The organism is Lysinibacillus sp. ACHW1.5, from assembly GCF_022014815.1.
Taxonomy (GTDB): domain Bacteria; phylum Bacillota; class Bacilli; order Bacillales_A; family Planococcaceae; genus Lysinibacillus; species Lysinibacillus capsici.
Window position 1 is genome coordinate 1,095,759 of the sequence record NZ_CP091777.1, and the last position, 57,671, is coordinate 1,153,429.

A 57,671-nucleotide genomic window follows, 5' to 3' on the forward strand; every position below is an offset into this window, starting at 1 on the left:
AGATTTTGCCAAACTTTCACCAGCGGCATTTATTGATACATTTATCCGTGGATTAAATATTCAGCATGTGACAGCTGGCTTCGATTATTCGTTTGGAGCATTTGGTAAGGGAACAATGGAAGATATGCGTTTATTAAGTAATGGTGATTATGGCGTTACAATTGTTGAGAAGAAAACAGATGATGTTGAGAAAATCAGCTCTACCCGTATACGCAAGCTATTACAAGAAGGCGATATGGAAGAAGCAACAGTTTTATTAGGGAGACCGTTTGAAATCAATGGGATTGTTGTACATGGTGATAAACGTGGTCGTACTATTGGTTTCCCTACTGCAAATGTCCAAGCATTAGAAGGAACGTTTATTCCAGCAAGTGGTGTTTATGCTGTTCGTCTGCTTGTACAAAATAACTGGTATGATGGTGTTTGCAACGTGGGCTATAAGCCAACTTTCAAAGATCCAAATGATAAGCAATTATCGATTGAAGTCCATATTTTAAACTTTGATAAAAATATCTACGGTGAAGAAGTACATGTGGCATGGTATAAACGTATACGAAGTGAACGCAAATTCGATGGTATTGAGGCCTTGAAAACACAAATTGAAAAGGATAAACAAGAAGCAATCCGTTACTTTAACCAGCTATAAGAAGTACTTCATTACTGTAGTCACATTAGCCAAGTCGACGTTTTACTTGCTTGACTATGTGATTTATGGTAATATTCATAAGTGCATAAATGCTTAACCTTAGCTCGGTAGATCGATGACTCCAACGTTTACTGTGCTAATGGGGATTAATTATAATTTAGGAGGTCCATACAAATGGCTATTACAAAAGAACGTAAAAACGAAATTATCGCTGAGTACCGTACTCACGAAAGTGACACTGGTTCACCAGAAGTACAAGTTGCAGTATTAACAGAGGAAATCAATGCTCTAAATACTCACTTACGTACTCACAAAAAAGATTTCCACTCTGAGCGTGGTCTTCTTAAAATGGTAGGTCGTCGTCGTCACTTATTAAAATATCTTCGTGAAACAGACGTACAACGTTACCGTGAATTAATCAACCGTTTAGGCTTACGTCGCTAATTAATAGCAAAAGTAATCCTATATTAGACTGTAGACAAACTGATGTTTGTCTACAGTCTTTTTTTTGAGATAATCTTGTTAATTTTGTTCAACAATAAGCCATAACTTTTTTACACTACGATGAACGATAGATAAAAATGATTTGATACTTGATAAAAGGGTGATATATTCTAATCACATTTCACAGCCCATTTATAGTCATTGCGTTCATCATTGCAGTGTAATTGAAGTAGATAAATTGAAGGCTAGATTGCTATTATATGTCATGAAATACAATCCAGCCAATTATAGGATAGAGGCTCAAAATTGGTACATAAGCGTCAATCATACAATCTAAATGCTATCATTGAATACTAGTAAACGATGGCTATGGGTTAGAAAACTTTCTATTTTAATAGTTGGTGAAATGTAAACTAAATCATTTAGAAGGGTGAGTAGGATGTTTAACCAATTATTAAGAGAGAATAATATTGTTGCAGGTATTTTAACAGTTATTCGTGTTTATTTAGGCTGGCATTGGCTTACAGCAGGTTGGGGAAAACTGTTTAATGGCTTTGATGCATCTGGTTTTTTAGCCAATGCTATTGCAAATCCAGTGACAAGTGGCGAAGAGCTCGCATACCCACTGTATGTAAAGTTTATTGAATCATTTGCTTTGCCAAATGCTGAGCTAATTAATATTCTTGTGCCTTGGGGAGAATTCTTAGTAGGGCTAGGATTAATTCTGGGATGCTTAACGACATATGCTGCATTTTTCGGTATGGTCATGAATTTTGCCTTCCTAATGGCAGGTACTATATCTAGCAATCCTTGGGATATTTTACTTGCAATCTTTATAGCCGTTGCTGGTTACAATGCTGGGAAATTCGGGCTTGACCGCTTCATTATGCCAATCATAGGTGAAAAGATGGCGAGAAATAAGAAAAAAGAAGTTGTTCAACCTGTTAAAATTACATAATAAACTTTTTACATATCTTATATTAGGAGACTACTCATTAGTCTGAATATACCCCGCCCATTATATGGGTGGGGTATTTAAGTTGTTGAAAAAAGAAATGTCACTAGCAGAAAAGCAAGGTGAGGGGGTGATTTCCGTTCCATTGGGCGTCCGATGATCCAGCTTTACTCACTTACGCTACTTTCACAAAAATTCTATTGATGGTTTTACTTTTCAATACTATGTAAATCCCGACTATTATTTGCCTGACTTACTAACTTTCCTAGATGAGCCAACTTTCTTTTACCTTATAGGATGTTGTATGATAAGCTCCATGTTATAATAAGTCTATTGTTTAAACTTGTATTTGAAAAACTAATGTTAGCGAAGCAGTTATTTCCATTTACATACATTACTTTTCGTCAAGAAGGAATCAATATAAAAAAATCCATATACCAAAAATGCTTTTTCAATAAAATAATGAAATAAATCTTAAATAAATTGGCAATAACTGAATTTAAATGTATGATTATTTCATGAAATATTATTTAGCATAGAACAAGCATTTTTGGTACACTTACTATTAGTACATACAGACGAAGTAAGTGTTTTTATAATAGAGAGGGGTTCATTGAATGAACGAAAAGAAAGTCTATTCCTATGAATGGGCTGGCCGTCCACTTGTAATTGAAGTAGGACAGTTAGCAAAACAAGCAAACGGAGCCGCATTAGTACGCTATGGCGATACTTCTGTACTTGCTACAGCAACAATGTCAAAATCACCTAAACCACTTGATTTCTTCCCATTAACAGTAAACTATGAAGAGCGTCTATATGCTGCAGGTAAAATTCCTGGCGGCTTTATTAAGCGTGAAGGACGTCCATCTGAAAAGGCGATTTTAGCAAGCCGTTTAATCGACCGTCCGATTCGTCCGATGTTCCCGGATGGTTTCCGTAATGAAGTACAAGTTATTTCTATGGTTATGTCAAATGATCCTGACTGTACATCTGAAATGGCAGCAATGGTTGGTTCATCATTAGCATTAGCGATCTCTGATATTCCATTTGATGGGCCAATAGCAGGTGTACAAGTTGGTTATATTGATGGACAATTCATTGTAAACCCGACAGTAGAGCAATCGAATCGCTCAACAATTCATTTGTCTGTAGCGGGGAACAAAGATGCTATCAATATGGTTGAAGCGGGTGCACTTGAGGTACCAGAGGAAATCATGTTAGAAGCAATTATGTTCGGTCATGAAGAAATCAAAAAAATCATTGCTTTCCAAGAGCAAATTGTGGCAGAGGTTGGTAAAGAAAAGTTACCAGTGACACTATTTGAAATTGATGAAGCAATTCAAGCCGATATAAAAGCAGCTTGTGAGACTGATATGCATGATGCAATTCAAACGGCAGAGAAACATGCTCGTGATGAGGCAATTCAAGCTGTGAAAGAGCGAGTTATCGCTTCCTATGAAGAGCAAGAAGCAGACGACGAAACAATGAAACAAGTGTACACAATTCTTGACAAGATGGTAAAAGAAGAAGTACGCCGTCAAATCACGGAAGATAAGATTCGTCCAGATGGTCGTAAGCTCGACGAAATCCGACCACTTTCTTCTGAAACAGGCTTATTACAACGTACACATGGTTCAGGTCTGTTTACACGTGGACAAACACAAGCACTTTCTATTTGTACATTAGGTGCGCTTGGTGATGTACAAATTATTGATGGTTTGGGTGTGGAAGAGTCAAAACGCTTTATGCACCATTATAACTTCCCACAATTTTCTGTAGGGGAAACGGGTCCAATCCGTGGGCCAGGTCGTCGTGAAATTGGTCATGGTGCGTTAGGTGAGCGTGCACTTGAAGCAGTTATTCCTGATGAGTCGGTCTTCCCTTATACAATTCGTTGTGTATCAGAAGTACTTGAATCAAACGGATCAACTTCACAAGCTTCTATTTGTGCGTCTACATTAGCCATGATGGATGCAGGTGTTCCATTAAAAGCACCAGTTGCAGGTATTGCAATGGGCCTTATTAAAAAAGGTGAGCATTATTCTATTTTAACGGATATTCAAGGAATGGAAGACCATTTAGGCGATATGGACTTTAAAGTGGCTGGTACAGCTAAAGGTGTAACAGCTCTACAAATGGACATTAAAATTGATGGTTTATCTCGCAATATTTTAGAAGAAGCACTGACACAAGCAAAAGTTGGACGTATGCATATTCTAGAATCAATGCTTGCTACACTGCCAGAGCCACGTAAACAATTATCTGCGTTTGCACCAAAAATTGTTATTGTAAAAATTAATCCTGATAAAATTCGCGATGTAATTGGACCAGGTGGTAAACAAATTAATAAAATTATTGAAGAAACGGGCGTTAAGATTGATACAGAGCAAGATGGTACAATCTATATTTCTTCTGCCGATGAAGCAATGAATGCACGTGCAAAACAAATTATTGAAGATATCGTACGTGAAGCAAAAGTAGGGGAATACTACTTATCAACAGTGAAACGTATTGAAAAATTCGGCGCCTTTTGCGAAATCTTCCCAGGGAAAGATGGCTTGCTTCACATTTCTGAAATTCAAGAGGAACGTACAAAGCAAGTGGAGGATGTCTTAAAACTTGGTGATCAATTACTTGTGAAAGTGATTGAAATCGACAAGCAAGGTCGTGTGAATTTATCTCGCAAAGTAGTAATTCAAGAGGAAAAAGAGCGCGCTGAACAAGAAAAATAATATCGATTAAAAGGCTGCGTAGATTGCGCAGCCTTTTTCGATAGTAGCAAGAAGAAAAGTAGAGGATTTTTATAATTGGGGGAGATAGTTTGGTTCAAGTACATACATGTCAGAATGGTGTTCGTATTGTATCAGAGCAAATTGATCATGTAAGATCAGTGGCATTAGGTATCTTTGTGAATGCTGGCTCTCGCTATGAGCTACCTGAAGAGAATGGTATCACACATTTTATTGAGCATATGTTGTTTAAAGGCACAACAACTCGTTCAGCTCGTCAAATTGCTGAAGAATTTGATCGAATCGGAGGAGAGCTAAATGCCTTCACATCGAAAGAAAATACATGTTACTATGCTAAAGTTTTAGATCATCATGCGGAGCTTGCGGTCACAATACTAGCAGATATGTTTTTCAATTCTACCTTTGCGGAAGAAGAATTAGAAAAAGAGCGACAAGTAGTATTAGAAGAAATTTTAATGAGCGAAGATGCTCCTGATGATGACGTTCATGAGAAGCTATGGGGTGTCATGTATCCGAATGATGCACTCGGTCGTCCAATACTAGGTACGGCTGCTACATTAAAGACATTTACAGCAGATGCTATACGAAAATATATGGATAAACATTATGGGCCAGAGTCCGTTGTTATTTCTATTGCAGGTAATATTTCATCTCAGCTTATGCAAACGATTGAAGATTTATTTGGTCACTATCAACCTTCACCGCATGCTATTGCGCCTGTCCTGACAAATCCTTCATTTTATCCAGGGGAAATTACAAAAATACGCGATACAGAGCAGGCACATGTCGCGATTTCCTATCCAGCAATTGGTGTAAAAGATCCAGATATGTATAGCTTTATTGCGCTTAACAATATAATTGGTGGCAATATGAGTTCTCGATTGTTTCAGGAAGTACGAGAAGAACGTGGGCTAGCCTATTCTATTTTCTCCTATCAATCGTGTTATGCCGATGTAGGTACTTTTACGATTTATGGTAGTACTAGTCGACAGCAATTAGCACAGCTTCAGCACACGATTGATGCCACTTTATTAGATATTGTAGCGGGTGGTGTTACAGAGGAGGAGCTTGATAATGCGAAAGAGCAGCTTAAAGGCAGCTTTGTCCTTGGGCTAGAAGGGACGGGGGCTCGTATGAATCGTAATGGAACAAGTGAACTTGTCCATCGCAAGCATCGAACAGTAGACGAGGTTCTTAAATCGATCGATGCCGTATCGATGGAATCGGTGGATCGACTGATTGCCAAAATTTTAAAAGCAGAGCCAGCTATCTCAATCATAGGTCCTAGCGAATAAAGATATTTTAATTAGAAGCATATAAAAAGGAGAACTTTGATTAATTTCGAAGTTCTCCTTTACTATCTGGGAAAGTCTGTTATTTTCAATGTGGATAAGTGTCAACAACCCTCCATAAGATGAGTAGTGAACACCTTTGCTAAAAAGGTAGCACTTTATGAGCTGGTGTGGAAAACTTTACCCTCGAGGGATAGTGAGACTAGTCTGCCTTTAAACCAAGAAGGTAGCGGCCCTGCACATGCCCATAGGAAAGCAAGTAGCCTGCAATGGGAATCCATTTCCTATTTTTAATGAATGTTTAGCAAACTTCCTTTGCCATATATAAATAAAGACATTTGTGAAACACAAGAAAAGTGATGAGGATACTAACCAGTGTTGGTATGAATAAGATAATTAAATTTGCAGCTACTAGTGATAAATAATAATGAATAACAAAATTTAGCAGAATGATAAGCACAATAGCTGTAAGCATTCTAACCGTTCGCATTCTCTCTGTTTCATCAAGATGCTGAATATAAAATTGACTACAGATGAGGAAAGAAGCGCTACTTATATAGGCACAGTACATAGCAAGATGCTCTATAAAATTTTCAGATGCATCAGGTTGTGAGAAATACATAGGCGCAAGGACAATAAAGAGCAATGCAATAAGGCCATAGCAAAATAAAAAATCGGATTGCAATTGTGTTTTCTTTGATAGAGGTAGCGTATTGACATACATTGTCCACTTTACTTGACGGTCGCCTCTATATAAATTATCTACGATGTTGGCTGAAATTACGACAACAAATAATCCGATAGAAGGACTATCTACAAAAGGTAAATGAACAAAATGAAGAAGTAAACATATCGTCATTGTAAAAAGAATAGTCCATTTTTGTACGACGATTCTTTGTAACAACAGTGCTCGCATGAGATCCCTCCTAAAACTCTTTTCTTTTATAAATAGCAGTAGAAACAAGAGAGGAGAGGCAGAGCAGTATAAGTCCGCCCAAAGGTGCTAAATAGACATATTGCTTTAAATATAAAAAGGTTTGAGTCATATCAGGGATATATTCTTTAAACATCCCCGTTAAGAAGCCAGGGATAAAACAAAACGCAATGAGGACTATTCTTCCTTTAATAGAGCCAAATTTAATATAGATAGGTAGTAATACGGCTAATAAACAGAGCGCCGATGTTACGATCAAATTAAACGTTAGGAAAAATTCTGAAGTAATGTCGTTATTGGTAAAAAAATTGATGAAAAATAGGATAGGTAATGCCATAACAAGGCCGATAATCATTAACATCACACTAAGTATATATTTACTTAAAACGATATCCGTTTTAGGAATTGGTAAAGTATTAGCGTATTTATCCCACTTACTGTGTTCATCGTAGCTAAGCGCAGTTATCGCTTGTATCGTAACAATAAAAACAATAACAGCTAGAAGCATTGCGCTTTGCTGCATAAAAATCGCCATCACAAGAAGAAATACAAGAACAAATGCTTGTGCTTTCATTTGTCGTTGAATGGTCATTAAATCTTTTAGGATAAGTCCTACCATATTTAAACACTACCTTTCACGAAAAATAGCATAATATCTTCAATAGAAGGTCTTTCAAGTCTGAAAGCCTCATTTACTTCATTTTTCAGAACTAGTGCTTCTATTCCAAATGCACCAGGACGGGTTCTCAGAATAGCATGCTCTGGCAAGTCGTTTACTTCCTCATTGTTACCTTTGAAAATACCATATTCATATAATAAAGCATCTTTACTCTCGCTCAATAAAATCTCACCATTATGAATTAATGTAATATAGTCAGCAATTTTTTCTAAATCGCTTGTAATGTGCGAAGAAAATAAAATGCTGTGGGTTTCATCCTGCATAAATGCTAAAAATAAATCCAGAATTTCATCCCGAATAATAGGGTCTAAACCACTTGTGGGCTCATCTAAAATCAATAATTTTGGATGATGTGCCAATGCTAAGGCAATTGATAGCTTCATCCTCATTCCTCGTGAAAGTTCCTTAATCTTCTTCCTCTTTGGTACCTTAAATTGAGCCAATCTTTCAAAATAATAGTCTGAATCCCATGTTTGAAATACTTTTCTCATGATTTTGTCGAGTTGCGTCGCATTTAGCGTTTCTGGTACATGTAAATCGTCAAATACAACGCCGATGTCGTTTTTTATCGATAGTTCGTGTTCGACATGATCTTTGCCAAATAGCAAAATTTCGCCATATTCCTTTTTTAGTAAATTCAGCATGCATTTTATCGTAGTTGATTTGCCAGCCCCGTTTTCTCCAACAAATCCCATTACAGTGCCTTGAGGGACAGAAAAACTTATATCTTTTAGAAAAAAGCCTTCAAAGCCCTTATGTAAATCATGAATTTCAATGGCATTCATATTACTTATCCTCCTCTAACATTAAAGATAGTAGTTCTTGTAATTCTTCACTAGAAAGTCCAGCGGTTTTCGCTATTTTTGCTGCCTTTTGCAAGTGCCCCTCTACCTGCCGTAATAGCTCCTCGCGTAGAAAGTCTTGATTTCGTTCTGTGACAAAGCTCCCTTTACCAGCGACTGTTTCAATGAAACCATCTCGCTCTAAATCAGCATAGGCACGTTTAGTGGTCATCACACTTATTTTTAAATCCTTTGCTAAAGCGCGGATAGAAGGTAGTGCATCACCTGCCTGTAATTTATTAGCTAAAATAGCCTCCTTGAGCTGTATGGTGATTTGCTCATAAATAGGTTTTTCACTCGCATTACTTAAATGGATATGCACAAATCATCACCTCTTATAACTGTATATATACACTATATACAGATAGCGATGAAAATGCAACATATTCGTACTTTTGGTAGGGGTCACGATTTGCAAAAAGTCGGCATATATTGAGGTAACGGCTCAAGGAGGGAGATGAGGCATGTTACTATCTGAGATGGTGGATAAGGAGTTAATTCAAATTGAGGGTGGCGTACATTTTGGCATCCTGGCACATACAGAATGCCTATTAGATGTGCAAACAGGGAAAATACATGGTTTTGAAATTGTAAAAGATAAACTACCATTCCAAAAAAAGAAAATGAAAGTTAGTGAAATGATACCTTGGCATGAAATTATTTTAATTGGTGAAGATCGTATTTTATTTAATAAGACATCTACAGTACAGTCAGAATATTTACAGTGAGGTGAGCTTTTGGAAAACGAAAAATGGCTTGTTATCGGTGAGGACTCCCGATTAAAGGAACTAGCTACAATGCTAAGAAGTCCATCGAGAACAGTGTTTTATAAAAGAACGACCGTATGGAACGAAGAGTTAAATAAACTTGTTTTAGAATTCCAGCCTAATAAAATTGTATTACCTATTCTTCCATTAAAAATAGAAGTTGAGCAGCTCTATGGTATATCACAAGTGAAATTTTATACAGGTCGATTAACAATGCATTGGAAGCAATTACTAGAGAAAAATGAATCTATTTGCTATTTACAACAAGAATCATTTATTTGGCAAAATGCTCGATTAACAGCGGAGGGATTTATCGCCACATTTTACGGACTCGAGCAAAAATGTATTTACGGACAAAATTTCACAATCGCAGGTTTTGGTCGTATCGCAAAAATGCTCGCCTCTTTACTAGTTAAGATGGGTGCAAATGTTCATATTGTTGCACGTTCAGTTGTACAAGTGAGTGAAGCAAAAGCATATGGTTATAAAGCCACGAATTTAGATGATCGTCAATGGTCTATTACAGATGGCATTTTTATTAATACAATTCCTGCTAAATGGATCACAGAATCATTTATAGAGCATGTTCCAACTGTTTTATATGACTTGGCTTCAGAGCCAGGATGTTTAGATATAGATTCTGATCAATTACAAACATATGTACTATTGCCATCATTACCTGGGAAATACTTTGCACATGATGCAGCTACAATATTGTGCAAGGCAATAGAGGAGGAAGAAAATTGTTAACGGGGAAACGAATTGGCTTAGGTATTACTGCTTCTCATTGTACGTATGAAGATGTAGTACCTAAAATCCAAAATTTTATTGATGTCGGAGCAACAGTAATTCCAATCATTACCCATTCCGTTTTACATGCAGCTACACGCTTTGGTACAGGTGAAGAGTGGATTGCCAAAATAGAAGCTTTGACAGGAGAAAAAGTTATTTCTTCTATAAAAGAGGCAGAGCCATTTGGTCCATCCAATCCATTAGATGCAATGGTCATTGCCCCCATGACAGGCAATAGCATCAGTAAATTTGCTAATGCAGCAACAGATAGTCCTGTGTTAATGGCAGCAAAGGCAACTTTGCGTAATGGTTCACCTGTAGTTTTAGGTATTTCCACAAACGATGCACTAGGCTTAAATGGCATAAATATTATGAAGCTGTTAAATGCCAAAAATATATATTTTATTCCCTTTGGTCAGGATGCCCCTCACTCCAAACCAAATTCTTTAATTGCTGATTTTGAGCAAATGGTGGATACTGTTCATGCAGCAATTACGCAGAAAAAGCAATTACAACCGCTGTTGATACAATATTTCAAATAAATAAGAGATTACACACAATTTTCAGTATTTTTGTGATACAATAGCACACATTATGGAACATGTATTCAAGGAGAGATGACAGATGACAAAGCAGTTAACAGTTGCGGTTGTTGGGGCAACAGGTGCAGTAGGATCGAAAATGATGGAGCAGTTGATTAAACGTAAATTTCCGATTGGACATATTAAATTTCTAGCTTCTGCTCGTTCAGCAGGAAAATCAATCGAATTTAATGGGGAAACATATACAATTGAAGAAGCGACACCTGAGGCTTTCGAAGGCGTCAATGTCGCTTTATTCTCAGCTGGTGGTTCAGTATCAGCTGTGCTTGCACCAGAAGCAGCTAAGCGGGGTGCAGTAGTTATTGATAATACGAGCCATTTTCGTATGGATCCAGAGGTACCGCTTGTCGTGCCTGAAGTGAATCGAGGCGACTTAGCGAAGCATAAGGGAATTATTGCGAATCCAAACTGCTCGACAATTCAAATGGTAGCTGCACTTGAACCAATTCGTCATGCATTTGGTTTAACAAAAGTAATTGTTTCAACTTATCAGGCAGTATCAGGTGCAGGGATTTCTGCGATCCAAGAATTAAAGGCACAAAGCGAAAACTGGGATGCAGGTAAAGATGTAGAAGCAAATATTTTACCATCTGGTAGTGATAAACGTCATTACCCAATTGCTCGTAATGTCATTCCACAAATCGATAAATTCACAGATAATGGATTTACATACGAAGAAATGAAAATGATTAATGAGACGAAAAAAATCATGCATGCACCAGAGCTAAAAGTAGCTGCTACTTGTGTTCGTGTGCCAGTCGTTTCAGGTCACTCTGAATCTGTTTATATTGAGGTAGAGAAGGACGCGTCAATCCAAGAGATTTTCGAAGTATTACGCAACGCACCAGGTGTGGTATTACAAGATGATATTGCAACACAAACTTACCCAATGCCTATTTATGCAGAAGGGGAAGACGCTACTTTTGTAGGACGTATCCGTCAAGATTTAGACAACAGCAAAGGGTTCCATCTATGGATCGTTTCTGACAATTTATTAAAAGGCGCCGCATTAAACTCTATCCAAATTGCAGAAGCAATGCTTGAGGATAACTTACTATAAGAGGGGTGTAAGGATGAATTTAGGTCGAATTGGAACGGCAATGATTACGCCGTTCAAAAATGATGGCACGATTAATTATCCAGAACTAGAACGTATTATTAATCATTTAATAGACAATGGTACTGATTGTATTGTTGCTTGTGGTACGACTTCTGAAAACCCAACTATGTCTACAGAAGAGAAAATTGAAGTTGTACGCTTTACAGTTGAGAAAGTAGCAGGACGCGTACCAGTTATTGCAGGTACTGGGGATAATGAAACAGCTTACTCTATCGCAATGACACATAAGGCAGAAGAAAATGGAGCGGACGGCATTATGCTTGTAGCTCCCTACTATAATAAGCCAAATCAACGTGGGATTTATGCTCACTTTGAAACCATTGCTAAACAAACGAGTCTCCCTGTTATGCTTTATAATGTTCCAGGGCGTACTGGGGTCAATGTTGCCTATGAAACTTCTGTTGCATTAAGCAAGATTCCTAATATTGCTTGGATTAAGGAAGCGAGCGGTAACTTAGATCAGATGGGTGATGTTATTGAGAATGTTGATCCAGCTGATGATTTCTTAGTGTATAGTGGGGACGATGGTTTAACACTCCCACTAATGGCCATTGGCGGAGCAGGTGTTATTTCTGTAGCTGCCCATGTGGTAGGCAATGATATGCAATTAATGATTAAAGCGTTTGAAGAAGGAAATCATAAGCTAGCAGCCCAAATTCACCGAGCCTTATTACCTTTAGTACGTGCGCTGTTCGCTCAGCCCAACCCTTCACCGATTAAATATGCGATGACAAAGTTAGGATTTGATACACTCAATGTTCGTTTGCCAATGATGGAAATGACAGATGAAGAGAAAGCTAATTTTGATCGAATTTGGGATACGTATCAAGAAAAAGCGAAAAGTTTTAGATAAATAGCAGCGAGGCTGATAGCATTTCAGCCTCGTTTTTTATATTTTATAAAATAAAAAGTACGTACCAAATTTGTAACTCCTCGTCCTTACAAATACTTATTTAGCTCTATTTATACAGGATAGCCAATATTTGTTTTCCATCTGCTAGTAATAAGCAAATAGCAGGAAAATCTATTTCCAACGTGAAACATGTATTTTTAATTTGTGCAAAAGCTTTGCAAACCGTATAATAAATGTTAAGTGGTTGCTGTTCGGGATATTTTTTAGGAGGAAATAAATTGACAAAAAAGAAAAATGAATTAATCCGCATCATCCCTCTTGGTGGTGTAGGCGAAATTGGGAAAGCCATGTACGTAGTAGAAATTGATGAAGAGCTATTTGTGGTGGATAGCGGCTTAATGTTCCCAGAAGATGAAATGCTAGGTATAGATATCGTGATTCCTGACATTACTTACTTAGAAGAAAATAAAGAACGTGTGAAAGGTATTTTCTTAACACATGGTCATGAAGATGCAATTGGCTCTATTGCCTATGTATTACAAAAAATAAAGGCACCTGTGTACGGATCGAAATTAACTATTGCATTAGCAAAGGAACATTTAAAAGAATTACCTGCACCACATCAAGTAAAGTTTTTTGAAGTAACAAACCGTAGTCGTATGAATTTTAACTCAACGTATGTAACATTCTTCCACACAACACATAGTATTCCCGATTCGTTAGGGGTAGTGTTCCATACATCTGAAGGCGCGATTGTTCATACAGGAGAGTTTAAATTCGATCAGTCAGCGACAGGTAAATTTAAACCTGATTTAGCAAAAATGGCACAGCTAGGTGAAGATGGCGTTTTCATTCTATTATCTGAGTCTTGCGAAGCTGAGCGACCAGGATATACGACATCAGAGATTGTCATTGAAGAACAATTATCAAAAACATTCCACTCAGCACCAGGTCGTATTTTAGTAGCTGTTTACGCATCGAATTTTATTCGAATTCAACAAGTATTTGCTCAAGCTCAGAAATCATTCCGTAAGGTTGTAATTGTAGGCAAACCATTGGAAAAGGCAGTTGATTTAGGCGTACAGCTTGGTTATTTAACAGTCGAAGAAGATACAATTATTCCGATCTCGGAAATGCAAAAATATCAAGATGATGAAATTATCATTATTGCAACAGGCAACAGAGGAGAGCCTCTCGATGCTTTAGAAAAAATTGTCCGTAAGCACCATCGTGATATTAAAATTAAACAAGGTGATACGGTACTAATCACGTTTACACCTTCTCCTGGCATGGAAGTTCAAATGGCGAATACAATGAACTCAATGTCAAAAGCAGGCGCTGAAATTTTGACTTCTAGCAAAAATGTCCATGTTTCAGGACATGGTAGCCAAGAAGATTTAAAGCTGATGCTAAACTTAATGCAGCCAAAGTATTTTATTCCTGTACAAGGAGAATACCGTATGCTAATTGCGCACTCTAAATTAGCACAACAGCTAGGTATGCAAAAATCCCAAATTTTTATCGCGGATAAAGGGGATATCGTAGAATATAAAAATAATAAAATGCGCATGAGTGGTCGTGTACAAGCTGGTAATGTCTTAATTGACGGTATTGGTGTAGGCGATGTAGGTAATATTGTCCTTCGTGACCGTAAATTATTATCGCAGGATGGTATTTTCATTGTGGTGGTAACATTAAATCGAGCACAAAAGAAAATTGCCTCTGGGCCAGAAATTTTATCACGAGGCTTTGTCTATGTACGAGAATCAGAGGAATTAATGATTGAGGCTTCTGACATTGCGAGGAATGTGATTGAAAAGTACGTTGGGAAAGAAACCTTTGAATGGACGAACATTAAACAAGAAATTAGAGATACGCTAAATACGTATTTATTCCAAAAAACAAAACGTCGCCCAATGATTATTCCTATAATTATGGAATATTAATTGAACAAGCTCATCGTATATGCTTTGAGGAAAAAATAAATGAAAAAGGATTTTCTCCCAATTGCGGTGGAAAATCCTTTTTTTGAAATATTCAAGTTCTACATGTGATGATTCGCTACATATATAGAATGGATTGCAGAAGAAGGTGAATTAGATGGCAGTTAGTAAGAGAAAAAAAGTTACTAAAAGTAAAACGACAACTGAAAAAAAAGAAATGCATCCGCTTATGTACGAAATTTTAGGGTTGCTCTTAATTGCATTAGCAGTCATTATGATTTTTGAATACGGCATGATCGGGCGGATTCTACAAACAATCGCCATGTTCCTTTTTGGTAATTTACATTTTGCTGTTCCATTTATGCTTATATTTGTTGCATTGTTAATGATGATTGGTCGTAAAAAAGTTGGGATAAAGGATCGATTAATACTGGGCATGTTCCTCATTGTTTCGAGCTTAACGATTTTTAGCCATGGCATATTATTTGAACAACTATCCAAATCAGGTGGTCTGCTATCTGATTCTGTACTACGTGAATCATGGCGAATTTTGATTAATACAGATGGTATCATTCATCGTAGTAATGCTTTGGGGGGTGGCATGGTTGGTGCCCTACTCTTTAGCGGGCTTCATGTGTTGTTTGAAGCCTCAGGGGCAAAAGTTGTTGCTTGGGTTATTTTCTTTATCGGTTTAATTCTTGTCACTGGTAAAGCATTAGTGCCTTATTTAGCAGAAAAAACGCCAGATATATTTGGTAAATGGAAAAAAAAGCATCGTGATAAGAAAAAAAATACACCGAAAAAACCAAATAATCGTCGTTCAAGGGTAGAGAGTGGAGATGAAGTAGCAGCCGTTAATCAATCTATAGATATGCCTGAACAAGAAGAAGAAATACCACATGAACCGATTATTTCTGCGTTTACACAGAATGTTTCACAGGAAAGAGAAGTGTTGGATACAACTCACTTGGTGGAAAATGAACTAGAAGAAGCAACGGATGATGTCCAGATTCAGGGTACAGATGCAGTAGAAAATGCTGATTATCAGCTCCCATCATATAATTTATTACAATTACCACCACAACATGATCAAAGTGGTGAATATTCAGTGATTCAGGCAAATGCCAAAAAGCTTGAGCAGACATTACAAAGCTTTGGCGTAAAGGCAAAGGTGACACAGGTGCATTTAGGTCCTGCTGTTACGAAATACGAGATTTTACCAGATATCGGTGTGAAAGTAAGCAAAATTGTCAATTTGCAAGATGATCTTGCATTAGCATTGGCAGCTAAAGATATTCGTATGGAAGCACCAATTCCTGGGAAATCTGCGATTGGTATAGAAGTACCTAATAGTGAGGTCGCTATTGTAACACTTCGTGAGGTATTAGAATCGAAAGATGGTGCTAAGCCTGAGGCATTATTACAAGTAGCATTTGGTCGTGATATTACAGGACAAGCTGTATTAGCAGAGCTCAATAAAATGCCACATTTACTTGTAGCTGGTTCTACAGGTAGTGGGAAAAGTGTTTGTATAAATGGCATTGTTGTATCCATACTAATGCGTACAAAACCGCATGAAGTGAAGCTCATGATGATAGACCCAAAAATGGTTGAATTAAACGTTTATAATGGGATTCCACATTTATTAGCGCCTGTCGTAACGGATGCACGTAAAGCTTCGCAGGCACTGAAAAAAGTGGTATCTGAAATGGAACGTCGCTATGATTTGTTTTCTCATACAGGTACAAGAAACATTGAGGGCTATAATGCACATGTCCAAAAGGTTAATGATCAAACAGAGGAAAAGCATCCAAAGCTACCTTATATTGTGGTTATAGTAGATGAGTTAGCGGATTTGATGATGGTCGCATCAAGTGATGTAGAGGATTCGATTACACGTTTAGCGCAAATGGCAAGGGCAGCTGGCATTCATTTGATTATTGCCACACAACGACCAAGTGTAGATGTTTTAACAGGTGTCATTAAAGCAAATATTCCATCCAGAATTGCTTTTGCTGTTTCTTCCGCGATTGACTCAAGAACAATTTTAGACATGGGTGGAGCTGAACGATTATTAGGACGAGGTGATATGTTATTTTTACCTGCTGGAGCTTCTAAACCAAAAAGGGTGCAGGGTGCCTTTTTATCAGATCAAGAAGTGGAGGCAGTCGTTCATTTTGTTATAGAACAGCAAAAAGCTCAGTATCAGGAGGAGATGATTCCTACTGAAGAAGAAACCATTTTAGAGGAAACAGATGATTTATATGATGAAGCAGTCCAATTAGTTGTCAATATGCAAACAGCATCTGTCTCTATGCTTCAACGTCGCTTCCGTATTGGTTATTCAAGAGCTGCACGTATTGTTGATCAGATGGAGCAACGCGGTATTGTTGGGCCTCCAGAGGGTAGTAAACCTCGTCAAGTACTTGTTCACCAATACGATAACTAAGCAAAAAATGAAGACGAAAATGGTGAGAGCAATTGTATTTTTGTCCAAAAATTTGCAGATAAAATAAAGAAAGAATGAATTCTATAACAGATTTTACTCAAAACTGTTTATTTCATTCTGCAAAAATGTTATATTTATGAACGATTAGTAGGAATGTTGTACATCAGATGTCTGATCTCTAGTTTTGGTGGTGATATATGTGACTATTAAAGCAGATCATCGTCATCTCTATCTTCAAGTAATCGATCGTTTAAAATCTGACATTGAGGCTGGCATTTTTAAAGAAAATGAAAAGCTGCCTTCAGAATTTGAATTATCGAAATCACTAGGAGTCAGTCGAGCAACACTTAGAGAAGCACTTCGACTGTTGGAAGAGGAAAATGTGATTGTGCGCCGACATGGGGTTGGGACTTTTGTTAACCCGAAGCCGTTGTTTACATCAGGCATCGAGCATCTATCTAGTATTTCTTCTATGATCGAGACAGCAGGTATGGAGCCAGGTTCGCGATTTTTAAAAGCGACTGAGCACGTGCCTTCTGAGGAAGATTTAAAACGCTTCCAAAGTGATGGCGACGATAAAATACTCACGATTGAACGTGTCAGAACAGCGGATGGTGAGCCAGTAGTATACTGCATAGACAGGCTACCTGCAAGCTTCCTGCCTACTGACTTTGTCGAAAAAAAAGAAGTTTCACTGTTCTCTGCACTTGAGCAATCTGGCAAAATTCATGTAGCTTATGCTGTAACCTATATTGATCCAGTTGGGTATCATGAACAAGCCTCACCGATTTTAAATTGTGGACGTGAGACAGCTCTTTTAGTGTTAAAGCAATTGCATTATGATGATCATGATCAAGTAGTGCTCTATTCAAAAAATTATTTCCGAGCTGATAAATTCAGCTTCCATGTAGTTCGTAAACGGGTGTAGAACATTTCTAAATTTTTTCCTGCTAATTACAATACCTTTGGGGGGTTAATTAAATGAAAAAACGTAAATTTGGTTTAGTATTAACATCAGTATTAGCGGCAAGTGCTATTTTAGGTGCTTGTGGTACGAAAGACGACGAAAAGCCAGCGAAAGAAAATGACAATGCTTCAGGTGGCGAAAGCACAGAAGAAGCTTTCTCAGTAGCGATGGTTACTGACGTAGGTGGCGTTGATGACAAATCATTCAACCAATCTGCATGGGAAGGTGTACAAGCTTACGGTAAAGAGCACGATTTATCAAAAGGTGATGGTGGTTTTGACTACCTACAATCAGCTTCAGATGCTGACTATGAAACAAACTTAAACAACTTAGTTCGTCGTGACTTTAACTTAGTATTTGGTATCGGATTCATGATGGCTGATGCAATTGATGCAGTTGCTTCTGAAAATCCAGATAACCACTTTGCATTAATCGATGCTGAAGTAGAAGCAGACAACGTAGTAAACGTACTGTTCAAAGAGCAAGAAGGTGCTTTCTTAGCAGGTGTTGCTGCAGCGAAAACATCTAAAACAGGTAAAATCGGCTTCGTAGGCGGCGTTGATATTCCAGTTATTAACCGTTTCCACGCTGGTTTCGTTGAAGGGGCTAAAGCAGTAAACCCAGATATCGATATTCAAGTAAAATATACTGGTGCGTTTGATAAAGCGGATCTTGGTAAAATTACAGCGAACAGCATGTATTCTTCAGGTGTAGATGTAATCTTCCACGCTGCTGGTGCAACTGGTAACGGCGTATTCTCTGAAGCAAAAGAGCGTAAAGCGAAAGATCCAAATGCAGATGTATGGGTTATCGGTGTAGATGCTGACCAATACGAAGAGGGTAAAGTAGACGATAAAACAAACGTTACATTAACTTCTATGTTAAAAGGTGTTAATACAGCAGTAGTAGATATTTCAAATAGAGCGAAAAATGGTGATTTCCCAGGTGGAGAAACACTTGTTTACGGTTTAGCTGAAGATGGCGTTAAACTTGCAGATTCTCGCGGTGCGATTCCAGAAGATGTACAAAAAGTAATCGACGAATATAAAGAAAAAATTGCTAAGGGTGAAATCAAAGTTCCAGAAAAAGTGGAAAAATAATTCATCTTTTGATCATCATAAGGGACTCTTAGAAGGACCTTATGATGATTTTTCAATCTATCGTTATATTTAGATTATTCGCAATACTCTATTTAGCTAGATTTATAGAAACCTTATAGAGGTAGTAATTATGATTTGAATAATGATGGTAACAAGTTAATAGAAGAAAGGTTTCTAACGATGACCTTTCCTGTATTAATTTAGCAAAACATCTACCTCTATAGGTGGGATATTAAATCGGTAATAAAATATAGCCTCTAGTAGAAAATTTATTACTGGACGTATGGCTTATCTGTACCATCCATCATGTAGCAGCAGATACTATACGCTAAGATGAAAATACTTAATAATAGTGCCTATTAAGGGAGTGACAAATTTGGATTATGTGATTGAAATGCTAGGAATCCGTAAAGAATTCGGTAATTTCGTGGCGAATAATAATATCACCCTCCAACTGAAACAAGGCGAGATTCATGCATTGCTAGGTGAAAATGGTGCAGGTAAATCGACTTTGATGAACGTCCTTTTTGGTTTGTATCAACCAGAGGGTGGCGAAATTCGTGTACGTGGGAAGGCTGTAAAAATTACAAACCCGAATATTGCCAATGATTTAGGGATTGGCATGGTGCATCAACATTTTATGTTGGTAGAAAACTTTACGGTAACAGAAAATATCATTTTAGGCACTGAGCCTACTAAAATGGGAATTGTGAATATAAAAGATGCGGCTAAGAAAGTACAAGCACTTTCTGAAAAGTATGGTTTAGATGTTGATCCGAACGCCAAAATCGAGGATATCACGGTTGGTATGCAACAGCGTGTAGAAATATTAAAAACCTTATATCGTGGTGCCGAAATTTTAATTTTTGATGAACCAACTGCATCATTAACACCGCAAGAAATTACCGAATTAATTCAAATAATGCGCCGTCTTATCGCAGAGGGTAAATCCATTATTTTAATTACGCATAAGCTAAAAGAAATTATGGAAGTTTCAGACCGAGTGACGATTATCCGTAAGGGAGAAGGGATTGGCACTGTTGTAACCGCTGCCACAAATCCTGATCAGCTTGCTGAAATGATGGTTGGCCGTCAGGTTGAATTCAAAACGGAAAAAACGGATGCGACACCGACTGACGAAGTGCTTGCAATTGAGAACTTGGTTGTTACAGACTATCGAAATATTGATAAAGTTAAAGGTCTTAATTTAAATGTTCGTAAAGGTGAAATCGTAGGTATTGCTGGTATTGATGGTAATGGTCAATCCGAGTTAATAGAAGCCATTACAGGTCTACGCAAAATTAAAAGTGGTAAAGTCAAGCTAAATGGTAAAGATATTACTAACATGAAGCCTCGTAAAATTACAGAGGAAGGCGTAGGACATATTCCACAAGACCGTCATAAGCATGGATTAGTTTTAGATTTCCCAATTGGTCATAATATTGCATTGCAAACATATTACCAATCTCCAATAGCGAAGGGCTTTGTGATGGACTATAAAAAGGTGTCAGAGAAAGCTCGCCAAATCATTAAAGAGTATGATGTGCGTACTGGTAATGGAGAGATGACACCAGCTCGTGCATTATCTGGTGGTAACCAACAAAAAGCAATTATTGGTCGTGAAATTGACCGTAACCCTGATCTATTAATTGCTGCTCTACCAACACGTGGACTTGACGTAGGAGCTATTGAATTCATTCACTCTCGTCTAATTGAGCAACGTGATAAAGGGAAAGCCGTTTTATTAATCTCATTTGAATTAGATGAGGTAATGAATGTTTCGGATCGAATTGCTGTTATCTATGATGGACAAATTGTCGATGAGTTAAATCCGAAAGAAACGACTGAACAAGAGCTAGGCTTACTAATGGCAGGGCAAAGTAAAAAAAATATAAAGCGTGATGCGAAGGAGGGGAACGACTAATGTCAAATCGTGTCATTAATATCCTCGTTCCTATCATCTCTATCATTATCGGTTTAATTGTAGGGGCTATCGTTATGGTAGTCAGTGGCTATGACCCAGTGCAAGGTTATATCGCTCTTTGGACAGGTATTTTTGGAGATTCATATTCAATCGGGAACACAATTCGTCAAATTACACCATATATTTTAGCAGGTCTTGCGGTAGCATTTGCATTCCGTACAGGGCTCTTCAATATCGGTGTGGAAGGTCAGCTAATTTTAGGTTGGCTAGCCGCTGCTTGGGTAGGTTATGCGTTTGAACTTCCTAAAATCATTCACTTACCATTAGCATTGCTTGCAGCAGCTGCAGCTGGTGCATTTTGGGCCTTTATTGCAGGTTTCTTAAAAGCGAAATTTAAAGTTCACGAAGTTATTGCGACAATTATGCTGAACTACACTGCACTTTATATTGCAAATGCAGTGATTAAAAAATTGTCCGATGGCAGCTTTAAAACAGAACGTATCCATGAGTCAGCTTCTTTACGTTCTCCGTTTTTAAGAGAGCTTACAGACAATTCAAGTCTTCACTATGGGATCATTGTTGCACTGTTAATGGTAGCTGTGATGTGGTTCATTTTAGAAAAAACAACACGTGGCTACGAGCTAAAAGCAGTAGGTTTTAACAAAAATGCTGCTGACTATGCAGGTATGAGTGTTAATAAAAATATTATTTTAGCTATGACGATTTCAGGTATGTTTGCAGGTCTTGGTGGTGCGATGGAAGCTTTAGGGACATTCCAAAACGCATCCATTAAACCTGGCTTTACGGGAATTGGTTTTGACGGTATCGCCGTTGCGTTACTTGGTGCCAATACACCACTTGGGGTAGTGTTTGGAGCATCCCTTTTTGGTTCTTTAAAGTATGGTGCATTAAATATGCCAAATGCTGCGGGTATTCCAGAAGAAATCGTATCCATTATTATTGCATTGATTATCTTCTTCGTTGCATCAGGCTATATTATTCGAGTAGGCTTACAAAAGCTGAGCAAGAAAAAGGAGGGACAATAACATGAGCTTTTTAGAAATGTTATATTTCATCATCCCTTCAGCGATTCTTTATGCAACACCTTTGATTTTTACGGCCATCGGTGGGGTATTCTCTGAACGCTCTGGTGTTGTCAACATCGGGCTAGAAGGCTTAATGATTGTCGGTGCTTTTGTTGGTATTTTTGTCAATTTAGAATTCGCTTCATCATTAGGGGCAGCAACAGTTTGGGTAGCAATGCTAGCAGCTGTTGTGATTGGTGCTGTGTTCTCACTTTTCCATGCTGTAGCTTCTATTTCTTTCCGTGCCGATCAAACGGTATCAGGGGTAGCTATTAACCTACTAGGTTTAGCTGCAACCGTATTCTTAGTAAAAATGATTTATGATAAAGGTCAAACAGATATGATAGACCAACCGATTCGTCGTTTTGGTGTTCCTTACTTAGAGGATATTCCGTTCTTCGGTCGTTTACTGTTCCATGATGTTTATAGCACATCTATTTTAGCGTTTGCTGTAGCATTCGGGGCATGGTTTATCATTTATAAAACACCATTCGGCTTGCGTTTGCGTGCAGTGGGTGAACACCCAATGGCAGCAGATACAATGGGTATAAATGTAAATAAAATGCGCTATATTGCCGTGATGATTTCTGGGGCATTAGGTGGTCTTGGTGGTGCAGTGTATGCACAAACAATTACACACGACTTCTCACACGCAACAATTGCTGGTCAAGGTTTCATGGCTATTGCTGCAATGATTTTCGGGAAGTGGCATCCAATTGGAGCACTAGGTGCAGCCTTATTCTTCGGTTTAGCACAAACATTAAGTATTGCAGGGAATCAAATTCCGCTAATCGAAAATGTTCCAGCAGTGTATCTACAAATTTTACCGTATGTGTTAACAATTCTTGCTTTAGCAGGCTTTATTGGTAAAGCAAATGCTCCAAAAGCGAGTGGACAGCCTTATATTAAAGGTAAACGCTAAGAAAAGCATTTTAAGGGACTGGGCAAGCTATGCTCAGTCCTTTTTCTATATAATTGGCGAAATTTTTAATTTTTCCCATACATACTTTGGATTCCTTTTGCAATTATAGACAATAGACATGTATAGTATGTGTAGTACATCGTTATATTAAGAAGGATAGGAGGGTTTCATATGTTTAAAACAATACCTTTTGCAAAAGGTGTCAATTTGCATATCCGACAAACGACCCAATTTAAAACCGTAAATTTTTCAATTAAATGGAGAAGAGCATTAACGGCTAAAAGTGCATCAGAGCGTACAGTATTAACAAATGTACTGCAGCACAGTAATGCTAAATATAAGACAACTGCTGCTTTTCGAAGCTTTTTAGATGACTTGTATGGTACAGTTTTGTATTTTGATACATCGAAGCGTGGAAATGAGCATACAGTTCTTATGAATGTAGAGACTGTTAATGATCATTATCTAGCGAATACAAGTGTCTTAAACGAAGTCCTTGGTTTATTGCATACAGCTATTTTTGAGCCTAATCTAGAAAATGGTGTCTTTAAGGAATCCGTTGTAGAGCGTGAGAAAAAGACAGTTATTCAACGTATTGAATCTATTTTTGATGATAAATCTCGCTTTGCTCAATTCCGTCTACAACAAATCCTGAGACCAAATGAGCCAGCATCAATTTCAGCGAATGGTAGTGTCGAAGAAATTCAAAAGATTACCACTGCCTCATTATTTGAGGCTTATCAATCGATGCTAGCTAACGACAAAATCGATATTTATGTAGCTGGAGACATTAATGAAGAGGAAATTGTTGCGAAATTAAAAAAAGCGCTACCATTTAAGGATCGTACTCCTAAGGAAGTTCCAGCAGTACTCCCACAACAACATCCAGACAATGATTATGTAAGAGAACAGCATGAAATGAAACAAGGTAAACTTCATATTGGCTTTAGCACACCTGTTAGATTTGGTGATGCAGATTTCTCTAAGATGCAAATTTTTAATGGCATTTTTGGTGGCTATCCACATGCCAAGTTGTTTATGAATGTTCGTGAAAAAGAGAGTCTTGCTTATTATGCTTCTAGTTCCTATGCTTCGCATTATGGACTTGTATTTGTTGTATCTGGGATTGAAGCTAAAAATGAAGAAAAAGCGCTATCTTTAATTAAAGAACAACTTGCCGTCATGCAGGCTGGAGACATTACAGATTTAGAGCTGGAGCAAACAAAGGCTATGCTGACAAATCAGCTAAAAGAATCCTTAGATTCGGCACGAGGTCAAATTGAAATTTTTGATCAATATAAGGATTTACCTGAGGAATTCTCAGTTCAGGCCTGGGCAAATAAGTGGAAAGCTGTGACAAAAGAAGATGTTGTTGCAATGGCAAAGCAAGTGCAGCTTGAAGCGGTCTATTTCTTATGTGGAAAGGAGCAAGCCGCACAATGAAAACAATAGAATTTAAACAATTAGATGAAACACTTTATTATGAAAAACTAGACAATGGCTTAGATGTTTATATATTGCCGAAAAAGGGCTTTTCTAAAACATTTGTTACATTTACAACAAAGTACGGCTCTGTCGATCGTACGTTCGTGCCAATTGGTGAAACAGAAAGTATTTCTGTACCAGATGGTATTGCACACTTTTTAGAGCATAAAATGTTCGAAAAAGAGGATGGAGACGTTTTCCAAAAATTTAGCGAATATGGTGCTTCTGCGAATGCATTTACATCGTTTACGCGTACAGCTTATTTATTTTCATCTACTGACAATATTTATAAAAGTACAGAAACTTTATTGAATTTTGTCCAAGAACCATACTTTACAGAAGCTACTGTCAATAAAGAAAAAGGAATTATTGGGCAAGAAATTACAATGTATGATGATCAACCAGACTGGCGTCTATACTTTGGCACAATCGAAAATATGTATCATCATCATCCTGTAAAAATTGATATCGCAGGTACAATAGAATCGATTGATGGCATTACAGCGGAGCACTTATATACGTGCTACAATACGTTTTATCATCCTTCGAATATGTTGTTATTTGTGATTGGTGCTGTTGAACCAGAAGAAATGATGACGTTTATTCGTGAGAATCAGGGTAAAAAAGAATTCCCAGAACCAACGCCAATTCAACGTTTCTTTGATAAAGAACCAACAGAGGTAGCCATTAAAGAACGTACATTAAATATGGATGTTCAAAAACCAAAAATTTATGTAGGTTTAAAAGCGAAAGACACTAATTTATCAGGTCAGGATATGTTAAAGCATGAGTTGTCGGTTCAAATTGCACTTGAACTTATTTTTGGGCGTACCTCTGATTTTTATGAGCGTGTTTACGAGGAAGGTTTAATTGATGAGACATATGCTTTTGATTTTACTTTAGAAAATGGCTTTGGGTTTGCCATGATCGGATCAGATTCAGCAGAGCCAGATAAATTGGCAAAAACGATTATGGACGAATTAACAAAATATGAAGGAAATAGCCAATTTGATCGTGCTGGTTTGGAGCGTATAAAACGCAAAAAAATTGGATTCTTCCTACGTGCATTAAATTCGATCGAGTTTATCGCAAACCAATTCACACGATATTCCTTTAATGACATGAATTTATTTGATGTAGTACCAATACTTGAGACATTAACCGTGGAGGATTTACAAAAAGCATTTGCTTCTATCCAAGGTGAAACACAGCAAACAGTCTTTAAAATTCTGCCAAGTAAGCAGGATGCACAGTGAAAAAATTTGCCCTTGTTTTAGGTGCATCAGGTGATATCGGTCATGCCATTTGTCAAAGCTTAGCTGAGGATGGCTGGTCCATCTATGTACATTATTCAAACAATCAAAATGCGGCACAGAGGTTATGTGTAAAGCTTTCCGAAAATTTCCCTGCACAAGAATTTATGCTTGTACAGGGGGATTTTTCAATTGTTTATGGAGCAGAAATGGTAGCTGCACAAATTTTTAATGTACAGGCTATTGTTTTTGCCAATGGACAAGCCCATTATTCCTTGCTCGAAGATACGACAGTGGAGGATATGGATGCTTTATGGCGTGTTCATGTTCAAAATCCTATGAGACTGACAGCTTTACTTTCTGGAAAACTTCGCAAGCATAAAGTGAGCTATGTACTATTTATAGGTTCCATTTGGGGAGAGGCTGGCTCAGCGGGGGAGGCACTTTATGCAACTGTTAAGGGTGCGCAGCATGCTTTTGTTAAATCCTATGCAAAAGAAGCGGCATTATCTCGGATTAGAGTGAATGCTATTGCTCCTGGCTTTATAAATACCTCAATGAACAGCCATCTAAATCAAGAAGAGCTTCAATACATTTTGGACGATATCCCACTAGGCTCCATTGGACAAACAAAGGATGTGGCTGAAATGGTACGTTTTTATTTGTCTGGTAAAGCTGATTATGTGACAGGACAAATCGTACGATTAAATGGAGGTTGGTACATATAATAATCTCTTTTGCACATACTACTTGTGTAAAGGAGGAGGAAGAATATGACCATTTTAGAAAACTGGCAAAAATGGACATCGTTTTTAGGACAAAACGTTATGCAAGCTGAATCAAGCGGTATGCCTAAGAAAATGATTCAAACGGCTGCTGTCCAAATTGGGGAATATTTGGCGACTAATGTCGACCCTAAAAACGAACAAGAGCGAGTGCTGTCGGATTTATGGGGCGTTGCCTCTGAAGATGAAAAACATGCATTAGCGAATTGTGTCATTAAGCTCGTACAAAATAAGCATGTGCAGTAAATAAAAGAGGAGAGCCAATCTCCTCTTTTTGCTATACTATAAACTTTTTATCTGTGAAAACGGGAACGTATGTAAGCCTATTTAACAGTCATCAAAAAAAATTAGTAAATAACGCTGTAATTCCATGTATTCTAACTTTCCATTACATAAAAAATCAGCTATGATGGAACTTATAAAGGATTTTTTACGTTAACTAATAGGAAGGGAACGAGTGTGTTGAGCGATTGGTACTTTGAATATGAAATTCAGGTGAATCGCCCTGGATTATTAGGAGATATTGCTTCACTTTTAGGGATGCTTCGTGTCAATATTATATCAATAAATGGTGTAGATGAGGATCGACGTGGTATGTTAGTGCATACAGACAATGATGAGGCAATTGAACGTTTTCGTACAATTGTTTCGACAATGGAACATATTAACGTAACCAAATTTCGACAACCAAAACTTCGTGACCGTTTAGCCATTAGGCATGGTCGTTATATTCCTCGAGATGCAGATGAAAAAAACACATTCCATTTCGTAAGAGATGAACTAGGTATTTTAGTCGACTTTATGGCAGAACTCTTTAAAAAAGAGGGACATAAGCTGATTGGTATTCGTGGCATGCCACGTGTTGGAAAAACTGAATCCATAGTAGCCGCCAGTGTCTGTGCCAATAAAAAATGGATCTTTTTATCATCTACAATGATTAAGCAAACAGTTCGTAATAAGCTTGTGGGAGATGAATTTAGTCGTAACAATATTTTTATTCTAGATGGTATTGTGACTCGACGTTCATCCGATGAGAAACATTTGCAATTAGTGCGTGAAATGATGAATATGCCTTGTATCAAAGTTGTAGAGCATCCAGATATGTTTGTTCAGCATTCAGAATATAAAATAGAGGATTTTGATTATATTATTGAACTGCGTCATCACACTGATGAAGAAATTACTTATGAAATAATGGAAAAAAATCATATGTCCGAATCCGATTCTTTTGGAGGATTTAATTTTTAATTTGATGTTAAAGTAGGTGTTATTAGTGGCAGAATTAGGGACTCGACTGAAAGAGGCGAGACTGTCTAAAGGCTACAGCTTAGACGATTTACAAGAAATAACGAAAATCCAAAAACGTTATTTAGTAGGAATTGAAGAGGGCAATTATTCCATTATGCCTGGTTCGTTTTATGTAAGAGCTTTTATTAAACAATATGCAGAAGCGGTTGGTTTGGACGCGGAAGAAATTTTAGAGACATATAAAAATGAACTACCGAGCACTCCAAACGATCAAGTAAATCAATCAATAACGAATAGTCCTAGCAGAAGAAAAGTAACGAAAGGCCCTTCGAATAAAATGATGGAGGCTATGCCCAAAATCATTGTTGCTTTATTTATTGTAGTGATTATTGTGGTTATCTGGGTGCTATGGCAATCAAAAAACAGTCCAGGGACAAGCGAGGAAAACACTTCTACTCCTGAAATTGAATATGACACAAATGTCAAGCCAATTGATAGTGAGAAGGATAAAAAAGAACAAGAAAATAAAGATGCACAGAAAAATGATAAAGAAGATAAAAGCTCTACAGAAGAAACACCAACTGATGAAGATGACACTGATCAAACTGAAGAGATGAAGCAAACAATTTCCGCAGGTACTGTTGAAGCAGATGGTGCGACAACTTCTTATACGTTAACAGGTACGGATACAATGAAACTAAAAATCGAAGTATCAGGCCCTACATTTGTTGGTATTCGCAATCAACAGCAACAAGAAATATTAACAGATACGCGTGTCTATAATGCCGGGGAAGTAGTTGAATTTGACGCCTCAACACAAAACTATGTTCGTATTCGTCTCGGTAATTCAACGCAAGCTAAAATCTATATTAATGACGAACTTCTAACGTATGCACAACAAATTGTAACGCAAAATATCGTCATCAATTTCAATAAAGAACAGTAGTCATCACATGATGACTACTTTCTTTCATCATGAAAGGTGTTAGAAAAATGAACATTCCAAATAAAATTACCATCTCTCGAATCTTACTTATTCCATTCTTTGTCATTGTTATGATGTTTGATTTTGGCTGGGGAACATTATCACTTTTTGGTGCAGAGATGCCAATCCATCATTTTATAGGCGCACTTATTTTTATCTTTGCTTCAACAACCGATTGGGTGGATGGTTATTACGCACGTAAGTATAATCTTGTAACGACATTTGGGAAATTTTTAGATCCCTTAGCTGACAAGTTACTTGTCTCAGCAGCCTTTATTTTAATGGTCGAGCTTAAGATGGCACCTGCTTGGGTAATTATCATTATTATTAGTCGTGAATTTGCTGTAACGGGTTTACGTTTGATTTTGGCAGGTGGAGGAGAAGTCGTAGCTGCCAATCAGCTTGGTAAAATTAAAACTTGGGCACAAATTGTAGCGATTGCTGCTGCTCTTTTACACAATACAATCTTTACATTGGTTGGTATTCCATTTGATACAATCATGCTCTATGTTGCATTGTTCTTTACACTTTGGTCAGGATGGGATTATTTCTATCTAAATCGACGTGTATTACTTGAGTCTAAATAAGAAAGGTCTTGGGGTTCATGAATGCTGAAATTCTTGCGGTTGGCTCAGAACTATTATTAGGTCAAATTACGAATACAAATGCGAGATTTATCTCAAGCCAGCTATCCGAGCTTGGCATCAACGTTTTTTATCATACCGTAGTAGGCGATAATGCAAAGCGTTTAGAACAAGCTATCGAAGTGGCAGAGTCTCGTGCAGATCTCATTATTTTTTCGGGAGGACTTGGTCCGACAAAAGATGATTTAACGAAGGAAACGATTGCACGTCATCTTGGTGTTTCTCTTGAGTTTGATGAAGTAGCATTGACGTATATTGAGCAATTTTTTGCTAAACGAGGACGTCCAATGACGGAGAATAATCGTAAACAGGCATTAATTTTAGCTGGGAGTGAGGTATTAGCTAATCACCATGGAATGGCTCCAGGTATGATCTTCACAAAAAATGATCGCACTTATATTTTATTACCAGGACCTCCAAAAGAGTTAGAACCAATGTTTCAATTTGAGGCTAAACCTAAACTTGCTGCGATGCTTAATGATGGAGGGATCATTGCATCACATGTTATGCGATTTTATGGAATTGGTGAGGCCGAGCTTGAAGTACAAGTTCAAACTATTTTAGATGCACAAACCAATCCAACAGTTGCTCCACTTGCTTCTGATGGTGAGGTAACGTTACGCGTAACAGCTAAAGCCGCAACAGAGCAACAAGCTGACCAGCTTATTAAGGCAAAGGTTGCAGAAATACAAGCACTTGTTGGTGATTATCAATATGGTGTAGATGATGATTCCCTTGCCTCAAAAACGGTAGAAATGCTACTGGATAATGAGCTAACGATTGCGGCTGCTGAAAGTTTAACTGCTGGTTTATTTCAATCTGAACTTGCGGAAATTCCAGGGGTAGGCAATGCACTTATAGGAGGCGTTGTTACCTATGCAGCAGATGCGAAAGTAAAACAGCTAGGCATTTCACAAGATTTAATTGATACACATGGTGTTGTGAGTGCTGAGTGTGCAGCGGCAATGGCAAGTGCTGTTCGTGAGAAATTTGCTACAAATATTGGGATTGGCCTTACAGGAGAAGCAGGTCCCACTGCGCATGATCATCAGCCAGTAGGTACGGTTTGGATTGGTATTGCTATAAATGATGAGGAGCCGCTTACATATTTACTTCATTTATCAGGCATGCGAAATACGAATCGACTCCGTGCGGTGAAATTTACATGTCATTATTTAATGCAGCTTTTAGAAGAACGTGGCTACGCAAAACGTTATTAAAATAGAGTAAAACATAGGAATTTGGGTAGAGGAAAACTATCCAAATTTTTATTTTGAAGGAAAATCGAATAAATGTTCGCTTTTTTCTTGCGTGTTTTCTCAAAAACAAGTATAGTAGAGATAGATAAAAACAGTGAACAGTTTTCGAAGGAGGAAAATGAATGAGTGATCGTAAAGCAGCCTTAGAACAGGCTCTAAAGCAAATTGAAAAGAATTTTGGTAAAGGTTCCATTATGAAACTCGGTGAAAAAACCGATTTAGAAATTGCGACATCTTCAAGTGGTTCACTTGCACTTGATGCTGCATTAGGAGTGGGTGGATATCCACGTGGACGTATTATTGAAGTATACGGTCCAGAATCATCTGGTAAAACAACTGTTGCTCTACATGCCATTGCTGAAGTACAAGCAACAGGTGGACAAGCAGCATTTATCGACGCTGAGCATGCATTAGACCCGATCTATGCGCAAAAATTAGGTGTCAATATTGATGAGCTATTATTATCACAACCCGACACAGGTGAGCAAGCACTTGAAATCGCAGAAGCATTAGTGCGCAGTGGTGCTATTGATATTATCGTCATTGACTCTGTTGCTGCCTTAGTGCCAAAAGCTGAAATTGAAGGGGATATGGGTGACTCTCATGTCGGCTTACAAGCACGTCTAATGTCTCAAGCTTTACGTAAACTTTCTGGTGCGATTAATAAATCAAAAACGATTGCTATTTTCATTAACCAAGTTCGTGAAAAAATTGGTGTCATGTTTGGTAATCCAGAAACAACACCAGGTGGACGTGCGCTTAAATTCTACAGCTCTGTTCGTTTAGAAGTGCGTCGTGCAGAAGCTATTAAACAAGGTAATGATATTGTTGGTAACCGTACTAAAATTAAGATTGTTAAAAATAAAGTAGCACCACCTTTCCGTACAGCTGAAGTAGATATTATGTATGGAGAAGGAATTTCTAAAGAAGGCGAAACAGTCGATTTAGGCGTAGAATTAGACATTGTACAAAAAAGTGGTTCTTGGTATGCATATGGCGATGAGCGCTTAGGTCAAGGACGAGAAAATGCTAAACAGTATTTAAAAGAAAATACTGCTGTCCTAGAAGACATAGCAAATAAAATCCGAGCTTCTTATGGTATTGCGGCTTCTTCTTATACAATTGCTGCCCATGATGATGAAGAAGAGATGGATGAAGAATTAATGTTACTTCTGGAAGAAGAATAATTAATGATTGCATTGTTCCCACTTTATTGAGGGGGCAATGCATTTTTTTGTCTATATTCTTAAATTTTTACACATAATAAGAGAGAGGCTATGTGTTTATTTCTTATGTACTGTTTTTTTACTAATTGTTTTTAACATAAAAAATTTTCTAGTGAAATAGTAATAGGGGAAAAATTCACTGAATGGATAGGACTTACTTTTTTTGGCTAAGGTGGCGAACAGATGCCTGACTATCCTTGACAGAGCCTGAGGCTAGCTATACAATTAAATATGTATAATTTCTGAATTATGACTTTAAATAGGCAGTACATTTTATCCTCATTTAGCAAATGTTTTATAGTGAAATATCCTTTAAAATGGATGTCTAAACGCCTACTGGATGAAGATAATGCCTTTGGCCAATGAAACGGGTTTTGCATAAATTCTAACAAAATCTGGTGCATTTTAGCTAAGGCGACATAGATGTATGCGCCGACTGAAACTGTAATACCCAAATAGCAAGAGGAGGTGTTCATATGGATGGAATTACTATCATCTCCGCTTTGCTTGGACTCATCGTTGGTGCCGCTGTTAGCTATATCTACATGAAAAAAGTGAATGACTCAAAAATCACTGGTGCTAAACATGTCGCTGAAACAATCGTTGAAGAAGGAAAACGAGAAGCGGAGGCAATGAAGAAAGAAGCACTACTTGAAGCCAAAGATGAAACTCACAAATTTCGTACTGAAGCTGAAAATGACATTCGTGAACGTCGTTTAGAACTTCAAAAACAAGAGAACCGTTTATTGCAAAGAGAAGAGAATCTTGATCGCAAAGATGATGCTCTAAATAAGAGAGAAGCTGGCTTAGAGCGCAAAGAACAAGCTCTAGCTGAAAGACAACAGCATATTGAACAGATGGAGAGCAAAGTGGACGAGCTCATGGCATCACAAAAAACAGAGCTAGAACGAATTTCTGCTTTAACTAGGGATGAAGCTAAATCAATTATCCTCAATGAAGTAGAAAAAGAGTTATCAACTGATATTGCTGTGATGACGAAAGAAGCTGAAACACGTGCGAAAGAAGACTCAGATAAAAAAGCACGTGAAATTTTATCATTAGCACTACAACGCTTTGCTGCAGATCACGTAGCAGAAACAACTGTATCTGTTGTGAACTTGCCAAATGATGAAATGAAGGGACGTATTATTGGTCGCGAAGGCCGTAATATCCGTACATTGGAAACGTTAACAGGAATTGATTTAATTATTGATGATACGCCAGAAGCGGTTATATTATCAGGCTTTGATCCAATTCGCCGTGAAACAGCTCGACTTGCACTTGAAAAACTTGTACAGGATGGTCGTATTCACCCAGCTCGTATTGAGGAAATGGTGGAAAAAGCTCGACGTGAAGTGGATGAACAAATCCGCGAAACAGGTGAGCAAACTACATTTGAAATTGGTATTCATAACTTACATCCAGATTTAATGAAAATTTTAGGCCGCATGAAATATCGTACAAGCTATGGACAAAATGTCCTAAAACATTCAATTGAAGTCGCACATTTAGCAGGATTACTTGCTGCTGAACTTGGTGAAGATGTAGCATTGGCTCGTCGTGCGGGCTTATTACATGATATTGGAAAAGCAATCGATCATGAAGTTGAAGGAAGCCACGTTGAAATTGGTGTGGAATTAGCAACAAAGTATAAGGAACACCCAGTTGTTATTAATAGTATTGCTTCGCATCATGGTGATACTGAAGCAACATCTGTTATTGCGGTATTAGTCGCTGCAGCTGATGCATTATCAGCAGCTCGTCCAGGTGCACGTAGTGAAACACTTGAAAACTATATCCGCAGACTTGAAAAGTTAGAGGAAATTTCAGAAAGCTATGATGGCGTAGAAAAATCTTATGCGATTCAAGCTGGACGTGAAATTCGTATTATTGTACAACCTGAAAAAATTGATGATTTAGCATCTCATCGTCTTGCGCGTGATATTCGCAAACGTATTGAGGAAGAACTCGATTACCCAGGTCATATTAAAGTAACAGTCATTCGCGAAACACGTGCTGTGGAATACGCGAAATAAATAATAAAATAATAGGCATCCCTTGACCAAGGTCAGGGGATGCCTTTTTGTATGTGAATAAAATTCGATGTGATCTACCCAGTAAGAATAAATGGATGATTCCAACAATATAGTATGGAATAAAGCATAGTGAACTAGCCTCAACATGAATACCTTTTTAAAAATTAACCAGCCTAGGTTATACTCCATTTTTACAACTGTTTTATGTTTTGACAAGGAGTGAAGAGCATTGAAAGAAACAATCACATTACAAGATATATTGAAAATAGTCCGAGAAAACTTTCTTTTTATCATAAGTTTTACACTTTTTGCAGCGTTGGTTACGGGCTTTATTAGCATCTTTGTGTTAAAACCTACCTATGAGGCAGAAACGCAAATTTTAGTTAATCAAAAAAATATAGAACAACCACATTTAGGTGTACAACAGGTTGAAACAGATCTCCGACTTATTAATACGTATAATATTATCATAACAAGTTCTGCTATTTTATCTAAAGTTATAAATAGGCTAGATTTGGATGTCACACCTGAAGTTTTAATGGATCAAATTACTGTATCTAGTGCCAATAACTCACAAGTTGTCAATATTAATGTTGTAGACAAGCAAGCAGGGTTGGCTGTCGAAATTGCCAATACAATAGCAGATGTGTTTCAAGAGGAGATCCAAGTTTTAATGACGGTTGATAATGTTAATATTTTGTCAGTTGCACAATTAGATAAGGAACCTGTACCGATTGCGCCAAATAAAACCCTTTATATAGTAGCAGCCTCGTTTATTGGTTTTGTTTTAAGTGCTGCTCTCATAATCATAATAGAGAGCTTAGATACTACAATCAAGACTGAGCAAGATATTGAGGAGCTAATAGGACTACCGATTATTGGCTTGATTAGTCAAATAAGTGATGCTCACAATAAAAGCACTAGGATAAAATCTCGTAAAACGAGGAGAGGATCATAATGTTTTGGAAAAAAAAGAAAAAGAAGAAGTTAGTGAAAATGGCACGAAAACTTGTGACGATTGCAAATGACCATTCTTTTATTTCTGAACAATTTCGAACAATCCGAACAAATATTACTTTTTCAATGCCTGATAGAGAGATTAAAACAATATTAGTAACATCTGCAACACCAGGTGAAGGAAAGTCAACCAATGCAGCCAATATAGGTGTTGTTTTCGCACAAGAAGGAAAACGGGTCGTCATCGTAGATGCAGATTTACGAAAACCAACAATGCATTATACGTTTCTATTGCAAAATGCTAGAGGACTATCAAATTTACTAACAAGACATTTTACAATTTCCGAAGTCGTCAATAATACAGATATTGCTAATCTATATGTCTTGACAAGTGGGCCTATTCCCCCCAATCCAGCAGAGTTACTAGCTTCTACCTTAATGGGGAGTGTAATTGAGGAACTAAAGAAAGAGTTTGACATCATTATTTTTGATGCGCCACCCCTATTATCTGTAACAGATGCTCAAATTTTGTCCAATAAATGTGATGGTACATTATTAATTGTGAACAGTGGAGTTGCAGAATATGAAAGTGTGCTAAAAGCAAAGTCAAGCCTTGAAGCCTCAAAAGCAAATATTTTGGGCGTAGTATTAAATAACTATAAAATGCCACTCCATCAATATTATGAGCAATATTATCGTTAATTCAAGTACCTAGACAGGGAAGTGAAGTACAGTGATTGATATGCACAGTCATATATTATTTGATGTCGATGATGGTCCGAAAACGATTGAAGAGACACTTTGTTTATTTGAGCAGGCAGTTTTGGAGGGGATTTCAACGATTGTTTCCACTTCGCATGCTTTACATCCATTGTATAATGTCCCCTTTGATGTCGTGAATGAGCAAATTGCACAGTTACAAATGGCAATTGACCAACGTAATATGCCGTTAAAACTTTACACGGGACAAGAGGTACGCTTGGCAGGTAACATTCTAGAATTGTATGAAAAAAAACAATTACATACATTAGCAAATTCCAATTATTTGCTGTTGGAACTTCCCTCTAATCATATTCCCAAATATACAAAGGATATCATTTACTCGTTATTAACAGCAGGCATAACACCAATTATTGCACACCCAGAGCGAAATAGAGTCATTTCAGAAAATCCAAGTCATTTGGAACAAATTATACGTGTGGGGGCACATGCACAAATTACATCAGGAAGTTTAGCAGGATTGTTTGGCAAAACCGTCCAAAAACTTTCGCTAAATTTAGTGCGCTCGAATCTTGTCCATACATACGGTTCAGATGTGCATAACTTAAATACACGTCCTTTCTTATTTGAAAAGGGACTTAGATTTTTAGAAAAACAAAAAGATTTGGATGTGGTAGATTTTTTGCTTGAAAATAACGAACGAATCATTAATAATCAGCCATTAATTGTATATGAACCAGATGATACTTTCACAAAAAAATGGTGGAAGTTTTTTTAAAATGGGAAAGCATCTTTAAGTTGTAAGGACAAAAGGTAGCAAAAAGTAGCTGAAGCGCTAGAGACATTCAGTGTTTAAGGGGGTTATATGAGATGCGAGTTGTTTTTATGAGGAGTAACCCTGTTTCTCCAGATCCAAGGGTTGAAAAGGAAGCACATTGCCTTGCAAAAAATAATTGGAATGTTCACATTTTAGCTTGGGATAGAGATAAAAAATATAAAATAAAGGACCAACTGTTAGAAGGTGATCATGCAATTCGTATTACAAGGTTTGGTATTCCGGCAACATTTGGAGGAGGTTTGAAAAAGAACTTAGTCCCATTTATAAAATTTCAACTTAAACTTTTTCAATGGTTACTTCGCCATAAAAATACGTATGATATGATTCACGCTTGTGATTTTGATACAGCGCTAGTAGGTACAATATGTGGAAAATTACTTCGTAAAAAAGTAATCTACGACGTATTTGATTCGTATACATCACCATTTTATGGACCACAGCGTATTGGAAAGGTCATTGCTAGTATAGATATACGTCTTATGAATAGTGTGGATGCAGTCATTATATGTACAGAAAAGCGCAAAGAACAGATAGCGAAAGCTTCACCTAAAAAAATAGAGGTCATATATAATACTCCACGTTATATAGATTCAAATGATTGCTTAGATTTGAATCCGAAAAAAATAAAAATAGTCTATGTAGGTATACTTACTGAAAATCGATTGATTAGTGAATTGGTTGAAGTAGTAAAGAATACGCCAAGTTATGAGCTGCATATTGGTGGATTTGGTAAGTTAGCTGATACATTGCAACAAACTTCGAGAATGCATGACAATATACACTTTTATGGTAAGTTACCCTATGAAAAAACAATAGAGTTAGAGAATAGTTGTGACATTATGACGGCTATTTATGACCCTACCATTTCTAACCATTATTATGCCGCACCTAATAAATTCTATGAAGCCTTAATGCTTGGAAAGCCTTTGATTATGGTGAAAAATACGGGAATGTCAGAAGTAGTTGCAACAAATAATTTTGGAGAACTTATTGATTACAATAGAGAGAGTTTACAAAACGGAATTGACAATTTGGTAAAGCGTAGAAAAGAATGGCCAGAAATTTCTCGTGAAATGAAGGCGCTGTACGAAGAAGATTATAGCTGGACGAAAATGGAGAAACGAATAACAGATTTATACAGTAATTTATAAAAACGATGCGGGGTATGAGCAGCAAAGGGAGTGGCATGTAGCGACTATCGAACCGTTTTTACAAACGTAAGAGCAATATGAAAATTTACGATAGTATTTTTAGGGGGACTAATATGAAAATATTATTTGTTGCACAAAATTTTCAAATGGGTGGTATCCAAAAGGCGCTAATTAATATGCTAAAAGAAATCAGCCTCTACGAGAAATACGAGATAGATGTTTTTACATTTAGCGGAGGGGAATTAATGAACGATATTCCCTCCAATGTGAAGGTAAATACAGGGAACTTACTGTTACAGCTAATTGCTACACCTTTTGTTGAAGTGAAAAAAAGAAATAACGTATGGCATATTATTTTACGTATTGTGTGTATGATAGTTGTTCGATTAATAGGTTCCCACACCTTCTATTCGATACTTTTAAAAAAACATCGCAATAATTGTCATTATGATATCGCCATTTCTTATTTTAATGATGTACCTAATCAATATTTCAATAAAGGGACCAATTTATTTGTAGATCAATTTGCGATAGCAGATCGTAAGTTCGCATGGATTCATACAGACCCCATTAAAGCGAATTTTAATTATAAGGCTTGTGTTAAAACTTATAAAAATTTTGATCGATTGTTGTGTGTTTCTGCAGCATGTAAGGAAAATTTGATAAATTTTCTTCCAGAATATCAACATAAAATTTCAGTAGTATATAACTTTTTTCCAATTGAAGAGATTAAAGAACTGGCATGTCAATATACACCGTTTCTTAAAGGCGAGTTGGATTTAATATCTGTTGGGCGAATTGAAAATAGTACAAAAAGGTTCGACCTTATTCCACATCTGTGTAAGTTGTTAAAGGAAGCTTCTATAAATAATTTTCGCTGGCGCATTTTAGGGGATGGACCAGACCTACTTTCGAATCAGCAATTAGCTTTGCAACTTGGTGTAGAGGATGTAGTTGAATTTGTAGGGGAAATGAAAAATCCGTATCCATTTATAAAATGTAGTGATGTATTCGTTTTAACATCTGCCTACGAAGGCTACCCAATGGTCATTGGGGAGGCATTAATTGTACAAACGCCTGTTATTACAACGGACTTTGCCGCAGCAGGTGAACAAATTTGTAATGGTCATAACGGATTGATAACAGGCTTTAACATTCAAGATATCTTTCAAGTCATGTCTAGTGTTATGAAAAATACAGAATTACTACACAATATGAAAAATTACATAGAGGAAAATCACTACACAAACAAAAAAGCTCAAGAGCAACTAGTATTGGAGTTTGATGTACATGATAGAATCTAAGAATTTTAGTGTGCTCATTTGTATAATTTCAAGTATCTTCGTCGTATTCAAAATATATACAGGTAGTAATCTATTTCTCTGGTTCTTCTTCCTTTTAACTAGTATGGCGATGCTGCTAGATAAGCAGCAGCATCGAATGGACTATTTATTGTTTTTTATATCGTGGGTGTATGTCATTAAATTCGATATAACAGGATATTCACTGCTTGTTGTACTTAGTTCTTTCTATATTTTGTTAAGTATTTTGACGCTCTTTTTACAAAAGCAAGGTATTTCAAAACGACTCTTATTGACCTATTTTTTATTTGCATTTTATACGGTAGCCGTAACGTTAGTTAGTGGTGGTAATCTTATTGCAGTTTTAGGCTTTGTGTTGAATTATAGTGTGCTCTTTTGTGCAATATTGACCCTCCATGATAAGGCATATTTCAGAAGGTATACGTATATCTATGCATCGGGTTTACTAGCTGCTTCGATCGTTCGATTGATCAGTTATTCTATTCCAGAAATTGATCATTTTATAGAGTCAATGACCATTGTAAATACAGTGAAGACAATGAACTCGATTAGTACAAGATTTACGGGTTTAGATTTAGATCCAAATTACTTTAGTTTGCAAGTATTAATAGCAATGGCTTGTTTATTAGTGCTTTTTAATCTGGATGGAAAAAAGGAGAAAAAGTCAATTGTATTACTCGTAATATTAGCATTTTTTGGCATACTGACCTACTCAAAAATGTTTATTATTACATTAGTCATTTTCATTATGATGACATTTATTGTCTTCATTAAAAATAATGTGAAGACAGCTATTAAATTTTCGTCTTTTATCGTGATTATTTGTGGTGTTGCCCTCTATTTTTTTTACGAGAAGTTATTCGCAATTTATTGGATTCGTTTTTTTGGTTCAGGAATATCGACAGATGCCATTACCACTGGTCGAGTGAGTAGTTGGGGCCTTTTTGTAAATGAAATCTTTCAAAACACGAAAGTATTTATTTTGGGAGCAGGATTTGGCACAAGCTTTGCGAAGGTGAAGATGGCACATACAATGTACTTATCAACTCCCTATTATATAGGTTTAATTGGAGTAGCCTTGTCAGTACTATACATTTCAAGCCTCTATAAAGTACTTAGAGAGAATGTCGGAATTATGAATACACCAGGCTTTCAAATCCTCTCAATTAACGCTATTCCTCTCTATATCGTGTTGATAGCGAATATAGGACTTGATTCATTTGTCATGGATTATTTTCCATATCATATTTTATTAATTATGTTTGCACTGACTATGAGTAAAAGTAAGGGAACTACTATGAATGAGAGGTGAGGTGAGTGCCATATTTAAGCATTATTGTCCCTGTTTATAATACGGAACCTTACTTAAAAATGTGTCTTGATAGTATTATGAGACAGGAGTTCGTAGATTTTGAGTTGATATTAGTAAATGATGGCTCGACTGATAACTGCTCAGTAATCTGCGATGAATATGCCCAATTTGATACAAGAATTACCGTCATTCATCAAGCAAATAGTGGTGCTGTCAGTGCTCGTAAAGCAGGGCTAAGGGTCGCCAAAGGACAGTATATTGGGTTTGTAGATAGTGATGATTGGATTGAAGTTGATATGTATAAATTATTATGTAATACTGCACGTGATTTTGATGTAGATATTGTTATTTGTGACATTGTAGAAAATTATCCACATCAAGAAGTGAAGAGCTCACAGCTTGTCGCGCCCGGTTTGTACAGGAAGGATAGGATGGAAAAAGAAGTATATCCAATTATGCTATATTCGGGCGAGTATTACCGTTTTGGCTTATATCCATCTTTATCTAATAAAATATTTAAAAGAGATCTATTAGAGAAAAATCTCTTTGATGTGGATGATCAAATTTGCATGGGGGACGATGCTGCTTGTACATATCCTAGTTTACTTGATGCACAAAGTATTTATATATTAGAAAATCAGTATCTCTACCATTATCGTCAGCATTCTTCTTCCATGACGGCTAGTTATGATCAGATGTTTTTTAAAAAAGTACTTGTGTTGTATGAACAATTGAAAGTTTTAAAGTACAGGAAAGCAGACCAGGTTCCTAATTTTGCTGAACAACTTCAGTATTATTTTACTTATTTAGTGATGGCAGCGGTGAATAATGAATGGAATAGATTCAACCATAAGCGTTTACATGAAAAGCGTACCTTTATTAAGAAAATGTTGATTCATGAAGCGTTTCATGGATCGTTGCATGCGATTCGTATGACAAATATGCCGCTCAAATCAAAGGTCTATACTTGGTTACTAAAGAAAAAACAAATTCTTTTACTTTTCATGTTGAATAGGCTTAATCGGCGGATCAGTGATTGCAAAAGTTTAATTCCTACTTTTATTAAAAGAAAAGGTGCTTACCAGCATGAGAACTAGGAGAGTAGTTTTAAATTTAATGGCTAATGTATTGCTACAAGTTATTACAGCGGTTATTAATTTTATTTTACCTCGACTATTTATGACAACATACGGCTCTGCTACAAACGGGCTAGTTTCGTCGATTAAGCAATTTTTAAGTTATTTAAAAATAGTAGAGGCTGGGGTTGGTAATGCATCTATAGTGGCACTTTATAAGCCACTAGCCAAGGGCGATAAAGACCAAATAAATGGAATTCTTTCAGCAACTAATCTTTTTTATAGACGTTCGGGTTATGTCTTTGTTGGATTAGTCGCCATTTTGGCTATTTGTTATCCGTTACTAGTAGGAGATGAAGTGAATCCACGAACGGCTCTTTACATGGTACTTATTTTGGGCATTAGTGGCATGTGGGAGTATTTTTTTATAGGGAAATATTTAGTTCTGCTGTCGGCAGATCAAAAAAGCTATGTTATTTTTCGCATTCAAACAATGTTGCTTTTTGCGAGTGCACTATTGTCAGTTACTTTGATAGCATTTGGTTTTTCCATCGTTATTGTTGTTGCTAGTTCAAGTGCCATATTATTACTGGATGTTCTTTTTTTAAGGTTGTATGTTAAAAAGAAATATCCATATTTCAATAGTAAAAATCAAGCAAATAGGTTAGCAATTAAAGATAAATGGGATGCTTTAATTCATCAAATTGCCTCGTTAGTAGTATTTAACACACCGTTTATTTTAATAACGATTTTTCTAGGCTTAACAGAAGTCAGTGTGTTTACTGTTTATAGTATGGTGTTTAATGCAGTCACATTGTTTATATCTACTTTTTCAGGGGCGATATTAGCAGCCTTTGGCGACATTCTTGTCAAAGAGGACAAGGACGTTCTTCGGAAATATTTTCATCATTTTGAATATATTTTTTATGGCATCATTGCTTTTAGTTACACATGTACAGCTATTTTAATATTACCATTTATAAAGATTTATACAGCAGGTATTGAAGATGCCAATTACATAAGGCCTTGGTTGGCAATATTGTTTGTCATTGTAGGAGTAGCGAACACAATTCGGATTCCTGCGAATACGTTAGTGAACGCTGCAGGACATTTTAGAGAGACGAAAAATCGTGCCATTATGGAAGCATTAATCAACCTAGTAGTTTCTCTTGTTTTTGTACAGTATTTTGGCGCAGAAGGAATATTACTGGGAGGAATTTGTTCATATGGCTATCGTACTTATGATTTAATCATTTATTCTTCAAAAAAGATTTTACAAAATTCACCTAAAGATACTGTCAAAAAAATTGTGCAAAATAGTATCTTTGCACTTACTGCAGCGACACCATTTATATTTTTTATCGAGCTCCATATTACATCTGCAGGTTCATGGCTTGTAGCCGCTATATGTATTTCCTTATGGACGATGTTTATTTTATTAGTAGGTAATTTTATTATTGAGCCTCAAACAATGCGAGATATTTTGGTGCAATTAAAGCGAACAATTACCGATAGTAAATAATTTTATCCCTGCATTTAGTAAGGTAAGTAGCATAATAGAAAGGCGATTTGATCCCTTGAAATGGCAGGTGATGGTGATGAAGCGAGAAGTCAAAGAAATATATTTACTACGATTCGTTGCTTGCTTAGGAATTGTGTTAATGCATAGTGTTACGTTGGCATTAAACATGTATGACATAGAAGAAGGTCCACTATTCGTAATCCTGACATCTATTCAGCTGATCTTTATGTTCGGGACACCTCTTTTTATATTTATCTCAGAGTTTGTCATTGCCTATTCCTATTCAGATCGTTTGCCGAAAAAGTTTTATGTAAAACGTTATAAATATATGTTAATGCCATTTCTTTTTACTGGACTACTTGATGCCGTTCTTAAATCAATCGAATCACCTTCTATTGAATTTGCCAAAAAACTAATACTAAATTATTTGGAAGGTGATTTCCATGGTTATTTTATCGTGATCATTTTTCAGTTTTATTTCATACATCCATTTTTTGTGAAATTTATTGCCTCAAGATACCCAGCCTCTCAAGTAATAATGACTGCATTTATCATTAATTTTAGTTACCTAGCCTTTTTTAATTTTTTGGATCCATTTAAGTATTTTCCTGATTTAGCGTATACTAGTTTACAATGGGATTTTTTTAATAAGATGCCATTTCCTGCGTGGATTGCTTATTTTGTAGTAGCTTATTACTGTGGAAAAAATTATGATAAGTTTCTATCGTGGTTACAGCGTTTTCGTTATCTGTTACTAGCAGTATTACTCATCACAGTAAGCCTTTTGCTAACCTCTCAATTATCAGGTATTATTACGGAAGTTCATTCAAAGAGAATAGACGTTATCCTTTATACATTCAGTGTAGCTTTTCTGTTATTTTTCATCGCGAGTAACAGAAGAAAAATGCCGAAATTTATCATTTTTATTAGTCGTTATTCCTTCGGTATATATTTATTACATCCCTTAGTGATTAGCCTACTTAAAATTTTTTTAACGAATTTTATCGAAACATTAAGTGTATTTTCTATCATTGCCATTTCATTTATTGTCAGTATCAGTTGCTCCATTTGTATAACATATATAATGAGTAAATGGAAATTCGGCTCGTTTTTTATAGGGCAACTCAATAACAATGGGGACTCTCATAAAAAAGATGCACCATTTCCCATCCAGAAATCCTAAATAAACTGGTATTTAAGTGTGTGAATGGCGTAAGGTTTGCGTTTTACTTTGCGATTGCCAAAGCAAAGATGGTAAACTAAAAGATGTTATTTAGAGAAAGTGTGGTCTTGCATAATGAAAGTTCTATTTATTGGTGATATTGTTGGTTCAATTGGTCGAGATGCGGTGGAAAAATATTTACCTCGCTTAAAAAAGAAGTATAATCCAGATGTTGTGATTGCAAATGGGGAAAATGCTGCAGCAGGACGAGGGATTACTCGTAATATTTATAATAGCTTGCTGCAAATGGGTGTAGATGTTATTACAATGGGTAATCATACATGGGACAATAAAGATATTTTTGATTTTATCGATGACGCGGATTACTTAATCCGTCCGGCAAACTTTTCAAGTGAAGCACCTGGTAAAGGTATGGTCCAGATTTCTAAAAATGGCGTGACATTATCTGTCATTAATTTACATGGTCGCGTATTTTTACCACCACATGAGGATCCGTTTGCAATGGCAGATCAATTGATTGCAGAGGCTCGACAAATATCTCCACTTGTCTTCGTGGATTTCCATGCTGAAGCGACTAGTGAAAAAATCGCTCTTGGTTGGCATTTAGATGGAAAGGCTTCAGCGGTTGTTGGGACACATACACATGTGCAAACAGCAGATGCAAGAATTTACCCGCAAGGTACAGCTTATATCACGGATGTTGGTATGACAGGGCCGTACGATGAAATTTTAGGTATGACAAAGGAAAGTGTCATCTATAAATTCCAAACAAACATGCCATCTCGTTTTGAAGTTCCGAAAAAAGGGCGAGAGGTTTTAAGTGGTTTCTTTGTCGAGATGGATGATCGAACAGGAAAAGCTATTGCCTGTGAACGCATTTATATAAATGAAGACTATCCATTTCAAGGGTAGATAAGTCGAAGAATGTTTTTTTACGTTTCTTTTACGGGGATATAGGTTTCTTTGTCAAACTAGTCTATTTCCGTTTTGCGGAGCATAAAATGTGCTACGGACAATAACTTGAGGTCCAAAAAGGGGGACATGAGTTGTTGAGCGTAAACACTATTCGCGAAACGGGGAGGAATAATTGTGGATTCATTAAAAGTATCATCACGCTCTAATCCAAATTCAGTTGCAGGTGCATTAGTCGCGGTAATCAGAGAAAAAGGGCAGGCAGAAATGCAAGCAGTTGGGGCAGGTGCACTTAACCAAGCCGTGAAAGCAGTGGCCATTGCACGCGGATTTGTAGCGCCAAGTGGCACAGATTTAATTTGCGCGCCGGCGTTTGCCGATATTTTGATTGCTGGAGAAGAACGAACAGCATTGAAGCTGCTAGTAGAAAAACGTATTCGATAAAAAAGTAATGAAGTAAAATGCTCTGTCACATACTATTGTGGTGGAGCATTTTTTCGTTTTCCTGTTTTACATATGATAGTTGTCACTTGAAATAGGGGCGTGATTTTGCTTAGATTTGAAAATTACAACTTTATGAACAGGATTTTCAGTCAAAGGTCTGATTTTCGCCTAAATCGTGGAGAAACAATAGTCCAGACGGTTTCTTCGTGTTAAACTTATGAAGGAAAAATAATAGTACACATTGGATTTAAGGAGTTGTTGACATGTTACATCAGCTTTCATGGAAAGTCGGTGGGCAACAGGGTGAAGGGATTGAGAGTACAGGTGAGATTTTCTCAATGGCAATGAATCGTCTAGGTTATTTCCTATACGGTTATCGTCACTTCTCTTCTCGAATTAAAGGTGGCCATACGAATAATAAAATTACAGTTCGTCCAACAGAAGTACGTTCAATTGCGGATGATTTAGATATTTTAGTGGCATTCGATCAAGAAACAATTGATGTCAATTATAAAGAGCTTACAGAAAAGGGTATTATTTTAGCCGATGCAAAATTTGATCCTGTTAAACCTGAGGATTCTAAAGCACCATTATTTGCAGTACCGTTTACAGAAGTAGCAGCAGAGCTTGGTACTTCGTTAATGAAAAACATGGTGGCTATCGGGGCAACTGCATCATTGCTAAACCTAGAAGATGCAGTATTCCAAAATGTTGTCGATGATATTTTTGGTAAAAAGGGCGAAGAAGTCGTTCAAAAAAATATGGAAGCCATTACACGTGGTCGTCAAATTATGAATGAGCTATTAGTTGATCGTATAGGCGAATGGGAGCTTGCACCTGCCGATGGTAAACGTCGTATGTTTATGATTGGGAATGATGCGATAGCACTTGGTGCATTAGCTGCTGGGACACGCTTTATGGCAGCATACCCAATTACACCTGCTTCTGAAATTATGGAATACTTGATTAAAAAATTACCGAAATTCGGTGGTACGGTCATCCAAACGGAAGATGAGATTGCAGCAGCAACAATGGCTATTGGTGCAAACTTTGGTGGTGTACGTTCCTTTACCGCTTCAGCTGGTCCTGGTCTTTCATTGATGATGGAAGCAATCGGTCTTTCAGGTATGACAGAGCAACCTTTAGTAGTAGTGGATACACAACGTGGAGGCCCTTCAACTGGGTTGCCAACTAAGCAAGAACAATCTGACTTGATGGCTATGCTTTACGGTACACATGGAGAGATTCCTAAGGTAGTCATTGCACCTTCGACGATGGAGGAAGCTTTCTTTGATACGATCCAAGCATTTAACATTGCAGAGGAATTACAATTACCAGTAATCTTAATGACAGATCTACAATTATCCCTAGGAAAACAATCTGTAGAGCCATTTGATTATGATAAAATTGAAATTCGTCGCGGTAAAATTGTGATGGATGATCTTGAGGAAGCGGCAGATAAAGCCTACTTCAAGCGTTACGAAGATACAGAAGATGGTATTTCACCTCGTGTATTACCAGGTACATTACATGGTATTCATCACGTTACAGGTGTTGAACATGATGAAACAGGGAAGCCATCTGAGGCAACGGGTAATCGCCAAACTCAAATGGATAAACGCTTCCGTAAATTAGAGAGCTTGAAATTTGATAACCCAGTCTTTGTCAATGCACCACATGAGGAAGCCGATATTTTATTAGTAGGCTTTAATTCAACAAGAGGAGCTATTGAAGAAGTGCAAGAACGTTTGAATGCACAAGGAATGAAAGTGAATCATGCACATATTCGTTTAATTCACCCATTCCCTTCTGCAGAAATAGCACCTCTTGTTGCACAAGCGAAAAAGGTGATCGTTGTAGAAAATAACTATACAGGTCAATTAGCTAATATTATGAAGATGAATGTTGGTGGTCACGATAAAATCGCGACAATCACTAAATATAATGGTACACCATTCTTGCCAGGTGAATTAGAAAATCGTGTGAAGGAGTTGACTCGCTAATGGCAACATTTAAGGATTTTCGTAATACAGTGAAACCAAACTGGTGCCCAGGCTGTGGAGACTTCTCAGTACAAGCAGCTATTCAACGTGCTGCTGCAAATGTCGGCATTGAACCAAATGAACTTGCTGTCATTTCAGGCATTGGATGTTCAGGTCGAATTTCAGGATATATCAATTCTTATGGATTCCATGGTATTCATGGTCGTGCACTACCAATTGCACAGGGATTGAAAATGGCTAATCGTGATTTACATGTTATCGCTTCTGGTGGTGATGGTGATGGATTTGCGATTGGTATGGGGCATACCATTCATGCCATCCGCCGTAATATTGATATAACTTATATTGTAATGGATAACCAAATTTATGGTTTAACAAAAGGTCAAACATCTCCACGTTCAGCTGCTGGATTTATTACAAAATCTACACCAGGTGGAGCGATTGAGCCATCATTGAAACCATTAGAGGTAGCATTAACAAGTGGTGCAACATTTGTGGCGCAAGGCTTTTCTACAGATATTAAAGAATTAACAGCACTAATTGAAGCTGGTATTAACCATAAAGGTTTCTCATTTATCAATGTCTTTTCACCTTGTGTTACGTATAACAAAGTGAACACATATGATTGGTTTAAAGAAAATTTAACAAAATTAGCAGATGTTGAAAATTATGATCCCTCAGATCGTGGTATGGCAATGCGTACAGTAATGGAACACGAGGGTTTAGTAACAGGCATTATTTATCATGATACGGAAACAACGTCGTATCAAGAAAAAGTACCTGGCTACTCTGAGTTACCATTAACAGATATCGATATCAAAATGAGCGAAAATGATTTTAATGATTTAGTAAAAGAATTTATGTAAAATTGATAGAATCGAAGCATTTGGAATGAAGTCATTCCAAATGCTTTTTTTCATGCTTTAGAAAAGAATTACGAGCGATTGCGGATAAACGCATGGCTAACCCTAGTAATTGTTAGGGGATCCTTATGAAATCCTTATATTTATTTTTTACACTAAGGTCATCGAAAGGATGATGACTAATTATGAAAGACTTGATTTTGAAAACAAACAATTTGAATAAAGCGTTTAAAGGACAAAAAATCGTCGATAATTTATCGTTAGAAATTAAACGTAATTCAGTTTATGGCTTACTTGGACCTAACGGAGCGGGAAAATCTACAACCTTAAAGATGATAACGGGCATGCTACGACCTAATGCTGGAGATATCATTTTTAATGGACATCTATGGTCACGAAAAGATCTGCAGGATATCGGGGTTTTAATTGAAACACCCCCCTTGTATGATAATTTAACAGCTGAAGAAAATCTAAAAGTTCGAACGATCGCGTTAGGCATACCACAAAGTCGGATTGACGAAGTATTGGAGATTGTAGATTTAACGAACACGGGGAAAAAACGAGCAGGTCAGTTTTCTTTAGGAATGAAGCAACGTTTGGGCATAGCAATTGCACTGTTAAACAAACCGAAACTGTTAATTTTAGATGAGCCAACAAATGGTTTGGATCCAATTGGTATACAAGAGCTTCGTAAGCTCATTCGCTCATTTCCAGAACAAGGTATTACTGTTATATTGTCTAGTCATATTTTGCCTGAGGTAGAACAAGTCGTGGATGATATTGGCATTATTGCTGGTGGCAAGCTTGGCTATCAGGGACCAGCTCCACAAGGTCATGAATTAGAATCACTATTCATGCAGGTTGTCACTGCCAACAGAAAGGCAGGTCATTAGCATGTTAGCCATCATAAAAGCGGAACAATTAAAGTGGAAGCGAACTTTTATTCCCAAACTACTTTGGCTTACGCCACTTATAACCTTACTTATAAGCGCTGTACTTATGGGAGGTGAATATTTTCAAACAGGAGCTTATAACTGGTGGTATACGATGCTTCTGCCAGGTGCACTGACAATTTGCTGTGCCTTAGTGATTGAAAAGGATAAGAAGTTGAAATACCATAGTATACTTGCACTACCACTTGGCCTCAAAAGGGTTTGGTTAGGAAAAATACTTTCATCAGGTGTATGGCTTGTCCTTATCACTAGTATGTTCTTTGGAGGCATTACAGCAGGGGGCTGGCTATTTGGTCACAGCTTACCAATCACAAGCAGCCTATTAAGTTCTCTAGTTATTTTCGTAACGTTTTTGTGGCAAATTCCCTTATGTCTTTTTTTGGCAGCTAAATTAGGAACCTATTTGGCTATTTTGTTCAATATAGTGGCCAATATCATTGGAATTGTAGTATTTGCAGATGGAGAGCTATGGTATTGCTATCCCTTTGCAATTGGTGCACGTTTATTATGCTCAACTCTCGGCATATTACCAAATGGTCTACCAGTACCTGAGGGTAGTTCCTTACTCAATCATGATGTTATATTTCCTGGCTTATTGATAACGATCGCTTGGTTTATCATAATCGCTTCACTCACGACAAAGTGGTTTCAAAAAAGGGAGGCAAAATAGAAAATGGACATGGTACGATTATTGAGAGCGGAAATTCTTAAAACAAGACGAACTCCATTACTACTTACCCATCTACTTGTCCCCATTGTTATTTCTGGACTGTTTTTAGCTTATTATTCCTATTCACCATGGGATTTTCACGGAAAAGTAACTGCCTATTTTCAAGGCCTAGCGTGTGGACTACCTATTATTATAGGATTAGTATGTGCAATGGCATCTGAGCAGGAAGCAAACGCTGGTCGTTTCCAAGGTCTGCTAGCTACAACAAACATAAAAATAAAGACATATATGAGCAAGCTTATCTTATTATTATTGTTTAGCTTTGGAGCCATCTTTCTATCTATAGCTATTTTTAGTTTTGGCTTTAGAGAACTATTACATGAAGTAGATTTGGGCTATTCATTTTATAGTATGGCTGCTTGTATTCTATTCGGCAGTCATGTGATTTTCTATATGTTACATTTATTTGTAAGCTTCCAATTTGGTAAAGGCGCTTCGATTGGTCTAGGTATTGTAGAAGCCCTACTGGTCGCCCTATTGCTGACAGGCTTAGGGGATGGTATTTGGCCCTTTTTACCGTATGGATGGAGCGGTCATTTTGTTTCTTTATGGATTTTATCATCGACAGGAACAAATTTAACATTGCTCGAAGCAAGTATCCAGACTAGTATAATATGGTGCTTAGGTGGAAGCATACTAGCTTTTGCATTATCTTGCCTATGGTTTTGGAGATGGGAAGGTAGAGCAGCTGAAAATTAGAGGGTGAATTATGGCAAATATATTAGTAGTGGATGATGAAGTGGATATTTTAATGCTGATAAAAAATGCACTTTATAAAGATAATCACTTGGTAACCATTGTGTCTAAACCGACAGAAGTAGGCAAGATGGATTTAGGTTCCTTTGATTTAATTTTGCTTGATGTGATGATGCCTATTATGGATGGCTTTACATTGTGTGGGCAAATTAGGCATGCTGTAGATTGTCCTATTCTTTTTCTTACAGCTAAATCCTTAGAAGAAGATGTGATGTATGGTTTAGGCCTAGGCGCAGATGATTATTTGATTAAACCATTTGGCATTGGAGAGCTACGGGCAAGGGTGAATGCGCATATCCGACGGGAAAGCAGAGAGAAGCGGAACATCCTTTATAGCGATAAAGTTCACTTTAATCTTTCTGGTAAAGAATTGTTTGTTCAGAATGAGCGCGTTCTGCTAACTAAAAGTGAGTATGAAATATGTGAATTTTTAGCACGTCATCGCGGGCAAGTTTTTTCTAAAGAACAAATATACGAAACGATTTTTGGGTTTGATGGTAAAAGTGACAGTACAGCGATAACAGAGCATGTCAAAAATATTCGGTCAAAGCTACATGCGTTTGACATAGAAGTCATTGATACCGTTTGGGGGATCGGCTATAAATGGAGACGATAAAACCGAGGAAAGGAACACATCTTCATACATTTTTCCTTAGATATTTATTCTTTCTTTGCTTAGGTATCATTTTATTAGTGGCACTATTAATCGGTCTATTTATGTTTGCCTTTTCAGCTAATATTATTTTACCTGCAAATTATGCAGAGTCACAAATCACTTTAGCAAAAGATCGTATTGCTACAAGCAGTTCGGTAACGGACGAGATGATCCCTGATCTTGTAGAATATGCAGTGGTTTCAAATCAGGGAGAGTTTATTTCAGGCAATTTAACAAAAGAAGAGGCTTCCTATGCATGGCAGTTAAAACAAAAGGGAGAGAAGCAAGGAAGTTCTCAATTTTATGCATTTATTGAGCGCGGACAAGAAATATGTATTTTACGCTATAGTTTAGTCCCTGAATATCGCTCTGCTATCATAAGAAATTATTTACCTAACCCGCAATTAACGGTTTTATTAGTTTTTATTATTGGAGTTGTTGTACAAGCAGCAGTACTTGCTGTTCATTTTGGCAGAAGACTAAAACAAAAAATGATGGGTTTACAAGAAGCTATTGAAAAAATCCAACATCAAAATTTAGATTTTCATTTAAAACCATCTGGGATTCGAGAAATTGATGATATTGCTCTTTCCTTTGAGCAAATGAAGGAAGCATTAAATACTTCATTGACACAACAATGGCAGGCAGAAAGATTGCGCAGAGAACAAATTTCAGCACTGGCACATGACCTGAAAACCCCATTGACGATTATTCGGGGAAATGCCGAACTTTTATTGGACACTGCCCAAGATGAAATGCAAAAAGAATTTAACCATTATATATTAAAAAATACGGTTGAAATTGAAAAGTTCACAAAGCAATTAATGGATCTTTCGAATGTGGAGCAAGGTGTTGTCACATCAAAATCGAATGTAGCCATGCATTTATTTATTCAAAAGGTCGAACAACAAATGAAAGCTCTTGCTTTAGAAAAAAATCTTAAAGTTAGTGTAGAAAAGATCAGGCTACCTACTTCCATTATGATAGAGGAAGAGCCTTTTTATCGGGCTCTATTAAATGTGATTGTCAATGCAGTTGAGCACACACCAAATAACAGCAAAGTCACTTTATCTGTTGAAGGAAAGGAGAATGTTATTCATTTTACTGTGAAAGATAGTGGTACTGGTTTTTCAGCAAAAGATTTAAAAGAGGCTACCAAACAATTTTATCGTGGAGACCCAAGTAGAAATACAACAAATCATCATGGTTTGGGCCTTTATATTGCAGAGTCAGTCATTAAAAAGCATGATGGGGTAATAACACTCGCTAATGATTCGATAACGGGTGGAGGAAAAGTGACAATCATTATTCCTGTTATGAGGATGTAGTAGCAGTTTATTTTTTCCAATTTACTTCAGGCAGAGATTAAAGTCATTGCCCTAATGAAGTTCTTCATGTTACCCTAGTAATAAATTTAGTCCTTTTTAATGGAAGTAAGGTTTTACAACTAACTATCCTTATAAAGGGCTTTTTTTATAGAAAAAAGTTTTAAGGGTACTTAAATGGAGGAGTTTTTTTATGGCAGAAAGAGGTAGACCTAAAGGCGCAAGTGGAGAAGAAAGTCGCGCATTATTACTTGAAATTGCAGCGAAAGAGTTTGCGCAGCATGGATATCATGAAACGAAGGTGAGTACTATAGTAAAAAGTGCATCATTAAGTCAGCCTACTTTTTATCTGTACTTTAAAAATAAAGAGGCCATTTTTGAAGAATTAGAAAATCTTTTTCGCTTACGAATGATGGATTTAGCCAAAAAAAGCCGCTTACAGCCTGCATTAGAGCAAGCAACAGTAAGAGAACGTATTATCCATAACGTTAAGGAATTATTAGCGTTTTTTGCTAAGAACCCAAATTTAACACGGATTGGATTATCTTTATCGTCAAAGGCTGATGAAATAAAGGCACAAATCGTCAAGCAAATAAAAGAGAATCTGGATTATGAAGTAGATGCTGGCTACTTTCGGAAAGATTTAGATACACATATCGTTGCAGAGTGCTTAATAGGTATTATTGAGCGCTTAACATTTGTTCAATTACTGCCAAAGCAAAAAAAGCCAGAAGAGATAGCCCAACATATTGTGAATTTATTGGTAGATGGTATGTTGCCTAAAGAATAATCTGCAAAATAATCATGCTATTGGCAAAGAAAGTAAACATCTTGTTTTTTAATTAAATATTATTTATGAGTTATTGTTTTACAATTGATTCAATTTACTAGTAGAAGCAACATATCAGAAAAGAATGGTATGAATAGATGGTCTAATGGATAGAAGAATTTAAAAATAAATCATGCTATTATCTAAGAGTAAGAAAATACTGATTTTTCTATTTTTCTAGTTGTATATTACTTCAGAGTAATATAAAATCTAAAATAAGTAGTGATTATCATTAGCTTATCTGATGGTTGTTCACTCAATAAAAAATGAAAGTGAGGTGAAAAATAATGATGTTTCCACCACCAGTTAATTTTCCAAAAGGGGATACAAAGCCCTTCGGTAAATAATTATTACCTTAAGGTCTGACTTTTTAGTCAGACCTCCTCTTTTGAAATTTAACCAGGAAGGCTGTTTACCATGCTTGAACCAATATATGAATTAGAAAATGTAACTTTCTACTATAAAAAAGGTAAATTTAGAGCAAATAATGGCATTTCACTGACTATATATAAAGGTGAAATAATTGGGTTATTAGGACCGAATGGCGCAGGAAAAACGACACTGATAAAGCAAATGATAGGACAGTTAGCACCAACAGAGGGATCCGTGAAATTTCATCAACAAGAAGTATCTAAGAATCCGAAGTATGTATTGAAACAGATTGCCTATTATTCACAGGAGACTTTTGCTTTATCATTTTTAAAAACATGGGAAGCCATTTATTTTACGGGTAGATTAAAGGGGCTTTCCAAAAAAGAGTCGAAGCAACAGACAGATAATATTTTGCTGAGGTTAGACATGGAAGCTTATCGAGATAAGCTATTGTCAAAGCTTTCGGGTGGTCAAAGAAGACTCATTAGTTTAGGAGCAACTTTGATTGGTCAGGCATCCGTTATGATTTTGGATGAGCCTACAAATGAGTTGGATCCATTAAAACGGAAATTAGTATGGGACATCATTCGTGAGCTTAACCAAAAGGGTACAACAATTATTTTAGTCACTCACAATATTTTGGAAGCTGAAAAAGTTGTTCATCGTGTAGCTGTTATAGATAACGGAAAGCTGTTAGCCATTGACCATGTCGAAAAGCTAAAGAGAAGAGTAGACCAAAGAATGCGTTTAGAAATTTATGCACAGGAGGCCTCTATTCACTATATCCAAGACAGACTGAAAGCTTTTGGACAAGCAGAATTAGTAGAGGATACAAAACTCACGATATTAATCGAGAAAAATATGGTTCGTACTATTGTTGAAATAATACAGGATGAGACGTTGAGCATTAGCCAATACTCTCTATTTCCACCGAGTCTAGAAGATGTCTATTCATTACTTCAAGAACAGCAAAGGAGTGAATAGTTAATGAATGCCTTTAGTCAATTCTTTGTTGAATTACTTATTTTATTTCGTATACAAATAGCTATTGTAAGGCATCAATTATTATGGATTATTGCAATGTCTTCCATTTTCCCAATAGTTACTTTAGTTTTTCTCGAATTTTTACTGGGTGAATCTAGCTCTGAACAATTAGCACGATTAATTATCGGTAATATGATTTTTAGTATTCTATTAATGGGGATGAATATTTTAGGGCAGGATATCTCGTATCAAAAATTTGGGGGCTACTTTACATATTACTCGTCTCTTCCCATTCGAAAGGTTAATTTTATACTATCTTTATTATTTTATGGAATTTTAACTTCCTTACCATCTTTTGTCATTGTATTTACATTTGGTCAGCAAATTTATGGGGTGAATCTTCATTTTGAGTGGCTTCTACTACCAGTTGCTTTATTGGCGATTTTTAGTGTAGTAGGCATTGGTGTATTAATGGGTTTTTTATCTCCAAATCCTCAATTTACAAATATTGTAGCGCAATTTTTGTTGATGTTTGTTACTTTCTTAACACCAGTTATGATTGAACTGAAAGACCTTCCCATCGTTCTGCAGTGGATTTCCTACGTGTTACCTACAACATATGTAGCGAATGTATTACACGGTATGTTAACTGTTGGATGGACCAATTCTACATACATAGATGTTCTTATCTTACTTATTTTTTCCTGTATTTCTTATCTATTGATCAGTAAAAAAATACATTGGCGTGTTCAATAAATTATTTGAATAGGGAGTTAAATTTATAATGAAAACTTTTGAAACTAAGATAGAGCAGTATGCTGAATTGGTCATAAAAATAGGTATTAATATTCAACAAGGACAGACTTTAGTGATTTCTGCCTCGATAGCTGCTGCCGATTTTGTTCGGAGGGTTTGCCGACATGCCTATCTCAATGGTGCACATTATGTTTATATAAAGTGGATTGATGAAGAGCTTGCTCGAATTGAATTTGAATATATGACAGAGCAAGGCTTAGCCTATACACCAGATTGGCTTGTGAAGGGGTATGAAGAAATGGCGAGTAGTGGTGCTGCTTTTCTTTATATTATTTCACCCCACTTGCAAAATATGGAGGGAATAGACCCTGTAAAGGTAGAAAAAGCAGAGTATGCTTCTGCACTTGCTTTTCGTTCTTTTACCGAAAGATTGATTGGAATGGAAGTTAGTTGGACTGTTATTGTTTATCCGACGGAGCAATGGGCAGCATCTATTTTCCCTGATTTAGAGCCCAAAAATGCTCTTGAGGAATTATGGGAAAAGTTTTTTGAAATACTCAGATTAAATGAAGAGAGCCCACTACAAGCCTGGGAAAAGCATGTTGAAACATTAAATAAAACAGCCACGTTCTTGAATGAAAAGTATTTCCGTTATTTACATTTCATTAGCGAAGACACAAATTTAAAAATAGAACTACCACAAAATCATCGTTGGGTAAATGGCCTGGAAACGAATGACAAGGGAAGCTCATTTATTTGTAATATGCCAACTGAAGAAATTTATACAACACCACTCAAAAGAGGGGTAAATGGAATAGTCAAAAGTACAAAGCCATTAGTTTATGAAGGGCAGATCATTGATCAATTTACACTTACATTTAAAGATGGAGAAATTATAGATTTCTTTGCAGAAAAAGGGATGGATGCATTACAAAGTATTCTTCACAAGGACGAGGGTGCTAGATATATAGGTGAAGTTGCATTGGTTCCTCATGATTCTGCAATCTCTGCGAGCAATCTACTGTTTTATCATAATTTATTCGACGAGAATGCATCCAGTCATTTAGCCTTTGGGCAAGCCTATACTTCAGGCTTGAAAGAAGACGGTTTAAACTTAGAAAACATAAATAATAGTATGATCCATATTGATTTTATGATAGGCTCACAAAACTTGCAGGTTAATGGAATACGTGAGGACGGTACTGCCGAAGCGATTTTAGTAAATGGTAAGTGGGTAACGAAATAAGGGGGAAGATGAATGGAAATAGTGCAGTGTAAGACTGATAAGGATTATGAAAAATTCGCTGTTTTCTTTTTGCAAAATAGAAATATATTTGATGATATGTATCCGATTTTAGATACACTTGGTAGTTTATATGTCATGATAGAGGAAACAAATCTGCTTCTCTTTCAAAATATACACGAGGAAGTATTTGCTGCAGCAAGCTATACATTGGGTGTAAGAGAAGATCAATTTAAAAATAAACATATCGTTTTTATTGATTGCGCACTTTTAAAGAAAGAATATCAAAATACTCGATCCTTTGTTAAGGGTTTTCTACAAATGCTAAAACATATTTTAGAAGAACACCCAGAAGTGAAGGAAGTCCAATTTTATGCTTATCGCCATCATGGCTATATTCACCGTCTTTATAAAAAGTTTGCCACTATTATAGATGAAAAAGAAGGATATTTTGGAATGCAAGATGTCTTCTCTGTGGAATTTTACAAATTGACTACTTTTTTAGAGGAATTTAATAAAAAACAAACCATTTAAACGGAATGGATAAAGGGCTATTTCAGGCAATGTTTCTATAAAAAATGCTACAATAAAAGAAAAAAAGAGGCGATGTACGTGAATAACGTCATTGATTTTATTGCAAAAAAAAAGGAACGTGAAGACCGAAAGCGTGCTCAGGATTTAGAACGTTATGTAGCTACACAATGTAATTTTCAACACCCTGAAAATATTGATGCTCTTGTAGAGGACAAATTGATTGAGGTTAAAGATCATACGTTAT

55 protein-coding genes (2 of these 55 cut by a window edge) are annotated in these 57,671 nt (G+C 36.7%); 51 read left to right on the forward strand and 4 right to left on the reverse strand.

Annotation, left to right across the window (positions count from 1 at the left end; translation table 11 throughout):
• From ribF to L6W14_RS05095, 5 genes are all read left to right on the forward strand, one after another.
• Nucleotides 1–646, forward strand: partial view of a riboflavin biosynthesis protein RibF gene (gene ribF / locus L6W14_RS05075; RefSeq protein WP_004224996.1) — the 3' portion only. The gene continues 302 nt to the left of window position 1, outside the view; only the last 646 of its 948 coding nucleotides appear in the window; its start codon lies beyond the left edge, outside the window; the stop codon is at nt 644–646.
• Between the two features lie 174 nt (nt 647–820).
• A complete protein-coding gene (gene rpsO, locus L6W14_RS05080) occupies nt 821–1,090 on the forward strand; it encodes a 30S ribosomal protein S15 (protein ID WP_004224992.1) in 270 nt (89 codons plus the stop codon).
• A gap of 439 nt (nt 1,091–1,529) precedes the next feature.
• The gene (locus L6W14_RS05085; protein ID WP_048391558.1) at nt 1,530–2,048 is read left to right on the forward strand and encodes a DoxX family protein; all 519 of its coding nucleotides are present in this window, start codon (nt 1,530–1,532) and stop codon (nt 2,046–2,048) included.
• Between the two features lie 614 nt (nt 2,049–2,662).
• Entirely contained in the window at nt 2,663–4,777 is a 2,115-nt protein-coding gene (gene pnp / locus L6W14_RS05090; RefSeq protein ID WP_131521876.1) for a polyribonucleotide nucleotidyltransferase, read from the forward strand.
• Nucleotides 4,778–4,866: 89 nt separating this feature from the next.
• Nucleotides 4,867–6,090 (forward strand): M16 family metallopeptidase, encoded by a 1,224-nt coding sequence (locus L6W14_RS05095; protein WP_237899676.1) that lies wholly within the window; start codon nt 4,867–4,869, stop codon nt 6,088–6,090.
• A gap of 298 nt (nt 6,091–6,388) precedes the next feature.
• Here L6W14_RS05095 and L6W14_RS05100 read toward each other — a convergent pair whose 3' ends face one another.
• From L6W14_RS05100 to L6W14_RS05115, 4 genes are read right to left on the reverse strand one after another with little or no spacing between them, the layout of a single operon-like run.
• Nucleotides 6,389–7,003: an ABC-2 transporter permease gene (locus tag L6W14_RS05100; RefSeq protein WP_237899678.1), complete on the reverse strand. Its 615-nt coding sequence runs from the start codon at nt 7,001–7,003 to the stop codon at nt 6,389–6,391.
• A 10-nt stretch (nt 7,004–7,013) separates the two neighbouring features.
• The gene (locus tag L6W14_RS05105; RefSeq protein ID WP_131521873.1) at nt 7,014–7,640 is read right to left on the reverse strand and encodes an ABC-2 transporter permease; all 627 of its coding nucleotides are present in this window, start codon (nt 7,638–7,640) and stop codon (nt 7,014–7,016) included.
• A 2-nt stretch (nt 7,641–7,642) separates the two neighbouring features.
• Nucleotides 7,643–8,485: an ABC transporter ATP-binding protein gene (locus tag L6W14_RS05110; protein ID WP_131521872.1), complete on the reverse strand. Its 843-nt coding sequence runs from the start codon at nt 8,483–8,485 to the stop codon at nt 7,643–7,645.
• 1 nt (nt 8,486) lies between these two features.
• The gene (locus tag L6W14_RS05115) at nt 8,487–8,864 is read right to left on the reverse strand and encodes a GntR family transcriptional regulator (RefSeq protein ID WP_004224968.1); all 378 of its coding nucleotides are present in this window, start codon (nt 8,862–8,864) and stop codon (nt 8,487–8,489) included.
• A gap of 142 nt (nt 8,865–9,006) precedes the next feature.
• Here L6W14_RS05115 and L6W14_RS05120 point away from each other — a divergent pair, with 142 nt between their 5' ends.
• The 46 genes from L6W14_RS05120 to L6W14_RS05345 form a co-directional block, all read left to right on the forward strand.
• On the forward strand, nt 9,007–9,270 hold the full coding sequence (locus L6W14_RS05120) for a YlmC/YmxH family sporulation protein (protein WP_004224966.1): 264 nt from the start codon (nt 9,007–9,009) through the stop codon (nt 9,268–9,270).
• A gap of 9 nt (nt 9,271–9,279) precedes the next feature.
• Entirely contained in the window at nt 9,280–10,059 is a 780-nt protein-coding gene (locus L6W14_RS05125) for an NAD(P)-dependent oxidoreductase (RefSeq protein WP_004224963.1), read from the forward strand.
• Nucleotides 10,053–10,643: a dipicolinate synthase subunit B gene (locus tag L6W14_RS05130; protein ID WP_004224962.1), complete on the forward strand. Its 591-nt coding sequence runs from the start codon at nt 10,053–10,055 to the stop codon at nt 10,641–10,643. Before L6W14_RS05125 ends, L6W14_RS05130 begins: the two co-directional genes overlap by 7 nt.
• An 82-nt stretch (nt 10,644–10,725) precedes the next feature.
• A complete protein-coding gene (locus L6W14_RS05135; protein WP_048391546.1) occupies nt 10,726–11,763 on the forward strand; it encodes an aspartate-semialdehyde dehydrogenase in 1,038 nt (345 codons plus the stop codon).
• Nucleotides 11,764–11,776: 13 nt separating this feature from the next.
• Nucleotides 11,777–12,676 (forward strand): 4-hydroxy-tetrahydrodipicolinate synthase, encoded by a 900-nt coding sequence (gene dapA / locus L6W14_RS05140; RefSeq protein WP_048391545.1) that lies wholly within the window; start codon nt 11,777–11,779, stop codon nt 12,674–12,676.
• 278 nt (nt 12,677–12,954) lie between these two features.
• The gene (locus L6W14_RS05145) at nt 12,955–14,622 is read left to right on the forward strand and encodes a ribonuclease J (protein ID WP_048391543.1); all 1,668 of its coding nucleotides are present in this window, start codon (nt 12,955–12,957) and stop codon (nt 14,620–14,622) included.
• A 154-nt stretch (nt 14,623–14,776) separates the two neighbouring features.
• Nucleotides 14,777–17,068, forward strand: coding sequence for an FtsK/SpoIIIE family DNA translocase (locus tag L6W14_RS05150; protein ID WP_131521870.1), 2,292 nt, complete (start codon nt 14,777–14,779; stop codon nt 17,066–17,068).
• A 199-nt stretch (nt 17,069–17,267) separates the two neighbouring features.
• Nucleotides 17,268–17,996: a GntR family transcriptional regulator gene (locus tag L6W14_RS05155; protein WP_131521869.1), complete on the forward strand. Its 729-nt coding sequence runs from the start codon at nt 17,268–17,270 to the stop codon at nt 17,994–17,996.
• A 53-nt stretch (nt 17,997–18,049) separates the two neighbouring features.
• The gene (locus L6W14_RS05160) at nt 18,050–19,135 is read left to right on the forward strand and encodes a BMP family lipoprotein (RefSeq protein WP_048391537.1); all 1,086 of its coding nucleotides are present in this window, start codon (nt 18,050–18,052) and stop codon (nt 19,133–19,135) included.
• 376 nt (nt 19,136–19,511) lie between these two features.
• A complete protein-coding gene (locus tag L6W14_RS05165) occupies nt 19,512–21,059 on the forward strand; it encodes an ABC transporter ATP-binding protein (protein ID WP_054550535.1) in 1,548 nt (515 codons plus the stop codon).
• Nucleotides 21,059–22,105: an ABC transporter permease gene (locus L6W14_RS05170; RefSeq protein ID WP_131521868.1), complete on the forward strand. Its 1,047-nt coding sequence runs from the start codon at nt 21,059–21,061 to the stop codon at nt 22,103–22,105. The genes L6W14_RS05165 and L6W14_RS05170 overlap by 1 nt, the downstream gene beginning before the upstream one ends.
• A gap of 1 nt (nt 22,106) precedes the next feature.
• On the forward strand, nt 22,107–23,066 hold the full coding sequence (locus L6W14_RS05175; protein ID WP_048391533.1) for an ABC transporter permease: 960 nt from the start codon (nt 22,107–22,109) through the stop codon (nt 23,064–23,066).
• A 171-nt stretch (nt 23,067–23,237) separates the two neighbouring features.
• Nucleotides 23,238–24,509, forward strand: a complete 1,272-nt coding sequence (gene yfmF, locus L6W14_RS05180) for an EF-P 5-aminopentanol modification-associated protein YfmF (RefSeq protein WP_131521867.1) — start codon at nt 23,238–23,240, stop codon at nt 24,507–24,509.
• A complete protein-coding gene (yfmH, locus tag L6W14_RS05185) occupies nt 24,506–25,807 on the forward strand; it encodes an EF-P 5-aminopentanol modification-associated protein YfmH (protein ID WP_131521866.1) in 1,302 nt (433 codons plus the stop codon). The genes yfmF and yfmH overlap by 4 nt, the downstream gene beginning before the upstream one ends.
• Entirely contained in the window at nt 25,804–26,532 is a 729-nt protein-coding gene (gene ymfI, locus L6W14_RS05190; protein ID WP_131521865.1) for an elongation factor P 5-aminopentanone reductase, read from the forward strand. Before yfmH ends, ymfI begins: the two co-directional genes overlap by 4 nt.
• A gap of 45 nt (nt 26,533–26,577) precedes the next feature.
• Nucleotides 26,578–26,835: a DUF3243 domain-containing protein gene (locus tag L6W14_RS05195; RefSeq protein WP_004224939.1), complete on the forward strand. Its 258-nt coding sequence runs from the start codon at nt 26,578–26,580 to the stop codon at nt 26,833–26,835.
• A gap of 216 nt (nt 26,836–27,051) precedes the next feature.
• Nucleotides 27,052–27,837 carry a DUF3388 domain-containing protein gene (locus L6W14_RS05200; RefSeq protein WP_026023397.1) on the forward strand — a complete coding sequence of 262 codons (786 nt, stop codon included), beginning with the start codon at nt 27,052–27,054 and terminating at the stop codon, nt 27,835–27,837.
• 16 nt (nt 27,838–27,853) lie between these two features.
• Nucleotides 27,854–28,783, forward strand: coding sequence for a helix-turn-helix domain-containing protein (locus L6W14_RS05205; RefSeq protein WP_193767401.1), 930 nt, complete (start codon nt 27,854–27,856; stop codon nt 28,781–28,783).
• 47 nt (nt 28,784–28,830) lie between these two features.
• On the forward strand, nt 28,831–29,409 hold the full coding sequence (gene pgsA, locus L6W14_RS05210) for a CDP-diacylglycerol--glycerol-3-phosphate 3-phosphatidyltransferase (protein ID WP_004224936.1): 579 nt from the start codon (nt 28,831–28,833) through the stop codon (nt 29,407–29,409).
• Nucleotides 29,410–29,426: 17 nt separating this feature from the next.
• A complete protein-coding gene (locus tag L6W14_RS05215; RefSeq protein WP_131521863.1) occupies nt 29,427–30,686 on the forward strand; it encodes a competence/damage-inducible protein A in 1,260 nt (419 codons plus the stop codon).
• Between the two features lie 161 nt (nt 30,687–30,847).
• Nucleotides 30,848–31,912, forward strand: coding sequence for a recombinase RecA (gene recA / locus L6W14_RS05220; RefSeq protein ID WP_016992835.1), 1,065 nt, complete (start codon nt 30,848–30,850; stop codon nt 31,910–31,912).
• A gap of 515 nt (nt 31,913–32,427) precedes the next feature.
• Nucleotides 32,428–33,987 (forward strand): ribonuclease Y, encoded by a 1,560-nt coding sequence (rny, locus tag L6W14_RS05225; RefSeq protein WP_004224930.1) that lies wholly within the window; start codon nt 32,428–32,430, stop codon nt 33,985–33,987.
• Nucleotides 33,988–34,216: 229 nt separating this feature from the next.
• Nucleotides 34,217–34,945, forward strand: coding sequence for a YveK family protein (locus L6W14_RS05230; protein ID WP_131521862.1), 729 nt, complete (start codon nt 34,217–34,219; stop codon nt 34,943–34,945).
• The gene (locus L6W14_RS05235) at nt 34,945–35,646 is read left to right on the forward strand and encodes a CpsD/CapB family tyrosine-protein kinase (RefSeq protein ID WP_131521861.1); all 702 of its coding nucleotides are present in this window, start codon (nt 34,945–34,947) and stop codon (nt 35,644–35,646) included. Before L6W14_RS05230 ends, L6W14_RS05235 begins: the two co-directional genes overlap by 1 nt.
• 40 nt (nt 35,647–35,686) lie before the next feature.
• Nucleotides 35,687–36,442, forward strand: a complete 756-nt coding sequence (locus tag L6W14_RS05240) for a tyrosine-protein phosphatase (protein ID WP_310794750.1) — start codon at nt 35,687–35,689, stop codon at nt 36,440–36,442.
• Nucleotides 36,443–36,534: 92 nt separating this feature from the next.
• The gene (locus L6W14_RS05245; protein WP_237899683.1) at nt 36,535–37,653 is read left to right on the forward strand and encodes a glycosyltransferase family 4 protein; all 1,119 of its coding nucleotides are present in this window, start codon (nt 36,535–36,537) and stop codon (nt 37,651–37,653) included.
• A gap of 113 nt (nt 37,654–37,766) precedes the next feature.
• A complete protein-coding gene (locus L6W14_RS05250; RefSeq protein WP_237899685.1) occupies nt 37,767–38,957 on the forward strand; it encodes a glycosyltransferase in 1,191 nt (396 codons plus the stop codon).
• Entirely contained in the window at nt 38,944–40,287 is a 1,344-nt protein-coding gene (locus L6W14_RS05255) for a hypothetical protein (protein WP_131521857.1), read from the forward strand. Before L6W14_RS05250 ends, L6W14_RS05255 begins: the two co-directional genes overlap by 14 nt.
• A gap of 5 nt (nt 40,288–40,292) precedes the next feature.
• Complete coding sequence (locus L6W14_RS05260; RefSeq protein ID WP_131521856.1) at nt 40,293–41,384, forward strand: glycosyltransferase family 2 protein; 1,092 nt, start codon at nt 40,293–40,295, stop codon at nt 41,382–41,384.
• Nucleotides 41,374–42,885, forward strand: a complete 1,512-nt coding sequence (locus tag L6W14_RS05265; RefSeq protein ID WP_131521855.1) for a lipopolysaccharide biosynthesis protein — start codon at nt 41,374–41,376, stop codon at nt 42,883–42,885. Before L6W14_RS05260 ends, L6W14_RS05265 begins: the two co-directional genes overlap by 11 nt.
• A 76-nt stretch (nt 42,886–42,961) precedes the next feature.
• Nucleotides 42,962–44,068: an acyltransferase family protein gene (locus L6W14_RS05270; RefSeq protein ID WP_131521854.1), complete on the forward strand. Its 1,107-nt coding sequence runs from the start codon at nt 42,962–42,964 to the stop codon at nt 44,066–44,068.
• A 114-nt stretch (nt 44,069–44,182) separates the two neighbouring features.
• Entirely contained in the window at nt 44,183–44,980 is a 798-nt protein-coding gene (locus tag L6W14_RS05275) for a TIGR00282 family metallophosphoesterase (RefSeq protein WP_048391507.1), read from the forward strand.
• A 177-nt stretch (nt 44,981–45,157) separates the two neighbouring features.
• A complete protein-coding gene (locus L6W14_RS05280; protein WP_004224903.1) occupies nt 45,158–45,424 on the forward strand; it encodes a stage V sporulation protein S in 267 nt (88 codons plus the stop codon).
• A 263-nt stretch (nt 45,425–45,687) separates the two neighbouring features.
• Complete coding sequence (locus L6W14_RS05285) at nt 45,688–47,427, forward strand: 2-oxoacid:acceptor oxidoreductase subunit alpha (protein WP_131521853.1); 1,740 nt, start codon at nt 45,688–45,690, stop codon at nt 47,425–47,427.
• Nucleotides 47,427–48,293 carry a 2-oxoacid:ferredoxin oxidoreductase subunit beta gene (locus L6W14_RS05290; protein ID WP_131521852.1) on the forward strand — a complete coding sequence of 289 codons (867 nt, stop codon included), beginning with the start codon at nt 47,427–47,429 and terminating at the stop codon, nt 48,291–48,293. The genes L6W14_RS05285 and L6W14_RS05290 overlap by 1 nt, the downstream gene beginning before the upstream one ends.
• Before the next feature lie 182 nt (nt 48,294–48,475).
• The gene (locus tag L6W14_RS05295) at nt 48,476–49,183 is read left to right on the forward strand and encodes a lantibiotic protection ABC transporter ATP-binding protein (protein ID WP_237899687.1); all 708 of its coding nucleotides are present in this window, start codon (nt 48,476–48,478) and stop codon (nt 49,181–49,183) included.
• A gap of 1 nt (nt 49,184) precedes the next feature.
• Complete coding sequence (locus L6W14_RS05300; RefSeq protein WP_131521850.1) at nt 49,185–49,913, forward strand: lantibiotic immunity ABC transporter MutE/EpiE family permease subunit; 729 nt, start codon at nt 49,185–49,187, stop codon at nt 49,911–49,913.
• A gap of 3 nt (nt 49,914–49,916) precedes the next feature.
• Nucleotides 49,917–50,672 (forward strand): lantibiotic immunity ABC transporter MutG family permease subunit, encoded by a 756-nt coding sequence (locus L6W14_RS05305; protein WP_237899695.1) that lies wholly within the window; start codon nt 49,917–49,919, stop codon nt 50,670–50,672.
• A 10-nt stretch (nt 50,673–50,682) separates the two neighbouring features.
• Entirely contained in the window at nt 50,683–51,345 is a 663-nt protein-coding gene (locus L6W14_RS05310) for a response regulator transcription factor (protein WP_103117599.1), read from the forward strand.
• On the forward strand, nt 51,333–52,712 hold the full coding sequence (locus L6W14_RS05315) for a sensor histidine kinase (protein ID WP_237899697.1): 1,380 nt from the start codon (nt 51,333–51,335) through the stop codon (nt 52,710–52,712). Before L6W14_RS05310 ends, L6W14_RS05315 begins: the two co-directional genes overlap by 13 nt.
• 190 nt (nt 52,713–52,902) lie before the next feature.
• Nucleotides 52,903–53,499, forward strand: coding sequence for a TetR/AcrR family transcriptional regulator (locus L6W14_RS05320; protein ID WP_131521846.1), 597 nt, complete (start codon nt 52,903–52,905; stop codon nt 53,497–53,499).
• A gap of 456 nt (nt 53,500–53,955) precedes the next feature.
• Nucleotides 53,956–54,894 carry an ABC transporter ATP-binding protein gene (locus L6W14_RS05325; protein ID WP_237899700.1) on the forward strand — a complete coding sequence of 313 codons (939 nt, stop codon included), beginning with the start codon at nt 53,956–53,958 and terminating at the stop codon, nt 54,892–54,894.
• Nucleotides 54,895–54,897: 3 nt separating this feature from the next.
• Nucleotides 54,898–55,650 carry an ABC transporter permease gene (locus tag L6W14_RS05330; protein WP_131521844.1) on the forward strand — a complete coding sequence of 251 codons (753 nt, stop codon included), beginning with the start codon at nt 54,898–54,900 and terminating at the stop codon, nt 55,648–55,650.
• 28 nt (nt 55,651–55,678) lie between these two features.
• A complete protein-coding gene (locus L6W14_RS05335) occupies nt 55,679–56,896 on the forward strand; it encodes an aminopeptidase (RefSeq protein WP_131521843.1) in 1,218 nt (405 codons plus the stop codon).
• 12 nt (nt 56,897–56,908) lie between these two features.
• Nucleotides 56,909–57,427: a hypothetical protein gene (locus tag L6W14_RS05340; RefSeq protein WP_237899701.1), complete on the forward strand. Its 519-nt coding sequence runs from the start codon at nt 56,909–56,911 to the stop codon at nt 57,425–57,427.
• 72 nt (nt 57,428–57,499) lie between these two features.
• A protein-coding gene (locus L6W14_RS05345) for an ELKS/Rab6-interacting/CAST family protein (RefSeq protein WP_227744978.1) crosses the window boundary here: on the forward strand, nt 57,500–57,671 show its 5' end (the start). The gene runs 206 nt beyond the window's last position; the window shows 172 of its 378 coding nt (coding positions 1–172); the start codon lies at nt 57,500–57,502; its stop codon lies off the right edge, out of view.

Coding starts and splice junctions, on each gene's coding strand:
- L6W14_RS05325 (WP_237899700.1), top strand. CDS start 53,956: ATGCTTGAACCAATATATGAATTAGAAAATGTAACTTTCTACTATAAA.
- L6W14_RS05250 (WP_237899685.1), top strand. CDS start 37,767: ATGAAAATATTATTTGTTGCACAAAATTTTCAAATGGGTGGTATCCAA.
- L6W14_RS05305 (WP_237899695.1), top strand. CDS start 49,917: ATGGACATGGTACGATTATTGAGAGCGGAAATTCTTAAAACAAGACGA.
- L6W14_RS05240 (WP_310794750.1), top strand. CDS start 35,687: ATGCACAGTCATATATTATTTGATGTCGATGATGGTCCGAAAACGATT.
- pnp (WP_131521876.1), top strand. CDS start 2,663: ATGAACGAAAAGAAAGTCTATTCCTATGAATGGGCTGGCCGTCCACTT.
- L6W14_RS05085 (WP_048391558.1), top strand. CDS start 1,530: ATGTTTAACCAATTATTAAGAGAGAATAATATTGTTGCAGGTATTTTA.
- yfmF (WP_131521867.1), top strand. CDS start 23,238: ATGTTTAAAACAATACCTTTTGCAAAAGGTGTCAATTTGCATATCCGA.
- L6W14_RS05265 (WP_131521855.1), top strand. CDS start 41,374: ATGAGAACTAGGAGAGTAGTTTTAAATTTAATGGCTAATGTATTGCTA.
- L6W14_RS05255 (WP_131521857.1), top strand. CDS start 38,944: ATGATAGAATCTAAGAATTTTAGTGTGCTCATTTGTATAATTTCAAGT.
- L6W14_RS05315 (WP_237899697.1), top strand. CDS start 51,333: ATGGAGACGATAAAACCGAGGAAAGGAACACATCTTCATACATTTTTC.
- rny (WP_004224930.1), top strand. CDS start 32,428: ATGGATGGAATTACTATCATCTCCGCTTTGCTTGGACTCATCGTTGGT.
- L6W14_RS05135 (WP_048391546.1), top strand. CDS start 10,726: ATGACAAAGCAGTTAACAGTTGCGGTTGTTGGGGCAACAGGTGCAGTA.
- L6W14_RS05160 (WP_048391537.1), top strand. CDS start 18,050: ATGAAAAAACGTAAATTTGGTTTAGTATTAACATCAGTATTAGCGGCA.
- L6W14_RS05335 (WP_131521843.1), top strand. CDS start 55,679: ATGAAAACTTTTGAAACTAAGATAGAGCAGTATGCTGAATTGGTCATA.
- L6W14_RS05295 (WP_237899687.1), top strand. CDS start 48,476: ATGAAAGACTTGATTTTGAAAACAAACAATTTGAATAAAGCGTTTAAA.
- L6W14_RS05285 (WP_131521853.1), top strand. CDS start 45,688: ATGTTACATCAGCTTTCATGGAAAGTCGGTGGGCAACAGGGTGAAGGG.
- L6W14_RS05330 (WP_131521844.1), top strand. CDS start 54,898: ATGAATGCCTTTAGTCAATTCTTTGTTGAATTACTTATTTTATTTCGT.
- recA (WP_016992835.1), top strand. CDS start 30,848: ATGAGTGATCGTAAAGCAGCCTTAGAACAGGCTCTAAAGCAAATTGAA.
- L6W14_RS05290 (WP_131521852.1), top strand. CDS start 47,427: ATGGCAACATTTAAGGATTTTCGTAATACAGTGAAACCAAACTGGTGC.
- L6W14_RS05275 (WP_048391507.1), top strand. CDS start 44,183: ATGAAAGTTCTATTTATTGGTGATATTGTTGGTTCAATTGGTCGAGAT.
- L6W14_RS05100 (WP_237899678.1), bottom strand. CDS start 7,003: ATGCGAGCACTGTTGTTACAAAGAATCGTCGTACAAAAATGGACTATT.
- L6W14_RS05340 (WP_237899701.1), top strand. CDS start 56,909: ATGGAAATAGTGCAGTGTAAGACTGATAAGGATTATGAAAAATTCGCT.
- L6W14_RS05300 (WP_131521850.1), top strand. CDS start 49,185: ATGTTAGCCATCATAAAAGCGGAACAATTAAAGTGGAAGCGAACTTTT.
- L6W14_RS05150 (WP_131521870.1), top strand. CDS start 14,777: ATGGCAGTTAGTAAGAGAAAAAAAGTTACTAAAAGTAAAACGACAACT.
- L6W14_RS05110 (WP_131521872.1), bottom strand. CDS start 8,485: ATGAATGCCATTGAAATTCATGATTTACATAAGGGCTTTGAAGGCTTT.
- L6W14_RS05195 (WP_004224939.1), top strand. CDS start 26,578: ATGACCATTTTAGAAAACTGGCAAAAATGGACATCGTTTTTAGGACAA.
- L6W14_RS05120 (WP_004224966.1), top strand. CDS start 9,007: ATGTTACTATCTGAGATGGTGGATAAGGAGTTAATTCAAATTGAGGGT.
- L6W14_RS05175 (WP_048391533.1), top strand. CDS start 22,107: ATGAGCTTTTTAGAAATGTTATATTTCATCATCCCTTCAGCGATTCTT.
- L6W14_RS05170 (WP_131521868.1), top strand. CDS start 21,059: ATGTCAAATCGTGTCATTAATATCCTCGTTCCTATCATCTCTATCATT.
- rpsO (WP_004224992.1), top strand. CDS start 821: ATGGCTATTACAAAAGAACGTAAAAACGAAATTATCGCTGAGTACCGT.
- L6W14_RS05105 (WP_131521873.1), bottom strand. CDS start 7,640: ATGGTAGGACTTATCCTAAAAGATTTAATGACCATTCAACGACAAATG.
- L6W14_RS05215 (WP_131521863.1), top strand. CDS start 29,427: ATGAATGCTGAAATTCTTGCGGTTGGCTCAGAACTATTATTAGGTCAA.
- L6W14_RS05270 (WP_131521854.1), top strand. CDS start 42,962: ATGAAGCGAGAAGTCAAAGAAATATATTTACTACGATTCGTTGCTTGC.
- L6W14_RS05245 (WP_237899683.1), top strand. CDS start 36,535: ATGCGAGTTGTTTTTATGAGGAGTAACCCTGTTTCTCCAGATCCAAGG.
- L6W14_RS05235 (WP_131521861.1), top strand. CDS start 34,945: ATGTTTTGGAAAAAAAAGAAAAAGAAGAAGTTAGTGAAAATGGCACGA.
- yfmH (WP_131521866.1), top strand. CDS start 24,506: ATGAAAACAATAGAATTTAAACAATTAGATGAAACACTTTATTATGAA.
- dapA (WP_048391545.1), top strand. CDS start 11,777: ATGAATTTAGGTCGAATTGGAACGGCAATGATTACGCCGTTCAAAAAT.
- L6W14_RS05320 (WP_131521846.1), top strand. CDS start 52,903: ATGGCAGAAAGAGGTAGACCTAAAGGCGCAAGTGGAGAAGAAAGTCGC.
- L6W14_RS05310 (WP_103117599.1), top strand. CDS start 50,683: ATGGCAAATATATTAGTAGTGGATGATGAAGTGGATATTTTAATGCTG.
- pgsA (WP_004224936.1), top strand. CDS start 28,831: ATGAACATTCCAAATAAAATTACCATCTCTCGAATCTTACTTATTCCA.